Source organism: Hyalangium sp. (assembly GCF_045802625.1).
Classification (GTDB): Bacteria; Myxococcota; Myxococcia; order Myxococcales; family Myxococcaceae; genus Hyalangium.
Map to the genome: position 1 here is coordinate 1 of NZ_JBJMQP010000127.1, position 55892 is coordinate 55892.

At 69.4% G+C, this 55892-nt stretch carries 49 protein-coding genes (1 of these 49 running past the window's edge); 25 read left to right on the forward strand and 24 right to left on the reverse strand.

Translation table 11 applies throughout. The features are described from left to right. Positions 1-77: 77 nt before the first annotated feature. Positions 78-767, reverse strand: a complete 690-nt coding sequence (locus ACJ8AT_RS23835) for a DUF2293 domain-containing protein (protein WP_407740130.1) — start codon at positions 765-767, stop codon at positions 78-80. A gap of 118 nt (positions 768-885) precedes the next feature. Here ACJ8AT_RS23835 and rnz point away from each other — a divergent pair, with 118 nt between their 5' ends. Then, a complete protein-coding gene (rnz, locus tag ACJ8AT_RS23840; protein ID WP_407740131.1) occupies positions 886-1809 on the forward strand; it encodes a ribonuclease Z in 924 nt (307 codons plus the stop codon). A gap of 27 nt (positions 1810-1836) precedes the next feature. Here the strand turns inward: rnz and ACJ8AT_RS23845 are convergent, their stop codons facing one another. Both ACJ8AT_RS23845 and ACJ8AT_RS23850 read right to left on the reverse strand, forming a co-directional pair. After that, the gene (locus ACJ8AT_RS23845) at positions 1837-2346 is read right to left on the reverse strand and encodes a hypothetical protein (RefSeq protein ID WP_407740132.1); all 510 of its coding nucleotides are present in this window, start codon (positions 2344-2346) and stop codon (positions 1837-1839) included. A gap of 84 nt (positions 2347-2430) precedes the next feature. Beyond that, on the reverse strand, positions 2431-3336 hold the full coding sequence (locus ACJ8AT_RS23850; RefSeq protein ID WP_407740133.1) for an alpha/beta fold hydrolase: 906 nt from the start codon (positions 3334-3336) through the stop codon (positions 2431-2433). A gap of 178 nt (positions 3337-3514) precedes the next feature. On the opposite strand from ACJ8AT_RS23850, the gene ACJ8AT_RS23855 reads away from it, so the two are divergent. Then, entirely contained in the window at positions 3515-5203 is a 1689-nt protein-coding gene (locus ACJ8AT_RS23855) for an amidohydrolase (RefSeq protein WP_407740134.1), read from the forward strand. An 11-nt stretch (positions 5204-5214) separates the two neighbouring features. On the opposite strand, the gene ACJ8AT_RS23860 is transcribed toward ACJ8AT_RS23855, so the two are convergent. From ACJ8AT_RS23860 to ACJ8AT_RS23870, 3 genes are all read right to left on the reverse strand, one after another. Next, positions 5215-6990, reverse strand: coding sequence for a two-component system sensor histidine kinase NtrB (locus ACJ8AT_RS23860; protein ID WP_407740135.1), 1776 nt, complete (start codon positions 6988-6990; stop codon positions 5215-5217). Positions 6991-7154: 164 nt separating this feature from the next. Then, entirely contained in the window at positions 7155-7889 is a 735-nt protein-coding gene (locus ACJ8AT_RS23865; protein WP_407740136.1) for a PEGA domain-containing protein, read from the reverse strand. Positions 7890-7913: 24 nt separating this feature from the next. After that, complete coding sequence (locus tag ACJ8AT_RS23870) at positions 7914-9440, reverse strand: GspE/PulE family protein (RefSeq protein ID WP_407740137.1); 1527 nt, start codon at positions 9438-9440, stop codon at positions 7914-7916. A gap of 173 nt (positions 9441-9613) precedes the next feature. Here ACJ8AT_RS23870 and ACJ8AT_RS23875 point away from each other — a divergent pair, with 173 nt between their 5' ends. Then, a complete protein-coding gene (locus ACJ8AT_RS23875; protein WP_407740138.1) occupies positions 9614-10345 on the forward strand; it encodes a hypothetical protein in 732 nt (243 codons plus the stop codon). Positions 10346-10347: 2 nt separating this feature from the next. Continuing rightward, positions 10348-10719 (forward strand): DUF4286 family protein, encoded by a 372-nt coding sequence (locus ACJ8AT_RS23880; RefSeq protein ID WP_407740139.1) that lies wholly within the window; start codon positions 10348-10350, stop codon positions 10717-10719. Positions 10720-10768: 49 nt separating this feature from the next. Here the strand turns inward: ACJ8AT_RS23880 and ACJ8AT_RS23885 are convergent, their stop codons facing one another. Both ACJ8AT_RS23885 and ACJ8AT_RS23890 read right to left on the reverse strand, forming a co-directional pair. Further along, the gene (locus ACJ8AT_RS23885) at positions 10769-11203 is read right to left on the reverse strand and encodes an organic hydroperoxide resistance protein (RefSeq protein ID WP_407740140.1); all 435 of its coding nucleotides are present in this window, start codon (positions 11201-11203) and stop codon (positions 10769-10771) included. A gap of 106 nt (positions 11204-11309) precedes the next feature. After that, entirely contained in the window at positions 11310-12959 is a 1650-nt protein-coding gene (locus tag ACJ8AT_RS23890) for an amidase (RefSeq protein WP_407740141.1), read from the reverse strand. A 404-nt stretch (positions 12960-13363) separates the two neighbouring features. Here ACJ8AT_RS23890 and ACJ8AT_RS23895 point away from each other — a divergent pair, with 404 nt between their 5' ends. Together ACJ8AT_RS23895 and ACJ8AT_RS23900 are read left to right on the forward strand one after the other, a co-directional pair. After that, positions 13364-14947: a PAS domain S-box protein gene (locus tag ACJ8AT_RS23895; RefSeq protein ID WP_407740186.1), complete on the forward strand. Its 1584-nt coding sequence runs from the start codon at positions 13364-13366 to the stop codon at positions 14945-14947. Beyond that, positions 14947-15330, forward strand: a complete 384-nt coding sequence (locus ACJ8AT_RS23900) for a response regulator (protein WP_407740142.1) — start codon at positions 14947-14949, stop codon at positions 15328-15330. Before ACJ8AT_RS23895 ends, ACJ8AT_RS23900 begins: the two co-directional genes overlap by 1 nt. A 121-nt stretch (positions 15331-15451) precedes the next feature. On the opposite strand, the gene ACJ8AT_RS23905 is transcribed toward ACJ8AT_RS23900, so the two are convergent. The 3 genes from ACJ8AT_RS23905 to ACJ8AT_RS23915 form a co-directional block, all read right to left on the reverse strand. Next, a complete protein-coding gene (locus ACJ8AT_RS23905) occupies positions 15452-16657 on the reverse strand; it encodes a vWA domain-containing protein (RefSeq protein ID WP_407740143.1) in 1206 nt (401 codons plus the stop codon). An 18-nt stretch (positions 16658-16675) separates the two neighbouring features. Beyond that, positions 16676-17518, reverse strand: coding sequence for an AAA family ATPase (locus tag ACJ8AT_RS23910; RefSeq protein ID WP_407740144.1), 843 nt, complete (start codon positions 17516-17518; stop codon positions 16676-16678). 202 nt (positions 17519-17720) lie between these two features. Next, complete coding sequence (locus ACJ8AT_RS23915; protein WP_407740145.1) at positions 17721-18266, reverse strand: hypothetical protein; 546 nt, start codon at positions 18264-18266, stop codon at positions 17721-17723. A 301-nt stretch (positions 18267-18567) separates the two neighbouring features. On the opposite strand from ACJ8AT_RS23915, the gene ACJ8AT_RS23920 reads away from it, so the two are divergent. Further along, the gene (locus tag ACJ8AT_RS23920) at positions 18568-19554 is read left to right on the forward strand and encodes an endonuclease/exonuclease/phosphatase family protein (RefSeq protein WP_407740146.1); all 987 of its coding nucleotides are present in this window, start codon (positions 18568-18570) and stop codon (positions 19552-19554) included. 24 nt (positions 19555-19578) lie between these two features. Here the strand turns inward: ACJ8AT_RS23920 and ACJ8AT_RS23925 are convergent, their stop codons facing one another. Then, the gene (locus ACJ8AT_RS23925; RefSeq protein WP_407740147.1) at positions 19579-20337 is read right to left on the reverse strand and encodes a DnaJ domain-containing protein; all 759 of its coding nucleotides are present in this window, start codon (positions 20335-20337) and stop codon (positions 19579-19581) included. A gap of 123 nt (positions 20338-20460) precedes the next feature. Here ACJ8AT_RS23925 and ACJ8AT_RS23930 point away from each other — a divergent pair, with 123 nt between their 5' ends. The 8 genes from ACJ8AT_RS23930 to ACJ8AT_RS23965 all read left to right on the forward strand — a co-directional run bounded on the left by ACJ8AT_RS23930 (position 20461) and on the right by ACJ8AT_RS23965 (position 29134). Further along, the gene (locus ACJ8AT_RS23930; protein WP_407740148.1) at positions 20461-21300 is read left to right on the forward strand and encodes a hypothetical protein; all 840 of its coding nucleotides are present in this window, start codon (positions 20461-20463) and stop codon (positions 21298-21300) included. Next, entirely contained in the window at positions 21301-22212 is a 912-nt protein-coding gene (locus tag ACJ8AT_RS23935) for a DUF3396 domain-containing protein (RefSeq protein WP_407740149.1), read from the forward strand. Between the two features lie 68 nt (positions 22213-22280). Next, entirely contained in the window at positions 22281-23195 is a 915-nt protein-coding gene (locus tag ACJ8AT_RS23940) for a DUF2381 family protein (protein WP_407740150.1), read from the forward strand. After that, positions 23192-24985, forward strand: a complete 1794-nt coding sequence (locus ACJ8AT_RS23945; protein WP_407740151.1) for a serine/threonine protein kinase — start codon at positions 23192-23194, stop codon at positions 24983-24985. The genes ACJ8AT_RS23940 and ACJ8AT_RS23945 overlap by 4 nt, the downstream gene beginning before the upstream one ends. A 111-nt stretch (positions 24986-25096) precedes the next feature. Further along, positions 25097-26275 carry a serine/threonine-protein kinase gene (locus ACJ8AT_RS23950; protein ID WP_407740152.1) on the forward strand — a complete coding sequence of 393 codons (1179 nt, stop codon included), beginning with the start codon at positions 25097-25099 and terminating at the stop codon, positions 26273-26275. A gap of 8 nt (positions 26276-26283) precedes the next feature. Further along, a complete protein-coding gene (locus ACJ8AT_RS23955) occupies positions 26284-26631 on the forward strand; it encodes a hypothetical protein (protein WP_407740153.1) in 348 nt (115 codons plus the stop codon). A gap of 222 nt (positions 26632-26853) precedes the next feature. Beyond that, a complete protein-coding gene (locus tag ACJ8AT_RS23960) occupies positions 26854-28815 on the forward strand; it encodes a PAS domain S-box protein (protein ID WP_407740154.1) in 1962 nt (653 codons plus the stop codon). Between the two features lie 151 nt (positions 28816-28966). Further along, positions 28967-29134 carry a hypothetical protein gene (locus tag ACJ8AT_RS23965; RefSeq protein WP_407740190.1) on the forward strand — a complete coding sequence of 56 codons (168 nt, stop codon included), beginning with the start codon at positions 28967-28969 and terminating at the stop codon, positions 29132-29134. A gap of 93 nt (positions 29135-29227) precedes the next feature. Here ACJ8AT_RS23965 and ACJ8AT_RS23970 read toward each other — a convergent pair whose 3' ends face one another. The 5 genes from ACJ8AT_RS23970 to ACJ8AT_RS23990 form a co-directional block, all read right to left on the reverse strand. Further along, a complete protein-coding gene (locus tag ACJ8AT_RS23970; protein ID WP_407740155.1) occupies positions 29228-31063 on the reverse strand; it encodes a zf-HC2 domain-containing protein in 1836 nt (611 codons plus the stop codon). Further along, on the reverse strand, positions 31060-31611 hold the full coding sequence (locus tag ACJ8AT_RS23975; RefSeq protein ID WP_407740156.1) for an RNA polymerase sigma factor: 552 nt from the start codon (positions 31609-31611) through the stop codon (positions 31060-31062). Before ACJ8AT_RS23975 ends, ACJ8AT_RS23970 begins: the two co-directional genes overlap by 4 nt. A gap of 156 nt (positions 31612-31767) precedes the next feature. Further along, on the reverse strand, positions 31768-32280 hold the full coding sequence (locus ACJ8AT_RS23980) for a TspO/MBR family protein (RefSeq protein WP_407740157.1): 513 nt from the start codon (positions 32278-32280) through the stop codon (positions 31768-31770). Positions 32281-32371: 91 nt separating this feature from the next. Next, a complete protein-coding gene (locus ACJ8AT_RS23985) occupies positions 32372-33130 on the reverse strand; it encodes a ferritin-like domain-containing protein (RefSeq protein WP_407740158.1) in 759 nt (252 codons plus the stop codon). Next, complete coding sequence (locus ACJ8AT_RS23990) at positions 33130-34332, reverse strand: hypothetical protein (RefSeq protein WP_407740159.1); 1203 nt, start codon at positions 34330-34332, stop codon at positions 33130-33132. The genes ACJ8AT_RS23985 and ACJ8AT_RS23990 overlap by 1 nt, the downstream gene beginning before the upstream one ends. A gap of 266 nt (positions 34333-34598) precedes the next feature. Between ACJ8AT_RS23990 and ACJ8AT_RS23995 the strand changes: the two genes are divergently transcribed. The 4 genes from ACJ8AT_RS23995 (at position 34599) to ACJ8AT_RS24010 (ending at position 40800) form a co-directional block, all read left to right on the forward strand. Continuing rightward, positions 34599-36971, forward strand: a complete 2373-nt coding sequence (locus ACJ8AT_RS23995; RefSeq protein ID WP_407740160.1) for a CHASE2 domain-containing protein — start codon at positions 34599-34601, stop codon at positions 36969-36971. A gap of 17 nt (positions 36972-36988) precedes the next feature. After that, positions 36989-37549, forward strand: a complete 561-nt coding sequence (locus tag ACJ8AT_RS24000) for an SH3 domain-containing protein (RefSeq protein ID WP_407740161.1) — start codon at positions 36989-36991, stop codon at positions 37547-37549. After that, positions 37546-38559: a M48 family metalloprotease gene (locus ACJ8AT_RS24005; protein ID WP_407740162.1), complete on the forward strand. Its 1014-nt coding sequence runs from the start codon at positions 37546-37548 to the stop codon at positions 38557-38559. The genes ACJ8AT_RS24000 and ACJ8AT_RS24005 overlap by 4 nt, the downstream gene beginning before the upstream one ends. Positions 38560-38670: 111 nt before the next feature. Next, positions 38671-40800, forward strand: coding sequence for an alkaline phosphatase D family protein (locus ACJ8AT_RS24010; protein WP_407740163.1), 2130 nt, complete (start codon positions 38671-38673; stop codon positions 40798-40800). Positions 40801-40856: 56 nt separating this feature from the next. Here ACJ8AT_RS24010 and ACJ8AT_RS24015 read toward each other — a convergent pair whose 3' ends face one another. From ACJ8AT_RS24015 to ACJ8AT_RS24030, 4 genes are all read right to left on the reverse strand, one after another. Further along, positions 40857-41858, reverse strand: a complete 1002-nt coding sequence (locus tag ACJ8AT_RS24015) for a hypothetical protein (RefSeq protein WP_407740164.1) — start codon at positions 41856-41858, stop codon at positions 40857-40859. A gap of 654 nt (positions 41859-42512) precedes the next feature. Continuing rightward, positions 42513-43703, reverse strand: a complete 1191-nt coding sequence (locus ACJ8AT_RS24020) for an extensin-like protein (protein ID WP_407740165.1) — start codon at positions 43701-43703, stop codon at positions 42513-42515. Between the two features lie 38 nt (positions 43704-43741). Beyond that, a complete protein-coding gene (locus ACJ8AT_RS24025; RefSeq protein WP_407740166.1) occupies positions 43742-44698 on the reverse strand; it encodes a ParA family protein in 957 nt (318 codons plus the stop codon). 40 nt (positions 44699-44738) lie between these two features. Next, the gene (locus ACJ8AT_RS24030) at positions 44739-46568 is read right to left on the reverse strand and encodes a HEAT repeat domain-containing protein (protein ID WP_407740167.1); all 1830 of its coding nucleotides are present in this window, start codon (positions 46566-46568) and stop codon (positions 44739-44741) included. 951 nt (positions 46569-47519) lie between these two features. On the opposite strand from ACJ8AT_RS24030, the gene ACJ8AT_RS24035 reads away from it, so the two are divergent. The 3 genes from ACJ8AT_RS24035 to ACJ8AT_RS24045 all read left to right on the forward strand — a co-directional run bounded on the left by ACJ8AT_RS24035 (position 47520) and on the right by ACJ8AT_RS24045 (position 49733). Next, positions 47520-47879, forward strand: a complete 360-nt coding sequence (locus ACJ8AT_RS24035; RefSeq protein WP_407740168.1) for a helix-turn-helix domain-containing protein — start codon at positions 47520-47522, stop codon at positions 47877-47879. 151 nt (positions 47880-48030) lie between these two features. Next, the gene (locus ACJ8AT_RS24040; RefSeq protein WP_407740169.1) at positions 48031-48930 is read left to right on the forward strand and encodes a fatty acid desaturase family protein; all 900 of its coding nucleotides are present in this window, start codon (positions 48031-48033) and stop codon (positions 48928-48930) included. An 80-nt stretch (positions 48931-49010) separates the two neighbouring features. Beyond that, entirely contained in the window at positions 49011-49733 is a 723-nt protein-coding gene (locus ACJ8AT_RS24045; protein WP_407740187.1) for a helix-turn-helix transcriptional regulator, read from the forward strand. A 2-nt stretch (positions 49734-49735) separates the two neighbouring features. On the opposite strand, the gene ACJ8AT_RS24050 is transcribed toward ACJ8AT_RS24045, so the two are convergent. Together ACJ8AT_RS24050 and ACJ8AT_RS24055 are read right to left on the reverse strand one after the other, a co-directional pair. Continuing rightward, complete coding sequence (locus ACJ8AT_RS24050; RefSeq protein WP_407740170.1) at positions 49736-50341, reverse strand: glutathione S-transferase family protein; 606 nt, start codon at positions 50339-50341, stop codon at positions 49736-49738. Between the two features lie 14 nt (positions 50342-50355). After that, complete coding sequence (locus ACJ8AT_RS24055) at positions 50356-50961, reverse strand: phospholipase D-like domain-containing protein (protein ID WP_407740188.1); 606 nt, start codon at positions 50959-50961, stop codon at positions 50356-50358. Between the two features lie 186 nt (positions 50962-51147). Between ACJ8AT_RS24055 and ACJ8AT_RS24060 the strand changes: the two genes are divergently transcribed. Further along, the gene (locus ACJ8AT_RS24060) at positions 51148-51780 is read left to right on the forward strand and encodes an acetyltransferase (RefSeq protein ID WP_407740171.1); all 633 of its coding nucleotides are present in this window, start codon (positions 51148-51150) and stop codon (positions 51778-51780) included. A gap of 270 nt (positions 51781-52050) precedes the next feature. Here ACJ8AT_RS24060 and ACJ8AT_RS24065 read toward each other — a convergent pair whose 3' ends face one another. Beyond that, a complete protein-coding gene (locus tag ACJ8AT_RS24065; protein ID WP_407740172.1) occupies positions 52051-53502 on the reverse strand; it encodes a serine/threonine-protein kinase in 1452 nt (483 codons plus the stop codon). Between the two features lie 387 nt (positions 53503-53889). On the opposite strand from ACJ8AT_RS24065, the gene ACJ8AT_RS24070 reads away from it, so the two are divergent. Both ACJ8AT_RS24070 and ACJ8AT_RS24075 read left to right on the forward strand, forming a co-directional pair. Next, a complete protein-coding gene (locus ACJ8AT_RS24070) occupies positions 53890-55335 on the forward strand; it encodes an aldehyde dehydrogenase family protein (protein ID WP_407740173.1) in 1446 nt (481 codons plus the stop codon). Positions 55336-55343: 8 nt separating this feature from the next. Further along, positions 55344-55892 carry the 5' portion of a phenylalanine--tRNA ligase beta subunit-related protein gene (locus ACJ8AT_RS24075; protein ID WP_407740189.1) on the forward strand. 78 nt of this gene lie beyond the right edge of the window, so only the first 549 of its 627 coding nucleotides appear in the window; the start codon lies at positions 55344-55346; its stop codon lies off the right edge, out of view.

Genomic DNA, 55892 nt, shown 5'->3' on the forward strand with positions numbered 1-55892 from the left:
ACCCACGGGTCAGGCTTATCGGACAGTCCAGCCCAGCCCCCGAGGCGGCGCATAACCCCGCGAAAAGAGAGGGGCCGTCATCCCGGCTTCGGGAGGTTCTCGAGGGCCGAGCACAGCGGGCAGGGGGTGGGGGTGTGGGGCGTGTCGCGGCGGTGCGCGTCCAGCAGCGCGCGGGAGACCTCGGCCAGCTCGCGGCGCACCTCGCGGCGGGCGCCCTTCACCCGGGCAATGCGCAGGTCGTCATAGCGGGTGGTCTGGTGGCGCAGCCAGGCGATCACCGCGGCCTCGGCGCGGCGCTCCACGGGGATGCGCTCGGTGCGCGCCACGGTGCCGCTGCCCACGGGGGCCGCGTGCGCCGTCACCACCACGGCCAGCCGCTTGGCGTGGGCGGTGAAGGTGGGCGCGAAGGCGAGGAAGCGCAGCACGGCGTTGGCGAAGTCCACCTCGTACTCGGCCTGCTCGCGCTCGCGGCGGGCCTGATCCGAGGCGCGGCGCTTCGCATAGGCGGGGGTGGCGCGCTCCACCTCGAGCTCCGCCCGGGCGGCGGTGATGTGAGCCTCGGGGGCCCAGACGCCCCGGGAGAACGTCTTGCGGCCCTTCTTCTCCACCACTGTCCAGGTGGGCCCGGCGGCCTTCACGCGGCGGGTGAGCCCCGCATCACCAGGAGGCAACAGCGCCCAGCCGGCGGGCGGAGTGAGGAGGGTGCCATCCGGCGCGCGCACGCGCCGCGGATCCGAGGTGGGAGCGACAGTCAGGGAGTCAGGCATGGGACAAGAGCGCGGCTGCATAGCGCACCCGGAGTCAGTCGGGGAAGCACGGGGGCGTCGCAACCTGATAAATGGCCGCCACGCTCGCGCCCGCGTACCCTCTCCTGACCCAGCCGCCATGTCCCTCCTCAGGCTCACCTTCCTTGGCACCTCGGCCGCGCAGCCCACGCTGCACCGCAACCTCTCGGGGCTGGCGGTGAAGGTGGACACGGACCTGCTGCTCTTCGACTGTGGCGAGGGCAGCCAGCGGCAGATGGTGCGCTTCGGCACCGGCTTCACCGTGGAGGCCGCCTTCTTCACCCACTTCCACGCGGACCACTACCTGGGAATCATCGGCTTTCTGCGCACGCTGGGGATGATGGGCCGCGAGCACCCCATGCACCTCTATGGCCCGCCCACGGCCAAGCGCATGCTGCACCAGGCGGTGTACCTGGGCGTGGAGGCGCTGGCCTTCCCGGTGGAGATCCACGAGCTGAGGGACGGCGACAGCGTGCGGCGCAACGGCTACACGGTGCACGCGGTGGGCGTGGAGCACGGCATCAACGCGCTCGGGTACGTGCTGGCGGAGGACGACCGGCCCGGGCGCTTCTACGTGGAGAAGGCCAAGGCGCTGGGGGTGCCCTCGGGGCCGGACTTCGGCAAGCTGCAGCGCGGCGAGCCGGTGACGCTGGCCGACGGCACCACGGTGCGGCCCGAGGACGTGCTGGGAGCGGCGCGCCGCGGGCGGCGGCTGGTCATCTCCGGGGACACCCGGCCGTGCGCCGCGCTGACGCGGGCGGCCAAGGACGCGGACCTGCTCATCCACGAGTCCACCTTCAGCGATGACGAGCAGGAGCGGGCGCAAGGCACGCGGCACTCCACGGCTCGCGAGGCGGCGCGGGTGGCGCACGAGGCGGGCGCCCAGCGCCTCATCCTCACGCACCTGTCCAGCCGGCACGACACCGACCCCTCGAAGCTGCTCGTGCAGGCGCGCGAGGAGTTCAAGGGGCCGGTGGAGGTGGCCCATGACGGGCTCACCGTGGAAGTGCCGCTGCGCGACTGAGCGCGGCACCGGGCTCGCGGGGGCTGCCTACTGGATCGTCTGAGCGGCCTCGGTCTCCCAGGCCTTGGCCGTCTCGGGGTCCGCCTTCTGGATCAGCTTCCACTCCATGGCGAGGTCGCGGCTGGTGGAGGTGGAGGCGGCGAGCTCGGCATCCGCGCCGGTGTTGGTGTCATGGGCGCCCTTGGACTCGACGCGCGACTGCTTGAGGAACTCCACCGAGCACTGGCCCGGGCCCTTCTCGATGCCGCGCACCAGGTAGCGCGCGTACGAGGTGCCCAGGGACGAGGGCGCGCCCTCCATCTGGAAGTCCGTCGTCATCTCGAAGCCGCCCTTGGCCTCCGTGAAGGTGTACTCCTCATCGGTCAGCACCTCCTTGGCCTTGGGCCACACCTCGGACAGGGGCCTGCGGAAGACATAGGTGCTCGCCTTCTCTTGGAGATACGTCTCCCGTCGGTTGGCGGCACAGCCCGTGGTGAGGGCCAGGGTGGCCAGCAGCAGCAGCGTGGTGGACCCAAGCGGGGACTTCATCAGCGTCATGGTTTGGCTCCAGGGTTGGAGAGAGATGCCCCTCCGTTCAATCATGGGCCTCCCCCCGAGCCAAGAGACCCGCAGCGCGAGCATTCAGCGAGCCTCGGAGGCGGGTGCCCTGTCTTCGAGAAATTCCAGCAACAGCGTCGCCACCTGCTCGGGCGCCTCCAGGGGCGCGAAGTGGCCGACTCCCGGCAGGTAGCGCACGAGCGGCGGGTGCTCGAACCAGGGCTCGAGCTCATAGGTGAGCTCACGCCCCAGGGCGATGTCCTCCTCGGCCCAGAGGAGCAGGAAGGGAGCGCGAATGCGCGGGTAGCCGCGGAGCAACTTCCGCAGGCCCCAGGGCGTCAGCGCGCCGCGGAGGCTGTTGCGGTAGTAGGCGAGCGCCGCGCGAGCAGCCTCCGGCTTGGCGAAGTTCTCCGCGTAGGGCTTCAAGCGCTCCTCGGAGACGCGGGACTTGTCCACCAGGGCGCGGCGGATGGCGCGCGGCACGGCGGCGCCCCCGTGCTGGGAGAGCCTGCGCTCGGGCAGCCACGGCAGCTGGAAGAAGAACATGTACCAGGAGCGCGCCAGCTGGGCCGGGTTCCACATGCGCCGGGCCATCACCCTCGGGTGGGGAGCGTTGATGACGGCCAGGCGGTCCACCACCTCGGGGTGCTGGGCGGCCAGGTGGTAGGCGATGACTCCGCCCCAGTCGTGCCCCACCACGTGCGCGGGCCGGCTTGGCTGGAGGTACCGCGCGAGCTGGTAGATGTCCGCCGCCAGCGTGTCCAGGTCATACCCATACTTGGGGCGATCCGTGCCGCCGTAGCCGCGCAGGTCCGGCGCCACCGCTCGGAAGCCCGCGGCGCCGAGCACCGGGAGCACCTCGCGCCAGCTCTCGGACAGCTCCGGGAAGCCATGCAGGAGGAGGACGAGCGGGCCATTGGCGGGCCCCGCCTCCAGCGCCTGCATGCGCAGGGACGGCAGAGGGATGGACAGCGACGCGAGTGGAACCATGAAGGCTGAACCTAACCGCCCCGGGTTCGCCGCGGGCAGCGGGAATGGCGGGACGTCCTCCGCCATACAAGCGAAGTGCCGAGGACTGACGCATCGCCATGTAGCCAGCACAGGCCGGGTGAGCCAGAGTGCGCGCCCTCGCCCCGATGTCCGGGGTGGATTCATGACAGGTGTCTCGATGCAACGTGTCCGCTGTGCCCTCTCGGCGGTGGTTCTCCTGGCCTGTGTGGCGGGCTGCACCCATCGCGCTCCCGACTCGGCGCCCTCCGCTTCTTCCACGGTTGTGTACGTCGCCCGCCGGGTGCGGACGCTGGACCCCTCCCGCCCGGTGGCCGAGGCGCTCGCCGTGCGTGATGGCAAGGTGCTCGCGACCGGCACCCGCGACGAGGTGCTCTCCGCCGCGGGCAGTGACGCACGCGTGGTGGACCTCGGGGACGCCACCGTGGTCCCGGGCCTCACCGATGCCCATGGCCACCTCTCGGGGCTGGGCCGGGCCCTCTCCGCCGTCGCGCTCGTGGGGACGAGCTCCCGCCAGGAGGTGCTCGAGCGCCTGAAGTCCGCGCCTCACTCCGCCTTCCAGGGAGACTGGCTCATTGGCCTCGGGTGGGATCAGAACGACTGGCCGGAGAAGGCCTTCCCTGCTCGCGCCGAGCTGGATGTGCTCTGGCCCTCCACGCCCGTGGCCCTGTCACGCATCGACGGCCACGCGCTCTGGGTCAATGGCGAGGCCCTCCGCCGCGCCCATATCACCCGGGACACGCCGGACCCTCAGGGCGGGCGCATCCACCGAGGCCCCGACGGCGAGCCCACCGGTGTCCTCGTCGACAACGCGATGGATCTCGTCGACGCGGTCATGCCTCCGCCCACGGACGAGCAGTTCGAGGCGCAGCTCTCCGCGGCGCTCGCCACGTGTGCCAGGAACGGGATGACGGGTGTCCATGACGCGGGCATGAGCCTGCGCACCTTCAACCTGCTCAAGCGCTGGGACGCCGAGGGCCGTCTCCCCTTGCGCGTCTACGCCATGGCGGACGGCATGGGCCCCGACCGGGAGAAGTACCTCGAGCTGGGCCCCTTCCAGGGCAACAAGCTCACGATGCGCGCTGTGAAGTTCCTGATGGACGGAGCGCTCGGCAGCCGCGGCGCGGCGCTCCACGAGCCCTACCGTGACGAGCCCTCCCAGCGCGGCCTGCTCCTGCTCAGCCCCGAGGAGTACGAGGCGCGGGTGCGTGCTTTCATCGGCCGGGGCTTCCAGGTGGCCACGCACGCCATCGGCGATCGGGCCAACACGCTTGTCCTCGATACGCTGCTGCGCGTGGCTGGCCCCGAGGGCGTACGCTCCGGGCGCCACCGCATCGAGCACGCCCAGGTGTTACGCCTGGAGGACATCACCCGGCTGGGCGCCAATGGCTTCATCGCCAGCGTGCAGCCCACCCACGCCACCAGCGACATGCCGTGGGCCGAGGCGCGCCTGGGGCCCGAGCGCATCCGCGGCGCCTACGCATGGCAGCGCCTCAAGGCCGCGGGCGCTCCGCTGGCGCTCGGCAGCGACTTCCCGGTGGAGCGGCCGGACATGCTCGCGGGCCTCTACGCCGCGCGCACCCGGCAGGATGCGGCGGGCCAGCCGCCGGGCGGGTGGTTCCCGGATCAGCGCCTCAGCGGAGAAGAGGCGCTCGAGGGCTTCACCGTGGGCAACGCCTACGCCTCCTTCGCGGAGAAGGTGCGCGGCCGGCTCCAGCCGGGCCTGGACGCGGACTTCGTTGCCCTCTCGGTGGATCCGGTGGACGCGCCGCCCGCGGACCTCCTCAAGGGCCAGGTGCTGCGCACCGTCGTCGGCGGCGCCGAGCTCTACAGCGCCTCCAAGCCCTGAGGCCCAGCGCGCTACTGCGCGACCTCCAGTGGCAGCTCGAGCGTGAAGGTGGCCCCCTGGCCCGGGCCGGCGCTGCTGCACGAGAGCCGGCCCTTCATCTCTTCGGCCGCCAGCGCGCTGATGTGCAGGCCAAAGCCGTGGCCCTCCTTCTTGGTGGTAAAGCCCTGGGTGAAGATGCGCGGCAGGTTCTCCGGGGCGATGCCCACCCCGTTGTCGCTCACCTCGATGCGCAGCTGGGCGGACTCGGGCACTTGCTGCACGCGGATGATCAGGCGCTTGCCCTGCGCCTGCCCCGCGCTGGCCACCAGCGCGTGCCGCGCGTTGCTCAGCAGGTTGATGAGGATCTGCAGCAGCTTGTGCCGATCCACGAGCACCCGAGGCACCTGGGCGTAGTCGCGCTCGATGTGGATGCCCAAGCGCTCGAAGGAGATGGCGTGCAGGCGCAGCGCCTCGTCGATGAGCTGCGGAACGGACATCTCCTCCACTGCCCCCGCGGTCCGCGCGTGCTTCTGCTGCATGCTGACGATGGACTTGATGTGCTCGACGCTCTCGGCCAGCGCTCCCATCTCCTGGAGCACGGCCTCGCGCTCCTCCTCGAGCTGCTCGGCCACGGCGATGAAGTACTGGGGGAGCTTCTGGCCCTGCGGATCACCCGTCAGAAAGCCGCCGACGTCCGCGGCGTGCTCGCGCAGCAGGCGCGTGGCCTTGAGCAGGCCGGTGAGGCGGGACTTGCGCAGCCGGTCCGTGACGAGCGCGGTGGAGATGTTCACGCTGTTGAGCGTGTTGCCCACGTTGTGGAGCACGCCGGTGGCAATCTCCGCCATGCCCGCCTGGCGCGAGACATCCACCAGGGTGCGGTGCATCTCTCCCAGCCGGGCCTCCGCCTCCTTGCGGGGCGTGACGTCGCGGCTGAAGAGGGTCAGCCCCACGGCCCGCCCGCCCTCGTCGAGGATGGGGTTGATGCTGACGTCCACGACGATGCGGCCACTCGGGGTAGGGATCTCCTCCTCCAGGCGCAGGCTCTGGCCCTGCATCACCTGGGCGAGCCGAGGCCCCCAGACCTTGCCCAGCACTCCCCCGCCCTGCGGGAAGAGCGGCTGTCCCATGGGGAGCTCCATCCCGAAGCTCTCCTGGAACACCCGCCTGGTGGCCGTATTGGCGGCGAGCACCCGCCCCTCCATGTCCAGGGAGAGCACGACGTCGTCGGTGCTCTCGATGAGGGTGCTGAGCTTGCGCTCGCTCTCACGCAGCTCCCTCAGCGTCCGCTCCAGCGAGGCCTGCGCCGAGTCCCGCGCGATCCCGTGCAGGGCGGCCAGCCCCCACGACCCCACGAGCGAGACGCTGGCGAAGAGGTGCATGAACCAGAGATCGGTAAGCTCCTCGGCGGGGAGGCCCAGGTGCATGCGGTAGAGGGGGTGGGCCACGCCCAGGCTCGCTACCAGCAGGAGCGTGATGGGCAGGGCCCAGCGTGGCCTCGTCAGGTACACGGCGAGCGCGGGGAGCAGCATGGCCGCGGCGTGCGCTCCGCCATAGGGGGTGTGGAGCGTGAAGATGCCCGCCACCATCCCCACCGACAGCGTCACCAGCAACAGCATGGCCGGGGCCTCGGGCCGCCGGGCCCTGCGCGCCAGCAGCAGCGTCCCCAGGTAGCCCAGCTCGACGAGGATCGCCGTCACGCGCGTGGCCTTTGACGCCGACGTCCCCAGCGACCACAGCACGAACAGCAGGTCGAACAGGAGCAGGAAAGAGGCGGCGCCCACCATGACCCGGTGGCGGACGAGCTCCAAGGGGGGAGCCTCTCTCAAGGGCTGTGAGAGCAGGGAGTCGAGCCGCTCGAGGAACCAGGAGCGAGCCTCGGACCGCCGGGGGCGCTGCGCCTGCGCCCTGGAGGGCTCTGGGGCGGGCGGGGGAGGTTGAGCGGAGGAAGACGTTGCCATGAAGAGTGAGGCGCTTACTTCGGTGCGCCGGGTGCCTTCTCCGCTTTTCGCAGCCGGGCGTAGAGCTTGATCATCGTGTTCAGGCGGCAGAACGTGACGTGCTGCGCGCGCTCGAAGCCCTTGCGAGTCACCTCGACCTTGATGGGCTTGCCGGGGATGCAGTCCAGCGTGAGCGACACGGGCGTGTTGCCCTGATCGTTGCCATCCACGCGCACCGAGGCGCTCGCGGGCTCGGCCTCCACCACCAGGATGGCGGCACCCTCGAAGGACGCGGCCTGCTCGGTGATCGCCTCCTCCGGATCCACCGACGGCGCCGGGGTGTCGAGCACTGGCGCGATCGTCTTGTAAGTCGTTTGGATGGCCGCCTCGGCCACCGGCCGCTGCTCCTGGAACGAGCGGGTGAGCTCCGGCAGCACGAACAGCACCGCCGTCATCAGCCCGAAGCCCGCAGCCCCCAGCCGCAGCGCGGCGGCCACGTTCCAGGCGCCCCCCTCCGTCGAGGGCAGGAACGTGCCCACCTTCTCCTTCGGCTCCTGGTGGACTGACACCGTCCCGTGCGAGCCCGTGCGCCCCGAAGGGCCGGCTCCAGGCTCCGGCGGTGCATCCCCCGGGAGCTGGAGGTTGGAGAAGCGCGACTGGACGTGCTCGACCTCCTGGGAGCGCCCCATCAGGGCGTCCTTCATCTCGTCACTGCCCTGCTCACCCTCGGGCGACAGTAAGTCCTTCTTGGGCTGCTGCGCGTTGCTCACGTTTCTGCTCCCCGCCCCTCAGGCTCAACCACCCACCACTCGGAAGACCTCGCGCAGCGTCGTCACCCCGGCGCGCGCGCGCTCCACTCCCGCCGCCAGCAGCGGCACCATCCCCTCCTTCATGGCGATCTCCTGCAGCCGCGGCGTGGGGACCTTGGTGTTGATCGCGTCGCGGATGGCCGGAGAGACGGGCAGCATCTCGTAGATGGCGGTGCGGCCCAGGAACCCGCTGCCACCGCACTTCTGGCACCCCACCGCGCCATAGAAGGTGCCGCTGGCCAGCCCCACCGAGTCCAGCCGGGCCACCTCCTCCGGGCTGATCGTCGTGGGCGCGCGGCAGTGCGGGCACAGCGCTCGCACCAGACGCTGGGAGATGGTGGCCACCGTGGCGGACGCCAGCAGGAAGGGCTCCACCCCCATCTCGATGAGGCGGTTGAACACGCCCGAGGCCGAGTTCGCGTGGATGGTGGTGAGGATGAGGTGGCCGCTCAGGCCCGCCTGGATGGCGGTGCGCGCCGTCTCCGGGTCGCGGATCTCCCCCACCATGATGACGTTCGGATCCTGGCGCAGCACCGAGCGCAGGCCCTGGGCGAAGGTGAAGCCCTGCTCGGCGTTGACCTGCGTCTGCGCGAAGAGGGGCACGTCGAACTCGACGGGATCCTCGATGGTGGCGATGCGGGTGAGCTCGCCACGAGACTCCTTGATGTAGCCGAGCGAGGCATACAGCGACGTCGTCTTGCCGCTGCCGGTGGCGCCCGCCACGAAGACGACGCCCTGGGGCAGCCCGAGGATGTGCTGGTACTTCTCCCGCAGCGAGGCCGGGAAGCCGATGGCGGTGAGCTTGGGCAGCCGCACGCCGGTGCGGGCGATGCGCAGCGCCACGGCCTCGCCATGGTTGGTGGGCAGCACGGAGACGCGGATGTCCGCGGGCCCCTCCTGGGTGGAGAGCGCGAAGTGCCCATCCTGGGGCTTGTCCAGCTTGTAGAGCGTGAGCTTGGAGAGCACCTTGATGCGGTTGATCAGGCGCGGGTGGTGCTCGCGGGGGAAGGTGAGCACCTCCTCCAGCACGCCATGGACGCGGAACGCGATGCGCGTGCCCGCCTCCAGCGGGTGGATGTGCACGTCGCTGGCGCCCAGGCGGATGGCCCCGTCCATCAACGTCCCCATGAAGGCGATGATGTCCGGATCCGGCGTGGAGGCGACGGTGCGCAGGTACTGGCCCAGCTCCACCAGCATCTCGCGCACGGCGATGGCCACGTCCTCGTTGACCACCTCCAGCGGAGACAGGGCCGGGCGCTTCGCCAGCGGCGGAGGCGCGCGGCGCGCCACGTTGGCCACCAGCCCACCCCCGATGGCCAGGGCCACCGTCAGCCCCGCGCTCAGGAACACCAGCGGCGTGAGCGCGGTGTGGAGGTACTGCCCGCCGACCTTCAGCGCGGGCTCCAGGCCCAGCGACACGTGGCGGAGCACAAAGGAGGCGATACCGGCCACGAGGACCCCTCCAGCGAGGGTCCAAAGCCCGCGGGTGGCCTTGCTCATCAGCGCAGTCATGGGATGGGGGAAACCCTACCACCCGAGTGCCGTCCATTCCATCCAGCGGCGGGCCCGTATGAGCGGCCAGCCGAGCAGGCCCTCCGGCTCCACGGCCATCGTCCTCCAAGGGCTCCAGGAGATTGGGGTTCGGAAGGGGCTCGGTGTATCAAGCCCCCTGAGGGGAGAACACCATGCAACCCGTTGAGCAGAAGAAGAAGACCTCGCCGTGGCTCTATGTCGGCATCGGCTGCGGAGTCCTGCTGCTGCTGGGCATCGGCGGCACGGTGGCCGCCGTCATGTTCGGCGTCAGCAAGATCAAAGAGATGAAGGAGGACATGGCCAACCCCATCACGCGCACCGAGAGGGTGAAGAAGATGCTGGGCGCACAGGCGCTGCCTGACGGCTACAACGCCATCATGGCGCTCAGCGTGCCCATGGTCATGGACACCGCCATCCTCAGCACCCGTCCCTTCGAGGCCCCCGCGAAGCACCGGAAGGAGAAGGGAGACGAGCGCATCTTCATGTACTTCCACCTCAAGGCCTCCACGATGAACGACCGGGAGCAGCTCACGGCCTTCATGGAGGGGCGCTCGGATGATCCCTCCGTGCTCGCCCGCAACAACATCCACATCAACACCCGGGAGATCATCGGCCGCGGGGTGCTCCAGCTCGACGGGCGCCGCCTGCTCTACCTCGCCCAGCGGGGAGAGGTGGAGAGCCAGGGGACAAAACCGGGCGCTGGGCTGACCGCCGTCGTCCTCTTCGACTGCCCCGACCAGACCACGCTCCGCACGGGGATGTGGATGGCACCGGATCCGTCGCCCCAGGCTCCGATCGAGCAGCTCGACCTGAAGGGCACCCCGGGCGACCCAGAGGCCGTGAAGGCCTTCATGGCTCACTTCAACCCGTGCCAGGAGAGCTGAAGATGAGCGAGCCCAAACCCGCGCTCTACATCGTCACCATCGAGGTGGCCCCCAGCGCCGAGGACACCTGGAACCAGTGGCACGAGCAGGTCCACGTCCCCGAGGTGCTACGCCAGCCAGGCTTCGTCTCGTGCCGCAAGTGGAAGGACACCACCGCCGCGGACGATGGCTGGGCGCGCTACGTGTGCCACTACGAGCTGACCGGACCCGACGCCCTGGAGCGCTACACCGCCAGCGAGGCGGCCCGGCGCCTCCGGGAAGAGTCCGAGCTCCGCTTCGGCTACGTCACCCGCCACCGGCGGCAGATCTACTCCGAGGTGGCGCGGTTCGAGGTGGACTCAGACGCGGACACGGACGCGGACGCCTCCGAGTAGCCCGCTCCCCGCGAGGCCTCTCCACCGCGGAGAGGCCCCGGGGCGCGGATCAGGTCTCGACGGAGAGCTTCACGTCGATGTTGCCGCGCGTGGCCTTCGAGTACGGGCACACCTCGTGAGCGGTGTGCATGAGCTTCTCGGCCTCCTCCTTGGACAGGCCCGGCATCTTGCCCTTCAGCTCCACCGCCAGCCCGAAGCCGCCGTCCGGCGTCTTGCCGATGGTGACCGCCGCGGTGATGCTCGCGTCCTTCACGTTCTTGCCCGCCTTGCCCGCCACCAGCCGCAGCGCGCTCTCGAAGCACGAGGAGAAGCCCGCCGCGAAGAGCTGCTCGGGGTTGGTCATCGCCCCGCCCGCACCTCCCAGCTCCTTGGGCATCGACAGCTTCATGTCCACCACGCCGTCCGAAGAGCGGACCTGGCCGTTACGGCCTCCCTGGGTGGTGGCGGTGGCGGTGTACAGCGGGGTGATGGTGACAGGAGCCATGACGGTTTCCTCGATTCACTTCGGGTAGGGGGTGCCGGCAGCTAAGGCGCCCCCGAAGTAGTGAGGATCCCCACCGCTTGCAACCGAATCCGCGCGGAAATGTCGATCAGAACCCCGGGGGCCGCTCGCTCGCGACACCCGAGGCGCGCTCCAGCGCGATGCCGACTCGCCCCAGCGTGCCCTCGTCGAAGAGCCGTCCGATCAACGTCACCCCATGCGGCACCCGCCGCTTCGGCGAGAACTTCGGCAACGGCCGAGCCGGATCCGGCGCCCAGTCACTGCGGGCCTCGCCCACCTCGACGAAGCCGGTGCGCAGCGTCAGCGACGGGTGGCCCGTGAAGTTCGTCAAAGTCAGCATGTCCTCTTGCAGCGACGGCACCAGGAGCAGGTCCACCTCGCCCATGACTCGCGCCATCTCCTGCGCCACCTTGCGCCGCAGCCGGTCCGCCTGGATCAAATCCACCGCCGAGAGGAAGCGCGCCTGGCGGAAGAGGTTCGGCCACGCGTCCGCCACCTGCATCTTCAGCGCGTCCACGCCGTGGCTGAGCGTGAGCTCCTCGAAGGCCGCCGCCGCCTCGGCGAAGAGGATGAGGCTCAGGGCGCTGTTGTACGGCCAGTCCGGCAGGTGGACCTCGGTCAGCGTCAGCCCCAGCCGCTTCAACGTCTCGAGCGCCGCCCGGTCCACCTCCGTCGCCGGGCTCTTGTCCATCCAGCCCGGGAAGTAGCCCACGCGCAGCCCCTTCACGCCCGCGGTGGCGTCGAAGTCGAGCTTGCTCGGCACGCTGGCCACGTCTCCCGCGTCCGGCCCGGTGAGCGCCGAGAGCACCAGCAGCGTGTCCTCCACGCCGCGCGCCATGGGCCCCAGCTTGTCCAGGGACCAGCACAGCGTCATCGCCCCCGTGCGCGGCACCCGGCCATAGGTGGGCCGCAGCCCGGTGATTCCGCAGCGCATGGACGGAGAGACGATGCTCCCACCCGTCTCGCTGCCCAGCGAGAACCCCACCAGCCCCGCCGCCGTCGCCGCCCCCGGCCCCGCGCTGCTGCCCGACGAGCCCTCCTCCAGCAGCCACGGGTTCTTCGTCTGGCCGCCGAACCAGATGTCATTGAGCGCCAGCGCGCCCAGGCTCAGCTTGGCCACCAGCACCGCCCCCGCGCGGTGCAACCGGTCCACCACCGTGGCGTCCGTGGTGGGCACCCGGTCGCGGAACGGCTCGGCGCCATACGTCGTCGGGATGCCCGCGGTGTCCACCAGATCCTTCGCGCCCCAGGGAATGCCGTGCAGCGGGCCGCGATACTTGCCCGCGGCGATCTCCGCATCCGCGCGCCTGGCCTGCGCGAGCGCCAGCTCCGGCGTCAGGGTGATGACGCACCGCAGCTTCGGATCGAAGCGCCGCAGCCGCTCCAGGTAGATGTTCGTGAGCCGCTCGGAGGTCAGCGCCCGGGATTCGATCCAGCGCGAGAGCGCCGTGACGGGAGCGAACGCGATGTCCTCGTCCTTCGCTGGCAACGGCCCAGCCCCCCCCTTGCTCCGCACGAACCGGTCGCGCGCCGCGCCGGCCTTCAACCCAGGGAGCGTTGGATCCCACCGGGAGGCCGGAGCGAGCGTCGGCTCCAGCGCCACCTTGCGAGGCCCGGTGCGCGCCTCGTACACCGGCGCCATGGACTTGCTCCAGTTGCTGGCCGCCTGGGCTCGCTCCGCGGGGGTGAGCTGCACCTGCACCAGCTTCTCCGCCTCGGCGAAGGTGGCCGCGCTCACCCCCGGCCCCACGGAGGGTCCAGTCCCAAACGCTGGCGGAGCCCCCGGCGGAGGGGCCGCGGAAGCCCCTGCATCGGGAGCAGCCGCCTCAGCGGTTGTCCCCGCGGTGACAGCGCTTGCGACTCCCAGCGCGGTGTGGGTCAAGAACTGCCTGCGAGAGTGGGGCATGGAATTTTCTCGTAGAGGCGCGCGTGTCATCATGGCTCTCGTGAGAGAGATCCAATGAATCCGCCCGCGCCCAATAGGGATGGGGTTGAATTCGGCGGTCGCCGACTCCAGATTGAGTGGGATGGAAGATTCCGGACAGTTGCGCACATCCATTGACGCAGCACGGATCCAGGGCCTCTCCCAAGCCATGGTACGCATCCTGACGCACAGAGGCCGCCCCGCTCGGAGCTGAAATGATGGAGAAGAGTCGAGCCACGGCCCAGCCGCCAGCTGAGAAGCAACCGGTCGATGTCCAGAAACGGGTCTGGGCCGCGGAAGAGCGTGCGCGCATGATCATCGAGAGCGTGCGCGACTATGCCATCTTCATGCTCGACCCACAGGGCATCATCACGAGCTGGAACACCGGCGCCGAGCGCATCAAGGGCTACACGGCGGAGGAGATCATCGGCCAGCCCCTCAGCCGCTTCTACACGCCGGAGGATCTCCAGCGCGGCCTGCCCCAGCGGCTGCTGCGCACCGCCCTGGAGGAGGGGCGCGTCGAGAGCGAGGGCTGGCGCGTGCGCAAGGATGGGACCCGCTTCTGGGCGGACGTGATCATCACGGCCATCTGGGACGCCTCCGGGACGCTGGTCGGGTTCTCGAAGGTCACGAGGGATCTCACCGAGCGCCGGCACACGGAGGAGCAGCTGCGCCTGAGCGAGGAGCGCTTCCGCCTGCTCGTCGAGGGCGTGAAGGACCACGCCATCTTCATGCTGGATCCCACGGGCCGGGTGCTCACCTGGAACCCCGGCGCCGAGCGCCTGAAGGGCTACCGCCCGGAGGAGATCATCGGCCAGCACTTCCGCCGCTTCTACCCGGAAGAGGACATCCGGGCCGGCAAGTGCGAGCGGGAGCTCGAGGTGGCGCTGCGCGAGGGACGCTTCGAGGAGGAGGGCTGGCGGCTGCGCAAGGACGGCTCGCGGTTCTGGGCGAGCGTCGTCCTCACCTCGCTCCACGACTCCGTGGGGCACCACATTGGCTTCGCCAAGGTGACGCGCGACCTGACCGATCGCCGCAGGATGGAGGAAGAGCGCTTGCGGCTGGCGCATGCGGAGGAGTCGGTGCGCCTCCGGGACGAGTTCCTGTCCATCGCCTCGCATGAGCTGAAGACGCCGCTCACCGCGCTTCAGCTCCAGCTCCACAGCCTGCGCGAGCGGCTGGAGAAGCTCGACTCCAAGCTGGCCGGCAAGCTCGACCGGGCCTCCCGGAGCAGTGAGCGCCTGGGCGATCTCGTGGAGTCGCTGCTGGACGTCTCGCGCATCGCGACCGGACGGTTCGATCTCCAGCCCCAGAGGTTCGATCTCGCCGAAGCGGTGCGCGAGATCTGCGAGCGCATCCGGGATGTCGCCACGAAGGCCGGGTGTGAGCTCATCCTCCAGGCGGACCAGCCCCTCATGGGCACGTGGGACCGGCTCCGCCTGGAGCAGGTGCTGAACAACCTGCTGTCCAACGCCATCAAGTACGCGGCCGAGACGCCCATCCGGGTGTCGCTCGCCCAGGAGGGCGAGACCGCGGTGCTCGAGGTCAGTGACAAGGGCCCGGGGATCGCCGAGGCGGCCTTCTCGCGCATCTTCGACCGCTTCGAGCGGGCGGCCGAGATACGGCACCACGGCGGGCTGGGGCTCGGCCTCTACGTCGTCCGCGAGATCGTCAAGGCCCACAATGGAATGGTGACCGTGCGCAACCTCCCCGAGGGAGGCGCCTGCTTCACCGTCCGCCTGCCCATCCCCTCCGGGGCCCCCGCCCAGGAGCCCACCCCCCAGACGGAGGAGTTGCACTGATGTCCCCCCACCGAGTCCTGGTCGTCGAGGACGATCTGGAGATCCGCGAGAGCCTGATGGAGATCCTCGAAGACCACGGGTACGAGCCGGTCGGCGCCGAGAACGGGCTCGAGGCCCTGGACAAGCTGCGCGCCTCCCTCCAGCAGCCGTGCCTCATCGTGCTGGATCTCATGTTGCCCAAGATGGACGGCCGGGCCTTCCGTCAGGAGCAGCTCCGCACCCCGAAGTTCGCCGACATTCCCGTCGTCGTCATCTCCGCCTTCCGGGACGTGGCCCAGACCGCGCAGGAGATGAAGGCCGAGTACCTCAAGAAGCCCTTCAAGCCCGATGAGCTCGTCCAGGTCGCCCAGCGGTACTGCCCGGAAGGGGCGCAGGCCCGCTGAGGCTCGGGTGAAAGTTGTTACGCCTACATGGAGCAACTTGTGGAAAACTTGGGTAGGATAAATACCTACCTGAGCTTCCTTCCCGGGCAGAAGCGCGGCCCGCATCCTTAGAGGCGGGGGTTCAGCGGCGCAGGGTGGAGCCCTTGAGCGTGCGGCCCTTGGTGAGGTGGGAGACGGCCTCGCCCAGCCCCTCGATGGTGAGGGGGAACATGGAGAAGACGCGGGCGATGGTGGCGATGGTGCTCCCCGGCCAGATGCGGGGCGACTCGGGGTTGAGCCAGGCGCTGCGCTCGAAGTGCTGCGCCAGCTGCATCAGCCACACCAGCCCCTCCAGCCCCTCCGGCGAGTAGTGCCCCTGGGCGTCCGCGCGGATGCCCAGCTCGTAGGGCGCCATGTACGCGTCCCCGACGATGACCAGCTTGTGGTGCTTGCCCACCTGGCCGATCAGCTCCGGCACCGTGGTGCCTCCGGTGAGCTGCGGCGTGGCGTACAGCCGGCCGTACACGCAGTTGTGGAAGTAGTAGGTGCGCAGCTCCTTGAAGTGCGTGGCGCGGCTGGCCGCGCTGAACAGCCGGCTCACCAGCGCCGCGTATGGATCCATGGAGCCGCCCACGTCCATCAGCAGCACCACGCGCGTGTTGGGCCGGCGCGGGGGCCGCGTCACCACCTCCAGCTCGCCCGCGTTCCTCGCCGTGGCGTTGATGCTCTCGTCGATGTCCAGCTCGTCCGCCACGCCCTCGCGAGCGAAGGCGCGCAGCTTGCGCAGCGCCACCTCGAGCTGCCGCGTGTCCAGCACCACATCGTCCCGGTAGCCCTGGTACTTGCGCTCGCCGGCCTGGGAGATGGCGGTGCCCTGCCGCCCGCCGGTGCCACCCACGCGGAAGCCCGCCTGTCCCTGGCCACCATTGCCGAAGGGCGAGCTGCCCCCGGTGCCGATCCACCGGTTGCCTCCGTCATGGCGCTCACGCTGCTCGCGCAGCCGCTCCTGGAAGAGCTGCTCCAGGGCCTCCTCATCCAGCGAGTCGAGCAGGGCCTGCTCCTCGGGCGTCAAGTCGCGGCGCTCGCGCGCCTCGCGCAGCCAGTCCATCAGCTCCTGCGTCAGCTCCAGGCCGGCGGACTCGATGCCCTTGAAGTGCGAGAGGAACGCTTGATCAAAGGCGTCCAGGTGCGTCTCCGAGTGCACCAGCAGCGCGCGAGCCACGTGGTAGAAGCCATCGAGGCTGCTGTCATGCAGGCCCGCGTGCAGCGCGCCCGCGAGCGCGAGCGTCTCCTGCGTGCCCACCGGCACCCCGCGCCGCCGCAGCTCGTAGAGGAAGGGCAGGAACATGGCGCGCGCTCTCCGGGCTCAGGCCCGCGTCCGGCGGCCCTTGCCGAACGCCTCGGCCACCGCCAGCAGATCCTGCTCCTTCTTCAGCAGCGCGCCGAGGAAGGGCAGGCTCTCGTCCAGCTTGAGGCTCTCGAGGCCACTGGCCTTGAGCACGGCGATCCAGTCGATCAGCTCGCTGGTGGAGGGGCGCTTGCGCAGCCGCGAGAAGCCGCGCAGCTCGTAGAAGACCTTGATCGCCTGCTCCGCCAGGGCCTGGTCCAGCCCGGGGTGGTGCACGCCGACGATGCGGCGCATCAGGTCCGTGTCCGGGAAGTCGATGAAGTGGAAGACGCACCGGCGCAGGAAGGCGTCCGGCAGCTCCTTCTCGTTGTTGCTGGTGATGACGACCACCGGGCGCTGCGTGGCCACCACCTCCTCGTTCGTCTCCACGATGCGGAAGCGCATCCGGTCCAGCTCGTGGAGCAAGTCGTTGGGGAACTCGAGGTCCGCCTTGTCCACCTCGTCGATGAGCAGCACCACGCGCTCGCGCGAGGAGAAGGCCTCGCCCAGCGGCCCCAGGCGGATGTAGCGGCGAATGTCCTTCACGTCCCCGTCGCCAAAGCGCGAGTCGTACAGGCGCTGCACGGTGTCGTAGACGTAGAGCCCGTCCTGGGCGCGCGTGGTGCTCTTCACGTGCCAGGGGATGAGGCGCAGGCCCAGGGCCTCGGAGATGGCCTCGGCCAGCAGCGTCTTTCCGGTGCCGGGCTCGCCCTTCACCAGCAGGGGGCGCTGCAGCGTGAGCGCGCAGTTGACGGCGGCCTGGAGGCCCTCGCTGGAGAGGTACTTCTCGGTGCCACGGAAGCGGGAGGAGGTGGGCGTCATGGTGTTACCCCCTCCTTTAACATTCTCGGCCCCGGCGCGCGCCTGGCCTGCTCGCCCGGAGAGCCTCCGAGACAGGAGCACGCCCCAAGCAGCAGGGAGGCGCCCGAGCGGCCCAAACGCCCAGGGCGCTGGGGCCTCGCGAGTCTTCGGCTCGCCCGGCTTCCAGCGCCCTCGGGGTGCGGCTCAGACCGCGGGGGAGCGCCTACCCCCCACCGTTGCTGCCGAACTGGATGTTCTGGTCGCCGGAGATCTGTCGGCCCGAGAAGGTCGTCGAGATGTCGCAGGTCGTCTGGCTGGTGGTGCTGCAGTTGGAGCCGGCGCAGCTGGAGTGGAGCGTCAGCGTGCCCTGGAGCGTCTTCCCCAGCTCATCGAACGTGTAGGTGGCCGAGGTGGTGTAGACCTCGTTGGTGCCCGCCGTCTGCGTGCGCACGGTGGTGAAGACGTACTGCTTGTCTTGCTTGCCGCCCTCGATGGCGTCGGTGGTGATGTTGATGCGCTGGGCCTCGCCCATCTGGTAGTTGATGGTGCCGGGCTCCAGGTAGAACTTGTCGTCGATGCCCTCCCAGATCACCCACTGCTTCTCGTCGACCAGGTTCGTCGTCGTGTCGGGGGTGCCGGTCGGCGCTGTCTTGTAGCAGCTGCTGGGGGCGACGGTCGGAGTGACTGCCACGCGGTAGATGGAAGGCTGGCTGTTGTTGAAGCAGCCCACGAGGCTGCTCGCCGCGACGACTGCAACTGCCCACTTCATGGAACGCATTCTTGGACTCCTGTGAAAGGGCGCCTGGGCGCCCGACCCGCCCGCGGCCGGCCCGCGTGGCGGGAATCCCCAGGGCTCAGGGCCCAGGGCCGCTGCGAAGTATCAGGCAGTGCACAAAGCAGGCAAGGAAAGACCCGCCTCCTCCCCGCCGAGCCCCCCGGGAGGCCCGGCTCCCCCGGCGAGCCGCCTGGCAGGCACGGTGGCTGAAGTGTTGGCTGCACGCACTGTGGGGTCGCGTGTGCGGGCGGCGTTGGTAATGTCACGGGGATCCACCATCTCCACGCACCCGGGTATGGCCGACACACCCTTGCGCATCGTCAGCTACAACGTCCGCTACTTCGGTCACGCGCTCCGCGGGCTGGCGAGCACCGTGGGCCCGAAGCGCCGGGTGTCCGCGGCGATCGCCTCCCTGGAGCCGCTGCCGGATGTCGTCTGCATGCAGGAGGTGGAGACGACCTCGTTCCGCAGCTCGGTGGCGCACCGCTCCAGCCACCCCGGCGAGACGCAGCTCCAGGCCTTCATGGGCCGCATGGAGGAGATCTTCGGAGCGCAGGGGCGCGAGATGCCCTACGACGCGTTCTACTTCCCCGCGCACCACTACAAGCTGGGGAGCTTCTCGCTCTACACCACCGGGCTGGCCATGCTGGTGAACCGGACAACTTTGCGCGTGGATCGCCACAACGTGGAGAAGCCCGCGCAGATCACCTACCACCATGTGGAGCGGCTGAAGGAGCGCAAGCAGAGCCGCATCTGCGCGCACATGCGGCTGCTGCGCGAGGAGGATGGGCGGGCCTTCCACGTCTTCAACACCCACCTGAGCCTGCCCACCCCGTTCGCCAAGGAGTTCTGGTCGACGAAGGACAAGATGGGCCGCGGCGTCAACCAGCTCCACGAGGCGCGCAAGCTGGTGGCCCTGCTCCTGGAGCACTCGCAGGGCGAGCCCTTCATCGTGGGAGGGGACTTCAACTCGCCGCCGGCCTCACCCGTGTTCCGCTACCTGTGCGAGGAGGCCCGGCTCACCAGCGCGCAGGTGGCCGTGGGGCAGATTGATCCGTCGGCCATCCGCGGGTTCCCCACCGCGGGCTTCATGCACATGCGCATGCACCTGGATCACCTGTTCTCGGGGACGGGGGTGCGCTGGCTGGACATGGAGGAGACGCGGCCCTTCGGGGACACCTCGAGCCGCTTCCATGGACTGTCGGACCACATGCCGCTCATCGCCCGCTTCATGCTGGAGGACGGCGGGCCCGCCGCGTCCCCCGGCTCCACCGCGAGCTGAGCTTTACTGAGCTTCAAGGCGGCTTCAGGGCAGGGACTTCTCGAGCTGCTCCCAGGCCTCGAGGAGCTCGCGCGTCTTGCGCTCGGCCAGCTCCTGGAACTCGGGGGCGAGGTGGGCCACCTTGTCCGGGTGGTACTGCGCCACGAGCGTACGGAACGCCCTCCGGGCCTCATCCTTGGAGGTGCCCGGTGCGATGCCGAGCACGGTCCACGGGTCTCTCTGCGCGGGGGGCGGAGGCGGGGGAGGCGGCTCGGGCTCGCGAGGGGCGTAGGCGCGTGTGCCCCGAGGCGGCGTGGGCTCATGAGCGGCGGGGCGGCGGGAGCCCTTGGGGGCGGGGGCGCGGCGCGGGCCGGGCTTGCGGGCGGGATCTGGCGGAGGGATGCGCGGGGAGAGCTGGCTGAGCGCCTCCTGAAGGAACCAGAGCTCCTCGCGAGGCGTCTCGCGCTTGCGCACCACGGCGCGCGGCCGGCCGTTCTCGAGCAGCAGGTAGTTGCTGGCCGCGGCGTAGGCTTGCTCCTTGTTGTTCGGGTAGAGCCGGGCGCCGAGGTCTCCGAGCGGATCGCGCCACATGCCCTCGATGGAGCCCTCGTCCGCGACGAGCACCTGGGTGAGGGAGTGGCCGAAGCTGGCGTCGAGCGTGTCGAAGGGCTCGCGCTCCTCGGGCGGGCGCATGTTCTGGCCATGGCGCACGCCCTTCACGAGCAGCAGCCCCCGCGTCCCATCCACGAGGGCGAAGAGCTTGTCGCGCACCTGCCTGTCGGAGAAGAAGAGGACGTGCACCACGGGGCAGAGCCTACGCGCACCCGCCCCATGTTGTGCACTTCCGACTGAGTGCCTGACTGCTTGGGGAAGGAGGTGCCTCGGGTGGCGCGGGGGTCAGGCTCCATGGAAGCATGCCAGCTACCGATGCGATTGCTGCGTGTAACCTCCCCGTGGGCAGCGGTGCTCACCGCCTGCGTGCTGCTCACCGCCTGCGCCACTCCGTACGGCGCACCCCGCCAGTACAACCAAGCTCCGGCGCTGTCTCCGGACTCGGCTTCCAACGGTTGCCGCCATGCCCCGGTCCTCTGTCGGCCTCAGCCCGGCGAGCAGCTGCCCAGCATCCCTCCTGCCTCTGGCCCTCAAGCCGCCGCGCTCAACATCGCCGCTGTCGCCAAGGTCGTTCAGATCGCCATTGACGCCACGCTCGAAGGGCGCATCCGCCAGGCGCTGACGGAATGCGCCAACACCGCTCGCTTGGATGTCATGTACCGGCACTTCCAACGCAGCCCCACCCGTGAGGAGTGCCTGGAGGTGGTGGAGCATGACGCTCAGGGCCAGCCCGTCACTCGCGCCATGCTCCTGGGCCGCGAGCAGCACAAGGTGGCGCTCGAGTGTGTCGAGCAGCGGCTGCGGCAACTCAAGCCCGGCGGCTTTACCCTCTCCCCCCGCTACCGCTACAACCCCAGCACCGGCGAGACCCAGTTCATCCCTCCAGAAGAGGTGCAGGCCCTGCTCGCCCAGGGCCGCGGCGTCGAGCTGCGCGGCACCCTGGAGCCCGACCTCGTCATCAACCTGCCGGGCAACCCACTCCAGGTCCAGCTTGTCTTTGATTTCAAATTCCCCTGTGTCAACACTGGCGAGCACTCTCGTTGGCGGACGTATCCCAAGGGACATCCGTACGCAAACCTCTCACAAGGCAGGCTGTACGCGGACGCGCTGGGCGTACAACCCTTGCTCGTGCAGCCCCATTTCGGAGTCTTCTAAATGAGCGAGCATTACCCACACATTCGCATCAAGGCAGAGAACGGCGCTGTCTTGGTACGCGAGGGGCTCAGTATCACTCTCTACATGCGCTATCCTCACGCTGAGGTAGCACCCAAGGTGCAGCGTTCGCTTGAGCTATATCTGGACGCCGTGGGCCGCCAGGCGCTCGGCTACTATGCGGATGAAGAGGGGGAGTCCCAGCCACTCGATGACGCAGGTTGGGCGCGCATCTGGCGCGAATTGCATGACCCCTCCTCAGCAGCCATTCAGTTGCGCGATGACACCATCTTCGAGTGCAGATATTGCTTCGAATATTGGGGCAAGGCCCGGGAAGTCCCCTTCCCTCTCAAGAAAGCTACCGCAACCAGCGCAGTGAGCTTCTGGCTGCCCGTCGAGTTCCTGGAAGCGCACGGTCCCGGCCGTGTGCGTGAGCTGGCGCTGGAACTGGCCGCACCCTTGCCCTTCTGTTCTGGCCATGCGGGCCTGTCCTTCAACGGTGACCTGTACATCATGGGAGTCGACCACCGTGTCGCCTCCTACTGCTTCCGCTACCCAGGCCTGGACATTCCCCAACTGGAGTCGCGGAGCTGGGATCTGGGCACACAAGTCATCGGGCCCCAATGGCTGACCTTCCTGGGCCAGCCTGTCCTGGGTGAGCTGGGGGGCGCTCAGGGCCTGCGCTCCCGCCTCCACTCTCCAGGAACCACGGTGCAGGAAATGGACGGAGACAGAGCCCTCATCACCTTGGGCCCATGGCCCGAGGCGGGCGACACCGAGCGCGGCGATACCCTGCCCGCCTACCGCGAACTGGCTCGCGTGCTGGAGCCTTGGCTCTTCCGCGAGCCCATCGGCAGCATGTCCGGTCTGCCTCGCCAGGACGTTCCTCGCTGGGAGCGCCGCTTCCTCGATTGAGCGCTCTGCCGCTCCGGCAATCTCTCACGGCGCGTTCTGCTATGCTGAACGTGAGAGGTCCTTCCGGAATGTCCCTACCCAGCACCTCGTGGCTCGCGTGCGCGTGCCTGCTGTGGGCGGCCGCCACCACGGCCCAGCCTCGCCCGCAGCGCGAGAAGAAGGAACGGCAGGCCACGCTCCTGCGCGGCCCCGCCGAGCCCGTGCCCCAGGTCCGCGTGGGCGCCAACGTGCTCACCTCCCTGTTCTTCAACGCCCCTCTGTCGAGCGCCCAGGTGGAGGGCCGCGAGCGCTTCACCCGCCTGGACGTGGGCGAGCGCGCCCTCTACCTCGAGCCCGCCCTGGAGCTGGCCTCCACCGAGCGCCTCGCCCTCCACCTCACCTTCGCGGATGGCCGCGAGGCCGTGCTCCTGCTCGTCTCCCACCCCAGCGAGGTGGATACGCGGGTGGACTTCACCCTCCCGGAGCGCTCCGCTGAGACGTGCGAGCGCGAGCTGGCCACCACGCTCGCCCACTGCGAGGCCCAGCGCCGGGAGCTGGAGGATCTCCAGGCTCGAAACGCGGAGGCCAGCCCGGGCCTCCTGGCGCTGGCCGACAGCCTCGATGAAGACATCCAGAGGGAGAACCTAGAGGTACGTGACACCCCGGCCATGCTCCACCTAGTCCAGGGAATGACGTACCGTTTGCGCGGATGGGTGGTGCTGACCGTCCACGTACAGAACACGGGCAAGGCGCCCTGGACCCCTGTCCGAGCCCAGCTCACGCCCGCCGCGCCGGGCGTGCGGGTGCGGGTGGTGTTCCCCTCCCAGGCAGCCCTGGCCCCTGGGGCCCAAGCGAGCGTCGCCATCGAGCTGAAGTTGCCCGCCCCCGGCGCACTCCACGAGCCAGGCGCCAAGCATGAACTGGCGCTGTGCGACAGCACGGAGGCGCGCTGCCTACTCTTCTCCAGCCTGGCGCTCGATGAACGGAGGCCCGCTCGCCCATGAGCTCGCAGCCGGATCCCACGAATCTCCCACCGGGCACGTCCATCCATGGATGGCGCGTGGTGAAGAAGCTCGGCCAGGGCGGCTACGGGGTTTTGTATCTCGTCGAGCTGGGGGGGTACTTCTTCGCCTTGAAGATGGCGCAACACCGCGCCGACAGCGGAGACACGGCCCACACGGATGCCCGCATCCGCCGCGAGCTGTCCTGCCTGAGCCTGGTCCACCATCCCCACATCGTCCGGGTGTGGAGCCACGGATACTGGCCTCATCCTCAGGAGGGCTTCCTCTTCCTCGTGGAGGACTACGTGGAAGGCTACACGCTGGCCGAGTGGGCGGAGCACACCCACCCCACCTTCCGCCAGGTGGTGGCGCTCCTGGAGCCTGTGGCCGACGCGCTGGAGACCGCACACCAGATAGGGATCTTCCACCGCGACCTCAAGCCGTCCAACATCCTGGTGCGTCAGCGTGACCACGGGCCCGTCATCACCGACTTCAGCGTGGGCGACCACCCCCTGGCCGAAGAGCTGACGGAGGGCCCCGTACCGCCCGGCACCCGGCGCTACCGCAGCCCGGAGGCCTTGAAGTTCGAGCGTCAGCACCTGCACCAGCCCGAGGCGCGCTACCGCTTCCAAGCGACGGATGAGCTCTTCGCGCTCGGCGCCACCCTGTATGACCTCCTGACCGACCCGCTGCCCACAGGGAGGCACCCGCGCCTGCCGCTCAACAACGACACGCTGCCGCCGCCCTCGCCCATCAAGGTCAACCCGCGCGTGCCCCCGGCGCTGAGCGATCTGATCATGGCCCTGCTCGACCCCAATCCCCGGGCCCGGCCCCCGTCCGCGGGCGCCTTGCACCGCATGGTGGGGGAGCTGAAGGCAGACCCGGACAAGGCCTGGGATGCGCTGGTGTACCCGCCCTCGGCCCGCCGCACGGCGCCCGCACCTCCGCCCCAGGCTCGCCAGACCCTGGGCTGGCTGGGGTGGCCTCGGGCCGCGGCGCTGGGAGCCGCGTTGGTGGCCCTGCTGCTTGGGGCCATTCTCTTCAGTGCGCGCGGGCGTGAAGAGGAGCCACGCCCCGCTCAGGCGGAGCACACCCCCCAGGAGCAGCCGCTCGCGCGAGGGGTGGACCTGCCAGTGGAGCCTCCAGCCCCCCAGCAACCCCCGCTGGGGTCCACCTCCCCTCCCTCTCAGAAGGAGAACAACGCCGTGAGCCTCTCTCGGAGCACCCCAGAAACCCCTTCCGCCGTGACACCTGCACGCAAGCCCCAGAAGGTGCCTCCCTCCGTCCGTCCCAAGCCGACCCTCAAGCAGTGTGCCGCGCTGATTGGTCTGCTGGAGTTCCTGAAGGTGGGCTGTGCCACGGTCCAGCTCCGTCCTGAACCCGGCGAATGCCCCGAGGAAGCCGTGAAGGCCATGATAGACGCCGGTCAACTGAACCCGCATCGCCCGTTTGTCTGGGTCCAGGCCGACGCGAATATTGACGATGCGGAGGAGCACGTGGTCTTCGAAAACGGCCCCATCACCAGCAAATTTGGATCCATCGAACACCTGGGCCATTTCCCCGAGGGCACCCTCCTGGACGGCCACCTCTGGGTGAGCGCTCCGGGCGACCGAGTCTTTGGACGGTTCACTCGCGCCCGCCTGCCAGATGGCACCATCATTCCTCTCTGCCTGGAGCTGTGTTCCGACAACGGGCACAAACTGGGCTACCCGAAATCGGGGCCCGGTCCCCGAGAGGGCACTGCCGAGATGAGGAACAGCGTGAATGCCTGCTGGGCCAGGCACTGGCGTTGAGGCCCGGCGGGACACGCGTAACCCAAGAGGTCACTTCCCTTCCATCCAATGTTTCAGGTAGTATGGTTGTGTCAGTGCGTGGCATGCCGCCACGCGTGGGAGGCGCTTCCCATGGCACACCCATCACGCCCCTGGAACCCCCAGGGCCTCATCCTCTTCTCTCAAGGCGACGTCTCCTATGAGCTCCTCCGGGAGCTGGAGACCAGCCACCACGGCGAGTCCACCGTGCTCGCGCGCCAGCGCACAGGCCGCTCCATCGGGCGGCAGGTGGTGGTGAAGCGCCTGCCCCTCACCCAGGTGGCCCCCGCCACGCGAGAGCTCATCCGCACGCGGCTCGAAGAGGAGGTCCGTCTGGCCGCGTACCTCCAGCACCCGAACATCGCGCGGCTCCTCGGGCGCCATGAGACCCCGGACACCCTCTTCGTCGTCAGGGACTTCGTGGAGGGCTGGAGCCTCGAAACGCTCCTCACCGCCTCGATGATGTGCGAGGCCCGGTTCTCTGAAGCCTTCGTCCTCTACGTGGGCGCGGAGGTGGCCAGCGCCCTGCATCACGCGCACACGCGCGTGGACGAGCAGGGCCACCCGCTCCACATCCTCCACCGCGACATCAACCCCCTGCGCATCACCCTGGGGCCGCTCGGCGAGGTGACGCTGACGGACTTGGGCCTGGCCCACTCCCGCCTCCCGAACCGCCGGCCCACCACGCTCCCGCGCCCCCGGGGCAATGTCTACTTCGCCGCGCCCGAGGCCCTGCTCGGCGGGAGCCTGGATGCGCGCTCGGATCTGTTCTCGCTGGGCATGGTCCTCCTGGAGCTGGCGACGTGGCGCCTCCTCTACAACCTCGACTCGGCGGAGCTGGACGTGCCGCCGGAGGCGCTCACCCCACCCCTCAAGGAGCAGGTGCTGGGCGCGCTGATCACCGCCGTCGAGGCGGACCTCCCGGAGGAGGTGGATGAGCTCATCCTCCGCGCAGCCACCTACGGCTCGGAGGAGATTGAGCGGGTGACACAGCAGCTGAGCGAGCCCCTCCGTGGCATCCTCCAGCGCCTGCTCCAGCGGGATCCCGCGTCCCGTCACGCGACCGCGCTGGAGCTGGAAGCGGAGCTGCGCGCGTGTCTGGCCGTGCTCGCCACGCCTTACGGCGCGACCGAGGCCGCTGAGGAAGTTCGCAGCTCCCTGGCCGTGGCCCGCTCGCGGCAGGAGCGCGTCACCGCCAGGGAGCCGGGAATCTTCCCGGACTGCACCCGCCTGCCCACCGACGCCATCACCACCGAGTCCAGCCACCCCTGAAGTTGCTCATGTCCAAGAAGGCAAAAGCGCCCTATACCAAGATCATCCGCAACGGCAGCCATGGGCCGGATGAGCCTCCCGCCTCCATCGACGAGCTGATCGCCCTGCTCGAGACGAATCCGGTGGCCTCCTGGACGACCTGCCGCCCGCTGAAGGAGGCCCTGGACGCGACCTTCCTCTGCGGCGAGTTCAGGTCCCGCGAGCACCCCTTCAGCATCGTCACCACGGATCCGGCTATCAAGCGCCGGCTCACCGAGGCCTTCCTGGCCAACTGCGACCGCTTCCAGGTGGAGGCCAATGAGCCCCGCTCGCCGAGATCCCGCGCACGAGCCAAGAACGAGCGGCGGAGACGTTAGCGAAGGCCCGCCCGGAGCAGGCCCTCTCCCGTCCGCGTGCACGGTGAGGGAGGCCAGCAGTCCCCCTCCCCGCCCGGGCCATGCATTGGCTCCCCAGTGCCTATCTCTAGCCAGGAGGAATGCGCGCCCTTCCCGAGTGGCCAGTGCCTGCATGGCGTGGCAAGCCCGAGCCGCTCGCTGCCCGCCTGAGGAGCCCCGCGCACCTCGAGGAGAGGCTTGCCGGTGACGTGCTCGGACGGTGGTGAGTTCAAGCTCCTGATCGAAGCCGTGGCGGATCCGCTCGTGGTGTGTGATGGCCAGGAGCGCATCGTCCACCTCACCCGCGCCGCCGAGCGGCTGCTTGGCTGGACGGCAGAGGAACTCCGCGGCCAGCCCTTCACCACGCTCGTGCCCCAGCGCCTGCACCACGTGGAGGGCTGCCCCGTGCTGCGCTACCTGCTCCAGCGGCAGCCCAGCCAGGGAGGCCACCCCACCCTCATGCCCCTCCAGCGCCATGGCGGCGAGGAGCTGCTGCTGGAGGTGACCACGGGCCACGCGGGCGAGGGGGCGCACGAGCGCATCGTCCTGTCCCTGCGCCGGCTCCCCGAGGCCCCCAGCTTCACCCCCGAGCCCTTCGGGAAGGATGTGTCCCTCAAGCTCTGGCACTCCGGGCACGTGGCCGCGACGCGTGAGTTCAATGTCGCCGATCGCCTCTACCAGCTCATCACCGACAACGCGCCGCTGGGCATCTTCCACTTCGATAGGACGCCCGTCATCACCCTGTGCAATGACTACTTCGCCCGCATCATCGGCTCGCCCAAGCAGCTGCTCATCGGGCTCAACCTGCTGACCCTGCGCGACGAGCGCATCAAGGACTGCATCCGCGCCACGCTCCAGGGCGAGCACACGTGCTACGAGCAGAGCTACGCCTCCGTCACCTCCACCAAGGTGACGCCGGTGCGCGCCCTCTTCGCGCCCTGCCGCGACGAGCACGGGGAGGTGGGCGGGGGGGTCGGCATCATCGAGGACGTCTCCGAGCAGCTGCGCGCGGAGGAGGAGCGCGCCACCCAGGCCGCGCTGGTGGCCACGCTGCTGCGCACCGCCCCCATCGGCATGGCCTTCCTGGATCCGCAGATGCGCTACGTGCGCATCAACGACATGCTCGCGAGCATGAATGGCCAGCCCGTCGAGGAGCACATCGGGCGCAAGCCTCACGAGGTTCTTGGCCGGGCCGGTATCCGGATGGAGCAGGTCTTCCAGGGCGTCTTGGACTCGGGCAAGCCGCTGGAGCAGCTGGAGCTGAGCAGCCAGGACATCCGCATGGAGGGCCCGCTGCGCCACTGGGCCATCAGCCTCTATCCGGTCCACGGCCAGGACGGGCGGCTGCTGGGCCTGGGCGCGGTGGTGGAGGATGTCACCGAGCGCAAGCAGGCCGAGCAGGAGCGCGCCCGCCTGTTCCGCGAGGCCCAGGAGGCCGTGCGCATGCGGGACGACTTCCTCACCATCGCCTCGCACGAGCTGAAGACGCCGCTCACGCCGCTGTCGCTGCGGCTGGCCAACCTCGAGCGCCGGCTGGAGCACGGCCAGCCCGTGGACCCGTCCGCCGTGCGCCACGCGCGCCACCACCTGCTGCGCCTCACCGCGCTCATCAATGATTTGCTGGATGCCTCACACGTCCAGTCCGGAGGGCTCGCGCTGCACCGCCAGCCCATCCAGCTGGACTCGCTCGCCGAGCGCGTCATCCACCTGGCCCAGGGCTCCCACGACGGCGTGCACCACATCGAGTTCCACCCCCCGCCCGCGCCGCTCCAGGTGCTGGGCGATCCGTACCGGCTGGAGCAGGTCATCTCCAACCTCCTGGAGAACGCGCTCCAGTACAGCCCGGATGGCGGCACCATCCACGTGTCCCTGGAGCCGCGCGGCGATCTGGCCCTGCTGTCCGTGAAGGATCCGGGCATCGGCATTCCGGCGGATCAGCAGCAGCACCTCTTCGAGCGCTACTTCCGCGCGCGCAATGTCTCCACCCACTCGTACGGCGGCCTGGGGCTGGGGCTCTACATCTGCCACGACATCGTCGAGCGCCACGGCGGCCGCATCTGGGTGGAGAGCGATGTAGGCCACGGCTCCACCTTCCATGTCGCGCTGCCGACATACCCGGAGGCACAGGCCGGGGTGGCTCCGCCCTCGGAGCACCCCGCACACTGAAAGTCTTGCAGGGGGGGCTGCAAGAATGACAGCCCGGGTGTCCACCGGTGTTCGCTTCAACCTGCCAAGCGCCCGCATTTCCGCGCTTTGCGGGCTGGCACGCGGCCTGCTTTAGAGAAGCCCCGGAGGCTCAACACAAGGAATGGACACCATGACGACGGACACCCCCACCCTGACTCGTGAGAAGGACGGCTGGCTCATCCGCGTGAAGATGGGCGGACGCATCCAGGAAGTGCACTGCACCAACGAGGTCCAGGCTCGCTACTTCGCGGTCATGCTGGCCCTCAACCCGCTGAAGCCCACGCGCTTCCGCAACTGAGGGCTCCTGAAGGCATGAAGGGCCACGACTCTCTCGGGTCGCGGCCCTTTGTTGTCTGGCCAGGTCCGCGAGGACGAACGCGCTCGGGAGCCCCTACGGGACGCCGCACATAGGCGCGCCCTCGAGCTCGAAGCGAGCATCCCTGGCGCGTGGCTCGAAGCCGTTCCCAGGAGTGGGCGCCTCGTGCACGTCCGCCTGGGTGTTGCAGAACTGCTGCTCGCGCAGGGCCGCCTCCTGGAAGTAGGCGCGCATCAGGGCAAGGCCGTCCCGCTGGCGGGCGATCTGCCCGAGGCTCCGTAGCAGTTGCATCTCCACTCCGGCGTCATTCACCTGCTGGGCCCACTTCAGGCCGCGCAGGGCCTGCTCGCGCGCCTCGGGCAGCCGGTGCTGGGCCACGAAGAGCTCGGCCCGCAGCTGATACAGCTCCGCGCAACGGGCATCCAGTCCCTGCTGCTCGCACGTGGGCAGCGCGGCCGTCAGCGTGGCCTCCATCTGGGAGAGCTGGCTGGCGGCGAGCTGCTGCCGGGCCCGGTACGCCTCCAGGCCCATCAGGAACCACGAATCCCCCACCGAGCGCGCGGCGGTCGCGTACAGCTCCATCCGCGCGGGCAGCAGGTGGAGCAGCGGCAGTGCGCCCAGGAGCATGTCCTGCTCGCCCGCGGCCTGGAGCTGGCGAATGAAGCCCTCCGCGGCGCTGGGCTCCAGAGTGCCCGCGAGCCCCTGGGCGAAGGTGGCCGCCAGCGGGCCGCGCTGGGAGAAGTCCCGCTGAGCCGTGCGCTCCACATAGGCCTGCAGCACGTCGCCGCCGTAGTGCGCATCCAGGGCCTTGGCCACGGGCAGCAGCGCGCGGACGCGCTCGGCGGAGGGCGCGGTCCAGGCCGCCAGGTACAGGGAGCGGCGCGCCATGCTGGGGGCGTCTCGCACCTGGCTCTCGTTCAGGAGCTTGCCCTGCTCCACCATGGCCTTGCCGGCGCTGTGGACGGCCTTCCACCGGTTCTGGCGCTCCAGCCCCTGGCGCTCCAGCGAGGCCTTGAGATTGCGGGCCTCGCCGCTCCAGCCGGGCTCGTTGAGCGCGGCCACCTTGCCGAAGCTCTCCGCGGCCAGCAGCTCCAGCCCCAGCTCGCGCAGCACCAGCCCGCGGTTCCACAGCGCGGGCGCGTGGTTGGGCGACTTCTCCAGCACCCCGTCCAGCAGGGTGAGCGCCTCTTCCAGCGCGCCCTTCGACAGCGCCACCACCGCCCGGTCGCTGTCCACGTCCGGCGAGCCCGAGAGCTTGCTCAGGTACTCGGCCGCGCTGTCCCGCTCGCCGCGCAGCAGGTAGCTGGTGGCCAGGCCGTGGAGATCTCCCGCCTTCTCCAGCTTGGCCTGCGTCTCCAGGGGCACCATCTCCAGCGCGCGCTCGTTGTTCCCGCGCTTCACGCCGTAGGGCCGCCAGCCGCTCGCCCCCGCATAGCTCAGCCGCGCCTCCATGGAGCGCGTGGGCGCCAGCGCGAGCGCCTCATGCCCCATGCCCTCCGAGCCGACGCCGGGGTTGCGAAGCACCGCCAGGGCGAACGCCGCGGCCAGCGCGCCTCCCAGCACCACGGTAAGCCCAGCACGACGTCGGCGGCTCCACGCGGGCCGAAAGGTGCGCTCCGGGGCCGCCTCCGAAGGCCGAGGAGGCTCCGCAGGCCGAGCCGGCTCCGTGGGCCGGGCAGCCTCCGCCGTGCGCGCCGCTTGCACCGGAGCCGGGGCCTGCTTCGCCTCCGTCGAGGCCAGCCGCCCGCTCAGGGCCTGGAGCTGGAGAATGTCGTCCAGCTCCGCCTGGCACTGCTCGCAGGTGCCCAGATGCTCGCGGAAGGCCTCCGCCTCGGCGGGCTCCAGCTCGCCGTCGGCGAAGGCGTGCACGAGCTCATGAATGTCATCGCCCATATCGGACAGGCCGCTCATGCCTCACCTCCAGTGGCCGTGGGCATCAGCAGTTCCTTGAGCCGGCGCCGCGCACGGATGAGCCGCGTGCCCACCGTGGCCTTGGGGATGCCAAGCCGCTCGGCAATCTCGATATAGGAGCGTCCCTCCAGCGCGTGGAGCTGGTAGACGAGACGGAACTCCTCGGGAATCTTCTCCAGGGCCTCCCGAAGCTGCTCGGGGGTGATGGCGGCCCACGCGGGCAGCGCCTCGGCCTCGGGAGCGGCGATGCGCTCCTCGACTTCCTCGGCGGACACATCCGCCCGCCGCTCGCGGATCCTCGAGCGGCAGCGATCAATGAAGAGGTGGCGGAGGATGGTGAGCAGCCAGGCGCGGCCATCCGTGCCGGGCTTGTAGCGCTCGCGGTAGTTCCACCCGCGCTCCAGGGTGTCCTGGACGAGATCCCTCGCGTCGGTGGCGTTGCCGCACAGGCGCCGCGCGGTGCCATGGAGCGCGGACTCGTGCTCCCGGACGAAGGCGTCGTACCACCGGCGATCAAGTGAGGGAGCTGGGAGCGGCCGGGGTTCCACGCGGGTCGCAGGCTGGTCCGTCCCATCCCAGTGCGTCAAGCACTGAGAGAGGAAGCAGCCGGACAAGCCGTCGTGTAGGGCAACCGCGTTCATGTCCTTGAGAGAACGACGGCCCGCGCGGATCTTCCCACCCGGATTCTTCCAAGGATTTTTCCGCTACGGGTTACGGCGGACGAGCTCCTCGTTGAGGACGCTGGCGAAGCACACCCAGCCCAGGTAGGGCGCCACGAGCGCCGCGGCGGGCCGGTCCACCTTCCGAGCCGCGGCCATATAGGCGGCGATGCTGGTCCCGAGCGCGCCGATGTCCGCCAGCGCGGTGCGCTTCAACCGCTTGCCGAAGAAGAGCCAGGTCCAGGCGGCGTTGAAGCCGAGCTGGAGCGCCCACAGTCCCAGGGCTCGCGAGCGCGCTGGCCCTGCTGGCTGATTCCACACCCGCCAGCCCGACAGGGCGATGAGGCTGTAGAGCACCGTCCACACGGGGCCGAACACAGCGTTGGGAGGTTGGAACGGGGGCTTGCGCAGCCGCCGGTACCAGCGCTGGGTGCCATGGTTCGTCACCACGGCGCCCAGGGCTCCCGCGCCCGCGGTCAACGCTCCAAAGACTCCGAGCGCCGCGACGGATTCGGCTCTCAGGGAAGGACTCTTCAAGGCTGGGCTCTGCTGCATCATCCATCCTCCTGAAAGAGGCTCCGTGTCCCCCTGAAGGTAGGGATGCCTCGGGAGAGGGGCAGCCCTCCCCTCTCCCAGGGTCAGCGTCCGCTCACGGAGCGGGAAGGCCCGCCGGCTCTTCCACGCGGGCCTCGCCCGCCACGCCGGCCATGAGCCACCGCCGCACCAGCATCAGGTGCTCCGCCTCGGTGGACAGCGCCTGCTCGAACTGGGTGACGAGCTCGGTCTGATTGAGCCCCTGTGCCAGCTCGATGAGCATCTCCCAGCCCGCGTTGTCCGTCAGCTCCGCCACCAGCAGCGCCTCCAGACACTGGACCAGGTTGGTGCGCGGATCGGTGAGCACCGCCGGCAGGCCCTTGGAGACCACGGCGCCCAGGTCCGCGCAGGGCGTCAGCGCCGTGGGATCGGCCCCCAGCCCCTGGATGGCGTCGCGGACGAGCGCGAAGTGGGCCAGCTCCTCGTTCATGATCTTCTCGAGCTGCTCGCGCGAGGGACCGCCCGGCCACGTGCCGTGGACATCGAACTTGCTCAGGGCGGCCTCGTAGAGCCTCACCCCGGCGCGCTCGAAGCCGGCGCGCTCGCCCAGCTTGTCGATGAACACCGTGGGCTTGGTGCCCTTGATCATCTCCTTGGCGGTCTTGAACATGCCCTTGAGCGTGGCCGGCACGGGCACCGAGCCCACGCCGTCACTCTCCTTGGCATAGACGATGCGCACCTCGGCGATGCCCACCTCGGTGCCCGGCGAGCTCGGCAGCCCCGCCTTGGCGCCCTCGATGGCCTCCTTGCTGTCGATGGGCGAGCTCTGAATGCCGGTGCGGTTCAGCCCCACGTCACTGGATGTCTTCTTCATTACTGCAGCCTCCCTTCCGGCCCCACGCCCACGCGCTGCACCCGAGCGTTCAGCTCAGTGCCCGGAGTCCACTGGTAACCCGCGGCCACCGTCTCGGTCGGCGAGCCCTCGGAGTTGAGCTGATCCCGATAGAGGATCGACCGGTGCCCCGGAGGAATCTCCGCCTTGTCCACGAACTCCGTGCCGTTGGCGCGCAGGTCCACTTCCTGGGCCAGCGTGCGGCGCACGAACTCGCGGTGGCTCTTGAAGTCGATCAGGTCCGGCAGCGTGGCGGGCAGCACCTCGGCCGGATCCCTCCCCCCGAGCCGCTGGAACAGCTCCATCACGTAGTGCAGGTGGCCCAGCTCGTAGTCCACCATGCGCTGCCAGATGCCCTTGATGCGGGCGTTGCCCTCGTACTGCAGGCACGAGTAGTAGCAGTACAGCTCCATCGCCTCGTGCATCAGCCACTGCTCCAGCACCGACTGGTCCGGATCGATCAGCGAGCCGTACTGGGTGACATGCTGCTCCTCGATGGAGGCGATCTCCGCGTAGAGCTGGCGCGCGACCGGATCGGCGAACATCGGGCCGATGGTCATGTAGAAGTCGTGCGTCTGGAACTCGGCCGCGGTGATGAGCAGGGCGTGGATCTTCGTCAGCGGGTGCGCGGTGCGCATGTCATACGGCCGCCGCAGGTCATCCAGCGGGTGGCGGTGCTCCACGGCGGTGGGCCGCCCGGGCCGGATGTCCGAGTAGGACTGGATGAGGTAGTTCGGATCCTTGCCCTCGATCCGGTCGTACAGCGCGGAGTAGCGGTACAGGTGGTCGAAGTCCTCCAGCATGCCGAAGCGGTAGGCCTGGGCCAGGTATGGGTCCGGCTCCTTGAGGGCTACGCTGGCCGTCACCTCGATGGCTACCTGCTCGAAGCCGAGCGTGGTCTCCACGGGGCTCTGGTCCGCGGGGTTGAGCCAGTTGACCAGGGTCTGCTGGTGCTGCTCCACCCGGCGGATGAGCGCGAGCGGCTCGCGCAGCTGGCGGTTGAAGCGCGCGACGATGTGCTTGAAGCGCAGGGCATCCGACTCGATGCCGTTCATCAGGATGACTCTCACGCGCGTGAAGGCATCGTCATCCAGCTTGCTATAGGGGCGCTGAACCATGTCCTTCCAGGTGAAGACCTGGCGATCCAGCGGCACCCCTTTCTCCTTGAAGAGATCCAGGGCCACGTCTGACTCCTTTGAGCGGAGGTGAAAGAATCGGGCTAAAGCTCTGGCCCACCCCGAAGTCCGGCAATGGGACGCAGGTGGGTACCTGGGCCCCCGCGAGGCGGAGCGGAAGCTCGCCTGGGCGCCTGCTCTGAGCCGAGCAACTTCACCCGTTCAAGCTCGCCACGCACCCCACTCCGGGGAAGGAGCAGAGCGGAAGGATGCTGCCTGCTCGCTGGCTTTGTCGAAGCTGGCATAGAGTCGGCGGCGAACGAGGAAGCCGTCGAATGGCGAGTGACACAGGGAAGGTTCTCCGGCTGCGCCTGCGCAACCACCTGCCGCTGATGCTGGGGCTGGCGGTGCTGAGCACGGCCCTGTCGGCCGGGTGCTGGTACTTCGGGTGGCTGTGGCTGCCGAACCTGGAGCGCGGCCTGTATGACAGCGCACTCACCACCTTCACCCGCAGGCATGGCCTGTCCCAGGAGCTCATCCTGGTGGCCGTGGATCAGTCGAGCCTCGAAGGGGTGCGCAACAACCCGAGCTATGCGCGCAACTTCGGCACCTATCCGTGGACCCGCAGCCTGTGGGCACGCGTGGTGGAGGAGCTGGCGCACCAGGGCGCACGCGCCGTGCTCTTCGACATGGTGATGGACGAGCGCGACACCGACCCGAGCGTGGACGTCGACTTCGCCCGGGTGCTGCACAGCACCGGCCTGCCCTTCTACCTGGGCGTGGCCTCGCACCCGAGGGCCGCCCCGCTGCCGAAGGTGGAGCCCGTCCATGTGCCCCTGGATCCCAACGCGCCTCGCCCGCCCGAGGAGCCCGCACAGGCCCAGAACCCGCCCTCGGCGACGCCCTCCGGAGGCGCGGAGGAGTTCCAGGAAGTGGAAGAGGATCAGGCTCAGCCTCCCACGGATCCAAAGGAGGCGGCGCTGGCGCTGGCCTTCCCCGTGCGGACGGAGGGGCGGCCTCTGCCCCTGATGGAGTCCGAGTCCGCGCCCGGCCTGCGCGAGCGCATCTACCCGGTGCCTCCAATCGCGGCGCTGTTGAAGGAGGTGGACGGCTTCGGGCTGGTGGAGGTGGAGCCGGATCCGGACGGGCTCATGCGGCGCACCCGCTTCGCGTACACGGACGGCGCCAACGCCTATGTGACGATCCCCGTGGCGCTGGCGGCGGACTTCTTCGGGGCCAAGGAGCTGGTGTTCTCCGGCCGGACGCTGCGGCTGGGCTCGCGCGAGTTCGAGGTGAACGAGGACGGCAGCGCGGAGATCAACTTCGGAGGCACGCTCACCGAGCGCTTCCCCTTCATCCCCGTCATCCAACTGTTGGACAACTGGGCGCTGCGCAAGCAGGGCAAGCCGCCCCTCATCCCTCCGGAGCTGTTCCGGGGCCGGATCGTCGTCGTGGGCGGCACCGCGGTGGGGCTGGGGGACAACAAGTCCACGCCGTTCGCGCCAGCGGTGCCCGGGGTGAACAAGCAGCTCGCGGTGCTGGACAACCTCCTCTCCGGCCGCTTCATCACCCAGGCCCCGCTCTGGGTGAGCCTGCTGTTCGGGCTGGGGCTGGCGCTGCTGTCGGCGGTGCTCCTGATGACGCTGCGGTGGCCGGTGCTGGAGTTCGCGTGGCTGGTGGGGCTCGTGCCCCTCGTCTTCGGAGTGCTGGGCGCCTCGCTGGCGCTGGGCCAGGTGCACCTGCTCACGGCGATGCCCGCCGCGGCGGGGCTGCTCGCCAGCGTGGCGGCGATGGCCTCCAACCACCTCTTCGCCAACCGCGAGGCCGCCTTCATCCGCCAGGCCTTCAGCCGGTACATGGAGCCCAAGCTCATCGAGCAGATGATCGAGGAGAACCAGCTGCCTCGGCTGGACGGCGAGGAGCGGGAGATCACCGCCTTCTTCAGCGACATCCGCGGCTTCTCCACCTTCTCCGAGCGCTTTCAGAAGGATCCGCGCGCACTGGTCCGCGTGCTGAACCAGTACCTGACACGGGTGAGCACGGCGCTGCTGACCGAGGGCGGCTGCCTGGACAAGTACATCGGCGACGCGGTGGTGTGCCTCTTCGGGGCGCCCGTCAAGCACTCGGACCATGCGGTGCGCGCCTGCCGGGGAGCGCTGGTGGCCCAGGCGGAGGTGGAGCGGCTGCGCGCGGAGTTCCGCGAGCAGGGCCTGCCGGACGTGTACACGCGCATCGGCCTCAACAGCGCCAAGCTCTTCGTGGGCAACTTCGGCAGCGAGCAGCTCTTCGACTACACGGCCATGGGCGACGGCATGAACCTGGCCTCGCGGCTGGAGGGCGCCAACAAGGCCTATGGCTCGCTGATCATGATCGGCCCGCGCACGTACGAGCTGGCCCGGGACGCCATCGAGGTGCGCGAGCTGGATCAGGTCCGCGTGGCCGGCAAGAGCGAGGCCGTGACGGTGTACGAGCTGCTGGCGCTCAAGGGCGAGCTGCCAGAGCGCAAGCACGAGACGGTGAAGCGCTACCACGAGGCGCTCGCGCTCTACCGTCAGCGGCGCTTCGTGGAGGCCGCGGCCGTGCTGGAGGCCCGGCTCGCGAAGGATCCGCAGGATGGCCCGACCGCCGCGCTGCTCGCGCGCTGCCGGGACTATGAAGAAGCTCCGCCGCCCAGCACCTGGGACGGGGTGACGAGCCTGGACAAATGAGAGGAATCGAGAACGCCATGCACAAGAGAGCACGACGGCTGGTGACGGTCCTGGCCTGGTGTGCCGCGAGCACCGCCCTGGCGGCCGGAGCGAGCGAGCCCACCCTGTACGTGAAGGCCCGCAACACGCGGCTGATGGCCAGCGCCTCGCCGACGGCGGAGGTGCTGACCATCCTCCAGCCCGGCCAGAAGGTGATCTGGAAGGGCGCGGACTCGAAGAACAAGCAGTGGCACCACGTGGTGGTGGACGGCAAGGAGGGCCTGGTCTTCCAGTCCAACCTCGCCAAGCAGCCGCCCAGCATGGAGCTGGTCGCCAAGGACGGCACGCGCACTTCGGACAACCGGGGCCTGATCAGCTCGGGCGCGGCCATCCGCGGCCTGGCCGATGGCGCCACCCAGTACGGGCGGGAGAAGGGAAAGCAGGTGCCCTCCTTCTCGGACAGCGTCGACCAGATCAAGGAGCTGGAGAAGCTGGCCCGGACCATCACGCCCGAGGAGCTCGCCGCTCACGTGGACAAGGCCCACCTGTTCCCCGTCGTCGGTCCGCAGGCGGACGCCTCGCCAGGGGACAAGCGATGAACGGCTTCGGGAAGCTCTTCATCGCGGGGCTCGGGGCGCTGGCGCTGTCCTGCACCGGGGTGCACGTGCGCGAGCTGTCAGAATTCAAGGGACTCACGGATGCGGCGGACACGCTCTCCTCCTCGAAGGACGATGAGGCCCAGTGCGTGAAGCTCAACGCCCTGCCCTCCGAGGAAGAGGAGTACACGCTGGGCGGCGCCATTGCCCTCAACTGGGTGAGTCGCGGCAACGGGCTGGTGCCACTGAACCAGAACGAGAAGCTGGTCCGCTACATCAACGTCGTGGGCAAGAACCTGGGAGCGCAGTCCTCCCGGCCCTTGCTGACGTGGACGTTCGGCGTCCTCCAGACCGATCAGACCTTCAACGCGCTCTCCGCCCCGGGCGGCTACGTCTTCGTCACCCGGGGGCTCCTCCGGGGCGTGGAGAACGAGGCGCAGCTGGCGGGGGTGCTCGCCCACGAGATCGCCCACGTGACGGGCCGGGATGTCCTCAAGCACTACACCGAGACCAAGGTGGCCGAGTGCAAGCGCGCCGCGGGCGTCAACCGGTTCCGGAAAGCCGGGCAGCAGGCGGGCCTCAACGTCAACCTCAACGGGGCGGAGGCGCTGCTGTCGATCGCCAAGAGCGGCGGGCCGTTCGACCCGAAGCTCTACCCCCAGGTGTTCGCCGGGCTCGCGGACTCCGTCGTGGACACGCTCGTCAACGGGGGCCTGAGCGAGAACGAGGAGTTCGCCGCGGATGCGGAGGCGGTCCGCCTGATGGTCTCCGCGGGCTATGATCCCCAGGAGTACCTCGACTTCCTCGCCAAGCTGCCGGACAACAGCACCGTCTTCTCCCACCACCCTCGCAAGGTGGACCGCCGCAAGAGGCTCGTCACGTTCATCCGGGAGAACCAGAACTCCCAGGGGGGCTTCTCCGAGTTCGCCCCTGGGACCGAGGGGCTGGTGCAGCCTCCGCTCCCGCCCGAGTTCGCCTCCGTGAAGAAGACCGCCGCCCAGGACAGGCCGTAGGAGCCCAGGCAAAGAGAGCTCCCCTCCATTGAGGCATTTCCGCTCGGGAGCTTCGGGCGGTACGCTGCCGCCGCCGTGGGCCCGCCGGCCCGGCCTCAAGGAGGGGGTTGCTTGTCCCAGAAACTGCACCGACGCACCATCCTGCAGTCCATCGTCGCGGTCGCGGCAACGACTGCGTTTGGCTGCAGCAACGAAGAGACGACCGCCAGTCAGGCGGATGCCAGCCGCAAGTTCTTCCCGCAGTCCGTGGCCTCGGGGGAACCACGCCCCGACAGCGTGGTGCTGTGGACGCGCGTGTTCAACGAGGAGCACGCAGGGGAGGACGCCACCCTCTCGCTCGAGGTCTCCCCGGACGACAGCTTCGGCCAGCTCGTGCTGAAGCAGGAGGGGCTGGCCGCGCTGGCCGCGCACGACAACGCCATCAAGGTGAAGGTGACCAACCTCTCGGCGGGCACTACGTACTACTACCGCTTCATCTACCAGCACGACGGCGAGACGTTCATCTCTCCGGTGGGCCGCACGAAGACAGCCGCCGCCGCGGGCGCTGACGTGCCGGTGAAGTTCGTGTTCGCCAGCTGCCAGGACTACGTCGGGCGCTACTACAACGCGTGGAGCCGGCTGCTGCAGCTCGATGAGGACCTGGACTTCATCGTCTTCCTCGGCGACTACATCTACGAGACGACGGGCAACCCGGCCTTCCAGTCCACCAACACCCTGCGCAACATCACCTTCACCGAGCCCGAGAAGGCCCTGGCGCAGAGCAGCGGCGTGTTCCAGTACCAGGCCGCGAGCGCGCTCTCCAACTACCGGGACATCTACAAGGCCATCCGCTCGGATCCCGTCATCCAGCAGCTGCACGAGCGCTACCCCTTCATCGTCATGTGGGATGACCACGAGTTCTCCAACGACTGCTGGGGCGCCAACGCCACGTACGAGGACGGGCGCCACAACGAGTTCGAGCCGGATCGCCGCCGCAACGCCGAGCAGGCGTTCTTCGAGTTCATCCCGATCGATGCCAATCCGGCGGGGGCCGCCGCGGGCGCCATCGACGTGGACAGCGAGCCGAAGTACCCCAACACGCACATCTACCGGGACTTCGAGTTCGGCAAGCACGTGCGGCTCATCGTCACGGACTACCGCACCTACCGGCCGGACCACCTCATCCCCGAGGACGGCTATCCGGGCGCGGTGGTCATGGATGAGCCGACGCTGACGGCGCTCGGCGCGCTGCCGGCCTTCAACTCGGATCTGTTCGCGTACATCAACGTGGACGCGCCGGAGTACGCGCTGCAGAAGGGCACGCTGCGGCAGGCCTATATCGCGCTGGCCATACAGGCGGGGCTGACTTCGGCGGAGGCCACGGCGAAGGCGGACACCTGGGTGAAGGGCAACGTGGCACTGGCCTACGCCAACCAGGTGCTGAGCCAGGTGGGGGCCTCGGCGCTGGTGGTTCCCCCGGCGGGCAAGCCGCACGGCCTGGCTTACCTGCACATGGGCAAGCTGAACCTGTTCGACGTGCGCGGCACGCGCCAGATCGTGGTGCAGGGCCCGTATGATTTGTACTCGGCCTACCACTACCAGATGACGCAGAAGGCCAGCGAGAACGTGTACGGCAACGAGCAGGAGGCCTGGCTCAAGGACAAGCTGAAGAGCGCCAACACCTGGAAGCTGATCGTCAGCTCCGTGTCGTTCTCGACGCTGATCGTCGACTTCAGCAACAAGACGGACATCCCGGATCCCACGCTGCGCCAGCGCTACTACTTCACCACGGACCAGTGGGACGGGTTCCCGACGAAGAAGAAGGAGCTGCTCGCGTACATCAAGGCCAACACGAGCAACCCGCTCATCATCTCCGGCGACATCCACGCGTCGTTCGCGTCGGTGGAGGGGGGCGTCCCGACGGTGACGGCTCCGGCCATCACCTCCGAGTCCATCAAGGAGGAGGCGGCCACGGCGGTGCTCGGCGTGGGCTTCTCGCAGGGCAGCCCTGTCTACCGCTACCTCGTCACCGAGACGGATGCGACGCTGAAGGAGGGCAACCCCCAGCTCGCCTTCCACGACACCGACAGGCACGGCTTCGTGCTGATGGAGGTGAAGGCGGATCAGACGGTGGCGTCCTACCACCTCATCCCTAGCAGCGAGGTGCACAAGGACTACTCGCTGAGGACCACCTCGGAGCTGCAGCGCCAGTTCACGCGTCAGGATCTCCGCGTGCAGAACGGCACCATCACCGCCCTCTGAGGCTTGCTTGCCCGGGAGGCGTGGTCCACGGGCCACGCCTCCCTTACCAGTCCGTGTCAGCGGAGGGCGACCTTCGCGCTCGGGCTGTCCTCCCGGCTGTGCTGGATGCTCACGAGGCTGATCTCGGTCCGCCGGTGGCCGTCCCAGCTCTGGTCGTCCCCCGTTGAGCCGAAGGAGATGCCCGCCATGGCGCGGAACTTCGGGGTGCCCGGGTTGTTGCCCAGCCCCATGCCGCCGAGCGCGAACACCTCCCACCCGTGCGCCATGGCATACCGGGCCCCGGCAAACACCTCCCCGGAGGCGGGTGAGCGGACGAGCGGCAGCGCGCCACGAACCGCGACCTCCCCCCGGAGCCCCGTGTTCGTGGTGGAGAGAGAGGCGCCGAAGCGGAGCTCATCTCCCATCTCATCGCGCACCGCGGTCGCCTGGGGGCTGAGGATGATGTGGGGCTGGAGCAGCAGGCCCACCTCGAGCCCCACGCGCACCCAGCCGAAGGCATCACCCGCCATCAGCTCGGGCGTGAAGCGAAGGCCCTCGTCGCGGGCCAGGGACTGATTGCCGCCCAAGGGCAGGCCGGTGCCCAGATCCAGGGCCAGATCCACCGGGCTCCCCTCGCGCTTCTCCAGCAGGCCCAGCCGGGCGTGGACCCGCGCAGTGGAGAGGCCCGAAGAGGACGGCGAGGAGATGCCCAGGTGGTTCAGGTCCACCGCGTCCTGGCTGGCGATCAGCGGCAGTTGGAGGGCGAACTCCAGGCGATCCGTGGCGGACCAGGCGGCGAGGACCTGGGTGGTGAGCCAGCTTTTGATCACCCCGGAGCGGCCGGCCTCGCCGCGGGAGAACGTCAGCGGAGCCTGCTCGGGGTACTCGAGCACCGAGAGGCGGAGCGTGCCGGCTGAGGGCACCTCTCCCGTGCCCACCAGCAGTGAGCCGGCGCCGCTCGGGTTGAGCTCCATCCGCTCGAGCTGGAAGCTCGGGATGGGGGCCGGACTCTGGGCCAGCGCTGGCGAGGTGGTGAGGAGAGTGGCGGCCAGGGTTGCCATGACATGACGCAGCTTCATGGGTGCCTCCAACGAAAGAGCGGCGGGAGCGCTCCGTTCATGCAGGCACTCTGCGCGTGTCGAGGCTTCGTCACAGTGAGGAGCTTCACGCGATTCCTGTGAAGCACTTCACCCGGTGGCCTGAGTGGCTCTGGCCCGCAAAAGCGAGGGCCACGCACTTTGGTGGAGTGCGTGGCCCTCGTGTGGCGCGAGGCTGCAGGCCTTACTGCTTCCGCGCCCCCCCGGGCGCGATCACCAGCAAGAGCAGGCCCATCACCGAAGTGCCTGTGCCGGAGATCGTGCAACCCGCGCCACCCCCCTGAAAGGAACTGTCCCAATGGGAATCAGGCTGGGTCCCACCACTGCGGGTACCACCGCCACCACCGGCATCCCCCCCGATGCCGGTGGTGGCGCCCCCCCTCATCCTCGCCATGGCCATGACCGCGGCCCTTGCAGGGCCAGAGGTATCCAGCTGCGCGGCAGCGGCAGGCGCCTTGAACAGCGCGGCAGCCAGGCACAGTCTGATGAGCAACTGCTTCACGCGAGGCCTCCAGAAACCCTGGCGGGCGGAACCCGCCGTCAATGGAGGCACTCTGCGCTTCTCGCGCCCGCGGCACAGTGAGGCGGTTCACCTCGAACTTGTGAAGCGCTTCACACGCTCGCGGGCGGGAGCCGTCAGCGAACGGTGGCCTGGCTGAGCGCGCGGTGCACCGCCTCGAGCGCCTTGCGCGCCTCGAGCAGCTCCGCACGCTCGGCGGTCAGCGCCGCCACCTGCTGGGCCAGCACATCCCGCTCGCCCTGAAGCGTGTCCACCGCGCGCTGCAGCGAGGCCGCCTCGTCCTTGGCGCCCTCCAGCTCCGTGGCGAGCCGCTCCTCCTCCGAGAGGCTGTCCGCCAGCGCCTTCTTGCCCTGATCCACCTCCTGCTCCAGCTCCGCGCGCTCGGTGGCGGCCGCCTGCAGCGCCTGGCGCGACTCCTGGAGTGACAAGAGCGCCTCGTCCCGCTCGCCCTCCAGCGCCGCCAGCTCGCGCTCCAGGTCGCCCAGGAGCTTCACCCGGCCCTCCATCTCCGAGGCCAGCCGGCGCGCCTCGTCCATCCGCAGGCGCGCCTCCTCCGTGGCCTTCTCGGCCTGGCGCCGCGCGGCCTCCAGCTCCTGCGTCAGCGACAGGTTGAGCGTCTTCACCCGGTTCAGCTCGGTCTGAAGCGCGTTGATGCGCTCCACCGCGCGCATGCCCGCCTCCGACACGGAAGCTGGCAACGGCTCGGGGCGCGGGTTCTCGCGCACGGCCTTGAGGCGCTCCTTGAGGCGCTCGCGGCGGGACTGCGGATCCATCTCCTCCCGCGGCATGGGCGGCGTCTGCACTTCCACCTCCGCTGGCGGAGCATTCCCATGGGCCACGGGCGTCACCATCGCGGCCGGCGCGACGGCCTGGGCCACGGGAGCCACCACCGCGGCCGGCGCGGACACCTCGGCAGGCGGCGCGACGAACGTGGCGGCCACCACGGGCTCGGGCTCCGCGGGAGTCACTCGCGGGGCCGCCGCCTCGGGAGCCGCACCGAACACCTCATGGTGCACAGCGGCCATCGCCTTCGCCTCTCCGTGCGACAGGGGCGAGCGCAGGGCGGCAGCCACGGCCTCGGAGGCAGTGGGACGGGGCACGCGGGAGCGTTCGATCCGGGCCCGCACCTCGGCGGAGAGATCTGCGGGGGCCAGCGCGGGGGCCTCGGCCACGGCAGCGGGCTCGGCGGGGGACTCCGCGGACTCGGCGCCGCCGGCGGCCTCGGGGGTCTCCAGGAGACCCGTCAGCGCACCGAGGCGAACTCGCGGCTTGGCGCGGGACACGTTCTGTTCGAAGGCTTTCTTCATGGGCGGAGGAGGTGCGGGAGAGGAAGAGAGGAAGGAATTCAGCCGGCCTTCGTGGCCTTGCCGCCGCTCTTGGGCGCGGTGGCGGCCATCTGCGGCAGGACGTGGTTGATCATCGCCTGGATGTCGACGGCACCCTTGCAAGTGGGGTCCGCGACGAACACGGGGCGGCCCTCGCTGGAGGACAGGGCGAACTTGGTGCACTGGCGGATGATGGTGGGCAGCAGGTACTCGGGATAGTGCGTCTGCAGCGCGTCGAGCGCCTCCTTCGCCAGCTTGAAGGTGGCGTTGAAGGAGTTCACCACGATGAACACGTGATCCAGCACGTGCTGCAGGTCATCCTCCAGGCTCTGCACCGTCTCGAAGAGCAGCTTCAGGCCGTGGAAGGACAGGAAGTCGGCAAGCACCGGGACGAACAAGTCACTGGCCGCCATGAGCGCGTTCAGGTTGAGCAGGCCGAACGAGGGAGGCGCGTCGAAGACGATGACGTCGTACTGGGCCTCCACTTCCTTGAGCGCGTTGCGCAGCTTGAACTCGCGGCCGGCCATGGGCATGAGCGCCAGGTCCACCGTGGACATGCTCAGGTTGGAGGGCACGAAGTCCAGGTTCGGCAGGGTGGACTTCTGGATGACCTGGGCCAGGGGCGTCTTGCGCACCAGCACGTCCTGGAGCGTCTTCGGAAAGTCCTCGCCCTCGTAGCCCAGGCACTTGGTGGCATGGCCCTGGCTGTCCAGGTCCACCAGGAGCACCGCGTAGCCCAGCTCCGCCAGCCGCCACGCGTACGAGGTGGACAGCGAGGTCTTCCCGGTGCCGCCCTTGAAGTTGAGGAAGAGCTGGCGGCGGTGGCTGATGACGGTGGGGTACTTCTGCAGCGTGGCGCGCAGCTCCCACAAGTCGTCCGGGGTGTACGCGTCCTTCTTGAGGGCCTCGGAGAGCTCCCTGGGAGACACGCCGAGCATCTCGGCTACCTGCTTGGCGGTGTAGGTTGGAGCTTCCATCGAGAACCCTTACGTTGAACCAGCGGAGCGCGGCCTGGCCTCATGCCGCGAAATATTTGTGCCCCCGCCGTACCACAGCCCCGCGGGCAAGTAGGAGGGTCAGGGCCTCCTGGGCCAGCTCTACCGGAGTGGAGAGCACGGCCGTCAATTCTCCCAGCGAGCGGCCCCGGATGGCCGCGCGGATGTCCTGTATGAATGAAGCACAGAGCGTCTCCACCGGCGACGGGCCGGGACGAGCCGCCGGGGCGCTCGGCTCGGGCGCGGGCGAAGACGCGGGCGCCGGCCGGGAGCCCATGACCGCCAGGGCCACGCGGGCAGAGCCGGAGCGCTCGGGAGCGGAGGCCGGCACGGAGCGCGCGAGCGTGGCGGGCGTGGCCGGAGCAGCCGGTGCAGGCGAGGCGCTCGAAGCCACGGGAGCGGCGGGCGCAGGCACCGGAGCCGTGGCCTTCGCGGACACCGCTGGAGCCGGCGTGCGAGCCGCGGTGGAAACCTCGGGAGCAGGCTCGGCGGGAGCACGGCGAGGCGCGGGCGGCACCCCGAGCGAGGCGCGCACGGGATGCGAGGGCAACGTGGCGAGCCGGCGGACCTCTCGCCTGCGCTGCGGCTCATCCAGCCCCACCACCGCCGAGACATCATGACCGAAGATGCGCGAGAGGCTCTGCGCGGCGGCCTTGCGCACGCGGTACTCGGAGTCCAGGAGCGCATCGAGCAACAGCTTCCGAGCGTCCTCGCCATTGGCGGCGCCCAGCGCGAGCGCCGCGAGGCTGCGCACCTCTGGATCCGTGTCGTGGATGGCCTCTTCGCCGAGCCGCCGCGCCGCATCGCCCTCCAGCCCCAGCGCCAGCAACGAGGCCCGGCGGCGAACGGCGCGGTCTGGATCCTTCATCGCCTGGGCGAGGTGAGGCGCGGCATCGTCCGGCGCCAGCGTGAGCAGCGCCTTCAGCGCGGAGATGCGAACCTCCGCCACGGGCGAGTCCAGCAGCGGCGAGACGACGGACGCGCCCTGCTCCCGGCACAGCCCGGCGAAGGCCTGGATGAGCGCGACCTGGACGGCGGGATCCCTCTCCGCGTGCAGCGCGGTGGCCAGGGCGGGCGCGGCGGCGGGCTGGGCCAGGGCCTTGAGGCGCTCGGCGGCGCGGATGCGCGCGGAGGGATCCGCGGCGGACAGCTCTCTCACGGAGAAGCCGAACAGTGTCTCATCCGCGCTGCCCGCGGGGCCCACGTGCCCGGACAGCTCCGCGAGCTGCTGAGGACTCACCCCGAGCCGGCCCTCGCTGTACAGCCGCTGCGCCTGCTGCACCACGGGCGACGCCGCCACCACCGAGGCCACCTTGGGCGCCACCGCCACCGCCAGCGCGAACCCAGGCGAGCCCATGGGGAGCAGCGGCTCGTCCGCGTCCGGCACAGGCGGAGCAGGCCGCTCCAGCGTCTGCTTCGAGGCCACCGGCGCGGGAGTGCCCCGAGCAGCCTCCGGCCGGTTCATCACCTCGCTGCGCAGCTGAGAGATGAACGACGCCAGATCAATGCCAATGTCATCGTCCTCGCCACCCCGAGCCTGATCGGAGGTGCGGATGCGCGAGGCATCGAGCAGCTTGCCCATGAGCTGGGTGCGCTCGTCTCGCAGCGCCTGGTTCACACGGGACACCTCGTCGCGCTCGAGCTGGGCGCGGTTGAAGCGCACCTCCAGCTCCGCCAGCTGGCGCCTGAGGACGATCTCCCGCTGCCCCGTCTCGGCCAGCTCGCGCTTGAGCCGCTCGCCGTCCTGCCGGGCCGCCTCCAGCTCATGGTGGAGCTGATCCGCACGGGCCTCGAAGTAGACGATCTTTTCGAGTGCGCTCTTGAGCAGCGCGTCCGGACGCTCGTCACTCACGACCTGAACAGCCCTCCACCGTCAAGGTGCTGGGTGCCCCCGGTTGGAGCGCCCTCCAACGGACACCCAACCACCTGGGGCATCGGGAGGCCGACCTTATGTCAGACCCGCATGGCAGGTAAACCCCCGAAATAGCTGGGGCTTTTTCCTGATCGGACCCCAAGCCCATTGACAACGCCGCGCAGGCCGATTTTTCGGCCTCGGACGCGAATGGCCGCGGTGTGTCCACGAGCGTGCGCTGGGGCCTCCGGCCGGGGGCCAGGCCAGGAAACGGGAGCGCTCGCGGGCCAGAGCCAGCCCCTCGCGACGCATCACGGCATGCCCCCGCGCAGGTCCTCCCTGGAGCGGTGGCGCCAGCCCGGGAATCCACCGTGCGGGGACGTCCCGCGCCCAGGCCCCGTCGCGGCCCTCGTGCGGAGCCGTGCCTCCTCGGCCTCCCTGGTGGAGCGGATCATTTCGCGCAATGCACCGTGGCGCTCGCCACACCGCCTGGCCGTCCCACTGGGCAGGGTTGATCAGCGGGAACCCGGGCCACAACTTCCCCTGCGAAAAGTGGCTCCGGAGCCGGAAAATCGGCCCTGGAACGATTTCGTGTCGGAATGCGTTTGATCCGGCACAAGGTTGATCCGGAGCCGGAAAATCGGCCTCGGAACACGTTTCCAACGCCACGGGTTGATCACTCCGCGGGCGCTCCGGAGCCGAGAAATCGGCCTCGGCGCTTGTTCACGACGGCACAGGTTGAACTGTGCACGGTGCTTCATCGGGACGGCACGGGTGTGCCCGTCCGATGTGCGCGGAAGGTCTCCCCAGGGCAGCTACGAGGATCCTGGGATGTCAGACGCCCTCCGTAATGTCCCTCTTACGCCGTCACTCACTTCGAGCGACGACTCCCTCGACGACGCGTGTCGCGGCAGCGAGGGTTCACGCCCTTCTTCACAGGTGTCAGCAGCCATGGAACAGAAGCTGGCAGGCATCATTGGAGCGTCCGTGCGTACAGCACGCCAACGCTTGGATCTCACCCAGGCCGACGTCGCTGAGCGCGTCGGCATCGCCACGGAGGTGTACGGACGGCTCGAGCGCGGCCACATGCTGCCCAGCGTGAAGACGTTGCGGCGCCTGTGCCTGGTGCTCAACTGCTCGTCGGATGTGTTGCTCGGCGTCACCTCGGCGGAGAAGCCGGTGGCGGTGGCCGAGGATCCTCCCGAGTATGGCGAGCGTCCCGAGGTGCGGCGCGTGCTGCGCACCCTGCGGCGGCTCGAGCCCGCTCAGCTCCGGCTGATCAGCCAGGTGGCCGGCGCCATCCACCGCTGAGCCGCCGCTCCCGCCCGTGGAAGCGGGCGGAGTGGGGCAGACGGGCGAAGGCGAGCGCTTCTCCCATGCGCGCGGTATTTCGCGTTTTCGCAACTGCTTGGCGCGTGGTTAGAAGCGACTCGGGGCGTTGGGGGCGTACATCGTCACCCTCATGCGCCCCCCCCGCACGACGTCCCCCATGTTGGACCTGCCGAGCCTCGCGGTGCACGCGCTGTGGTGGGTCTGGTTCCCTTCCTTCATGGTGAGCTGGAGCCACCTCACCTGGGCAGGCCGGGGGGGGATGCTGGTGGCGGGCTGGGCGGTGCTGTTCTGGAACTACGCCGTCCTGCACAACCACATGCACGTGCCCATCGCGAAGCCGCCGGTGCTTCGGTGGGTGGTGTCGCGGACACTGGGGCTGGCGTGTGGCTTCCCCTACCGGGGCTACTACCTGTTCCATTTCAACCACCACAAGTACAACGACGGGCCCGGCGACTGGGGGCTGCGGCTGCCCGGCGAGAGCGTGCCGCACTATCTGCTGCGCAACACGCTGGGGCAGTGGTTCTGGCCGTGGGAGCGGGTGGCCCACGTGTGGCGTGCAGCGAAGACGCGCGCCCAGCGCCTGGAGCTGGTGCTGGACTTCGTCGTGGTGGACGCCACGCTCCTGGGGCTCCTCTTCTGGGAGCCGGCCCTGGGCCTGTCCTTCTTCGGCCTGCTGCTGGTGGGCCAGCTCGCCATCTTCTGGCTGAACCTGGCCGCGCACCTCGAGTCGGATGCCAGCCGCCGGGACTCGCTGGCCGTCACCTCCACCTCGCGGTTCTATAACTTCTTCTTCTTCAACGCGGGGCACCATCAGGCCCACCACTTCTGGCCCCAGGTGCCGTGGCAGGAGCTGCCGGCGGCCACCCGGGAGCTGGCGGCGTCGGCCCGCGTTCGTCCAACACTGCAAACCTCGCTCTCGCCGATCAATCCATTTTGGGTGACACGGGTGATCCAGCGCTATTCTGCCGAGCCGTGCGATCGGCAGACGGAGTCGACGATTACCTCCGGGACCCCATCGGCCGTTACCTAGTCGGGGACGGGTTCCTGCACTGGTACGCCGAGGCGGACCTGTGCGGCTTCATCGCGTGGCAGCGCCCGGACGAGCCCTTCATCCGCCGCCTCATCCAGGTGCTGGACGTGGAGCGGACGCCGCATGCGCCCCACCGCTCGCTGGTGGACTTGCGCCGGCTGGAGTCGCCAGACCCTTCGGCCTTCGGCCTGTTCGTCAACTACATGCGCCAGCGCGAGGAGGACTTCGCCCAGTCGGTGCAGCGCCAGGCGCTGGTGCGGCCCGAGGGCATCATCGGCGCGGTGGTGGGTGGCTTCTACAGCCTGCTGAGCCCGCGCTACCCGAGCAAGGTGTTCACCGAGTCGTCCGAGGCGATGATGTGGCTGGGCGTGCATGAGGGGCGGGCGGCCGCGCTTCAGGCCGAGCTGAACCAACTGGTGATGGAGGCCACGGGCCAGTCTCCGCTGCTGCTGCAGTTGCACCGCGTGCTGCGCACCCGGCTGCTGGAGGCGAGCCTGGCGGAGACGGCTCGGGAGATGGGCATGTCCGAGCGCACGCTCCAGCGGCGGCTGAAGGAGGCCGGCACCTCCTTCCAGTCGGAGCTGAACGCGGTGCAGGTGCGCACCGCGCAGCAGCTCCTGCTGGAGACGGACATGAAGCTGACGGCCGTCGCGGTGGAGGTGGGCTGCGCCTCGCTGCAGCACTTCAGCAGCCTGTTCCGCAAGCTGGTGGGCGAGTCCCCCAGCACCTGGCGTGACTTGCAGCGCAAGGCGCCGCCCTCGGGCACGGCCCCCGCCTCGCAGGCGCGTCCCTCGAGCGAGTAGCTCTACGCCGCGAGGGCCTTCTTCGCGGCCGGGCGCTCCGTGAGCCGGCCCACGTAGGCCAGCAGCCCGGGGAAGTCGGCGAGCAGCCCGAAGCGGTTGGCGAACACGAGCACGCCGCCCATCACCACGTCCGCCGCGGTGAACGCGTTGCCGACGAGGTACTCCCGGCCCTTCAGGCGAGCGTCAATGGCGGCGGCCACGGCCTTGAAGCGCTGGGTGGCCTTCTCGAGGGCGGCCGCAGAGCGCTCGGCCTCCGGGAGGAACCGGGTGTGCTGGAGGATGGCGACGATGGGCTGCTCCGCCTCGACCATGGCGAAGAGGATCCACTGGTAGTACTCGCCGCGCTCGTGCGTCCCCGGCGCCGGGGCCAGCTTCTTCTCCGGGTGCTTGTCCGCCAGGTGCATCACGATGGCGGCGGACTCGAACAGGGACTTGCCGTTGTCCTCGACGGCCGGCAGCGAGCCCATGGGGTGCAGCTTCATGTACTCGGGCTTCTTGTGGTCACCCTTGTTGAAGTCCATGGGCACCAGCTCGTGGGGCGTGCCGAGCTCCTCCAGCATCCAACGGACACGGGTCGCACGGCTCTGGGGGTTGAAATAAAGCTTCATGTGGATCTCCAGGGTCAGCGGCGCAGGCGCCGCGAGTGGCCCAGACGGATGCCGTCGGGCCCCCTCTTCTTCGCCGTTCTCGCGCTCGCAGGCAATATGGGATCCGGGCACACCTGCCGCAGCCGGCAGCCCCGGCACTCCGCCCCGCTCCACACCGCCTCGTACAGCGCCGTGACACGATCAATCACGTCGAAGTCCTCGGTGACGAAGCCCAGCTCGAAGTTGCGCATGTCCTCGCCCTTGGCGCCCAGGCCCGCGCCCGTGAGGTTGGCGCTGCCCAGGTACGCCCACGCCCCGTCCACCACCACCGCCTTGAAGTGCACCCGCGGGCACACCTTTAGATCCAACCCGCCCTTCACCAGCCGCTCGCTCGCGTCGAAGGCCTCGCGGAACGGCCGGCTGGGCAGCTCCGCGTGCAACAGCCGCAGCGCCACACCGCGAGCGGCCAGCGCGTCAAACACCTCCAGCACCGGCACGTAGCTGCCGCCCTGCTCCACGAACATCGCCTTCACGTTCGCCGTGGCGATCCACACCGACTCGCGCGCGTGCGCCAGCTTGCTCAGCACTACCTCGCGGTACAGCGCCCGGCCCTGGAGCAGCTCCGCCTGGAGGGTTCTCATCATGAGCCTACACTAGCGCACATTTACTCCACACCGCGAATCCCAGTGTGCCCACGCATCGTTCATGCGGCGACAGAGTCCAATCCCGAGGTGCTCGCCGGGGCTGCTTGCGCAGGCACAATGTCATGGTCGAGGTCCCTGGATTCGTACCGGGGATCGTGCTCGGGGGCGGGAGCAAGCTCAACCATGCAAGCGCTCTACTTATATGGCGCGGGAGGCCATGCGGCGGTCGTCGCGGATCTGGTCCGCGCCGTGGGCCAGTACGAGCTCATCGGGTTGATTGACGACAACCCGCTGCTGGCCGGCCAGGAGCGCTTCGGGCACCGGGTCCTGGGAGATCGCCAGGCGCTCTCGCCCCAGAAGGCGGACCAGCTCGTGCTGGCCGTGGGCGACAACCATGCGCGCCTGCGCCTCAGCTCCGAGCTCACGGGCTGGCGCTTCCCCACGCTGATCCATCCGTCCGCGGTGATTGGCAGTGACGTCTCCATTGGAGCCGGCACCGTCGTCATGCCGGGCGCCATCATCGAGTACGGCGTCACCATCGGCGAGCACTGCATCATCAACAACGGCGCGGTGATTGGGCATCAGAGCCACATCGGTGGCTTCTGCCATGTGAGCGGCAACAGCGCGCTGGGGGGCAGAGTGACGCTGGAGCGCTGTGTGTTCGTGGGCATGGGCGCTGTGGTGACACCGGGTGTCACGGTGGCGAAGAACTGTCTGCTGACGGCGGGCTCCATGACGTCGAAGGATGTGGCGGAGGGAGCCACTGTCCTTGGCAATCCCGGGCGCCCGTTCTTCAATCGCCGCGAGATGGAGTGAGCGTCAATTACCCCCTTCCATCGGTGGGAACCGACGAGGATGCGTCTTGAGACAGGTCCGGTGGGGACCCACCAGTGGGCACTGCCCTTTCCAGCGGAGGATCCGCAGTTGGGTCCAACAGTTGGTACCAACTGATGGTGCTCACGGGCCTACTGGGACCTGATTTCTTCGAGCAAAATCCAGCGGTTAACCCTCCTGTTCCAGGCCATGCCCAACTGTTGGCTCTGGGCCCCGGCCATGCCCAACTGTTGGCTCTGGCGCGCTCTGAACCTACCGGGGAGCGGACCTTCTCGTGGGGCTGGAGGTGCGGGGGCGGGGGCGGCCATGCGGACGCTCGATGACGGGGATGTAGCAAGTGCCCTGGTACTGCTGGCCATTCAGCGCTTCACATTCTTCGCTCTCTCGTCGCTCCGGCACCCAACAGCCGCCATTGAGGGCGACCTGCCGCTTGTGAGCGCATCGTCCCTTCGCATCGGGCACCGCCTGCCCGGGCAGAGGCTCGGGCGGCGTGTCCTGGGCCATCGCTTCCTGAGAGAGCGCGCCGGGGGGCTCCTTCATGGAGGTGGTTGCCGCAGCGTCACCCAGTCCCGCTGTTCCTGCGTCCCTCTGGCCGGATTTCATGGCCACTGCTCGTGAGGCGATGGGCTGCTTCACAGGCTCAGCGGAGACGAGCCACCCCACCCACCCTGTCAGCGCCAGCACCATCGCCGCCACCGCGAGCCAGGGCCTCGCACGCTCTCGTGCCGTGGGACGTTCTCGGGAGGCGACGGACCGCGAGGGAGCTCGAGTCGCAGATGGCGCCTCGGCCGGAGGCGGCGCGGGGCTTTTCGGAGCAGCGGGCCTGGCGGCCTGCTCCAGCGCTTCGGCGAACTGCGCCGCAGTGCCGCGCTCCTCGGGGCTCACCGAGAGCATGCGCAGAATCCACTCGCGCAGCCGGGGCTCGATGCGCAGCAGCGCGGCAGGAGGAAGCACGGCGCCCAGGTGCCAGGTGCCGTGCTCATCCTTCCAGGGGTCCGCGAACTCCGGGTACTCGCCGGTGACGAGCTGGCAGGCCGTGACTCCCAGCGCGTACACGTCATCGGCTGGGCCGGCGCAGTAGCGAGCCGCTGGGTCGCGGAAGAAGCGCAGCTCGAACTGGCCCGCCTCCGGGGACCGGTACACTGGAGTCCCCGGGTACACGCCCGGCGGCGTGAGCGTGGCAGCGCCTGCGTGGTGCCCCATGCCGAAATCGAGGAGCATGGCTCGGCCGTCCGAATGCCGCACCAGCACGTTGTCGCCTTTAGCGTCGCGGTGAACGCCTCCCTGTGCGTGCAGGTCCGCGAGCGCGCCCGCGAGCTGGGCCAGCACCCCGAGCACCTGCTCCGGAGAACGCGCGCCCTGCCGAGCCCAGTCGTACAGGGGCACGCCCTCCACCCACTCCATGGCGATGTACGGATAGAGCGTGCCGTCCGGGTGCTGCCAGGCACCAGAGCCCACCAGGCGCGGGACACTCGGGTGGCCCGTGCGGGAGAGCAGCTCCACCTCTCGCGTGAAGCGCGGATCTCCCGCGCGCAGGGCCAGCTTGAGCGCCACGGGAGCAGCGGGCCCCGTGTCCACCGGCACGGCGCGAAAGACGGCGCCATAGACGCCTCGGCCCACCCAGGCCACCACGCGCCAGGGGCCCACCACCGTGCCGGGAGACAGCGACGCGGGGTGCAACGTGGGAGCGGATGCGCTCTGCATGATGGGCCTCGCGGAAGGTGATGGGGACCTCTCTCCTCCCCTGAGCACATCCTACGTCACGAGTAGGCTCGGGTGTCAGGCCTCGCAGGTGAGCCGCCACCGGCGCTCAGCAACCGGTCCCCGCCCGCGCGTCCCCTCCTTCCGGATTCCCTCGCGTCACTCGCCTGATCCGCCGCCTCCTCTGCTCCCGGGCGTGCGGCGGACCCGGGCCCCGAGTCCCCTTGCCCCACATGGGCCGCCAGCGCGGTCTGTTGGCCCAGAGAAGGAAGGGCAAGCACGGAAGGATCTTGCCGTCCGCCTGACGCGTTGGCTCAAGTAGGCTGCTTGCACGGGAAGACGAGGGGCACTCCAGGCGTTGGGGGTTCCCAAAATTCAGGAGGGCAGAGCATGCGCCTCGTAAAGACGGAAGAAGTATCGGGGACGCACCTTCCGCTGCAAGAAGCCTTCGAGCGCCTCCAGGCGCGCCGCTGGGAGCAGGCCCGGACGACCGCCAAGGAGCGCATTGCCCGGCTGGAGCGGCTCAAGGCGAACATCCTCGCCCGGCGCGAGGCGCTCGCCGAGGCCCTCTACGCCGACTTCCGCAAGCCCCAGGCCGAGGCCGAGAGCACCGAGGTGCTCCCCGTGCTCATGGAGCTGGCGCACACGATGAAGCACCTGAAGTCGTGGATGAAGCCACGGCGGATGGACACGCCCCTGCTGCTCACCGGCACCAGCAGCGAGGTCCGCCATGAGCCCAAGGGTGTGGTGCTCGTGGTGGCCCCGTGGAACTACCCGTTCGCGCTGGCCATCGCTCCGCTGATCGCGGCGGTGTCGGCCGGCAACTGCGTGATGCTCAAGCCCAGCGAGAAGACACCGCACACGGCGGCCTTCCTCGAGGAGCTCGTGCGAGACACATTCGAGCCGTCCGAGGTGACGGCCGTGCAGGGCGGCCCCGAGGTGGGCGAGGCGCTGCTGCAGCTCCCGTTTGATCACTTCTTCTTCACCGGCGGCCCGCGCGTGGGCCAGAAGGTGATGACGGCGGCGGCGCGGCACCTCGCGGGCGTGACGCTGGAGCTGGGCGGCAAGTCCCCCGTCGTGGTGGACGAGACCGCGGACGTGAAGGCCGCCGCCGAGCGCGTCATCTGGGGCAAGTTCCTCAACGCGGGTCAGACGTGCATCGCGCCGGACTACGTCTTCGTGCACACCTCCAAGGAGGAGGCATTCCTCACCGCCGCCAAGGAGGCGCTGGAGCGCTTCTACGGGAAGACGGAGGAGGCGCGGCGCGCGAGCCCGGACCTGTGCCGGCTGGTGGATGACGCGGCGTTCGCTCGGGTGCGAGGGCTGCTGGACCGGACGGTGACGGAGGGCCGTGGCCGGGTGGTGGCCGGAGGCGTGGTGGACGCGGACAGCCGCTACATCTCGCCCACGGTGCTGGCGGACGTCACGGCGGAAGCGCCGGTGATGCAGGAGGAGATCTTCGGCCCGGTGCTCCCCGTGCTGCGCTACGAGCAGCTCGAGACGGTGGTGGACACCATCCGCGCCAGTGGCAAGCCGCTGGCCATGTACATCTTCAGCCAGAGCGAGGAGTCCGTGGAGCGGCTGCTGCGGCAGACCTCCGCGGGCGGGACGGTGGTGAACAACGTGGTGCTCCACTTCGCGAACCCGGGCCTGCCCTTTGGCGGCGTGGGGCAGAGCGGGCTGGGGGCGTACCACGGCGAGGCGGGCTTCCGGGAGCTCACCCATGCGCGAGCGGTGATGCGGCAGGGGCGCGCTTCCCTGGCGCACCTCTTCTTCCCGCCGTACACCGGCAAGGCGAAGCAGATCGCCCGGCTCGCCAGCCGCCTCTTCGAATGAGCGCCTCCGTGCTGACCATTGATCCCCACCCCTCGCTGGACGCCCTGGCCTTCACCACCACCTTCCCCGGGCCGCTGTCTTCCCTGCCCTCCCCCGAGTGGCTCACCGCGCTCCTGAAGCTGGACGCCCCCGCGCCCCTCACGAGCGATGACACCGTGCGCGGCGCCGTGAGAGATCTGCTGCGCCACGGCGGCTACAAGCCCACCGGCCGAGGCAAGCCCGCCTCGGAGTACCTGGTGCGCGCGGCGGGAGAGGGCTCGCTCGGCTCCATCAACGCCGCGGTGGACGCCTGCAATGCCGTGTCGCTCCACAGCGGCCTGCCCATCAGCGTGGTGGATCTGGATCGCGCCCAGGCGCCCTTCCGGCTCGGCATCGCCCCGGCGGGCTCGCAGTACGTGTTCAACGCCTCGGGACAGACCATTGATCTGGACGGGCTGCTGTGCCTCTTCGACGCGGACGGCCCCTGCGCCAACGCGGTGAAGGACGCCCAGCGCACGAAGACGAACGCGGACACCCGCCGCACCCTCACCGTGCTCTGGGGCGCCAAGGAGTTGGGG

Excerpts from the sequence above, each read along its gene's own strand:
- ACJ8AT_RS23835 (WP_407740130.1), bottom strand. The coding sequence starts at position 767 with ATGCCTGACTCCCTGACTGTCGCTCCCACCTCGGATCCGCGGCGCGTG.
- rnz (WP_407740131.1), top strand. The coding sequence starts at position 886 with ATGTCCCTCCTCAGGCTCACCTTCCTTGGCACCTCGGCCGCGCAGCCC.
- ACJ8AT_RS23845 (WP_407740132.1), bottom strand. The coding sequence starts at position 2,346 with ATGACGCTGATGAAGTCCCCGCTTGGGTCCACCACGCTGCTGCTGCTG.
- ACJ8AT_RS23850 (WP_407740133.1), bottom strand. The coding sequence starts at position 3,336 with ATGGTTCCACTCGCGTCGCTGTCCATCCCTCTGCCGTCCCTGCGCATG.
- ACJ8AT_RS23855 (WP_407740134.1), top strand. The coding sequence starts at position 3,515 with ATGCAACGTGTCCGCTGTGCCCTCTCGGCGGTGGTTCTCCTGGCCTGT.
- ACJ8AT_RS23870 (WP_407740137.1), bottom strand. The coding sequence starts at position 9,440 with ATGACTGCGCTGATGAGCAAGGCCACCCGCGGGCTTTGGACCCTCGCT.
- ACJ8AT_RS23875 (WP_407740138.1), top strand. The coding sequence starts at position 9,614 with ATGCAACCCGTTGAGCAGAAGAAGAAGACCTCGCCGTGGCTCTATGTC.
- ACJ8AT_RS23880 (WP_407740139.1), top strand. The coding sequence starts at position 10,348 with ATGAGCGAGCCCAAACCCGCGCTCTACATCGTCACCATCGAGGTGGCC.
- ACJ8AT_RS23885 (WP_407740140.1), bottom strand. The coding sequence starts at position 11,203 with ATGGCTCCTGTCACCATCACCCCGCTGTACACCGCCACCGCCACCACC.
- ACJ8AT_RS23895 (WP_407740186.1), top strand. The coding sequence starts at position 13,364 with ATGGAGAAGAGTCGAGCCACGGCCCAGCCGCCAGCTGAGAAGCAACCG.
- ACJ8AT_RS23900 (WP_407740142.1), top strand. The coding sequence starts at position 14,947 with ATGTCCCCCCACCGAGTCCTGGTCGTCGAGGACGATCTGGAGATCCGC.
- ACJ8AT_RS23905 (WP_407740143.1), bottom strand. The coding sequence starts at position 16,657 with ATGTTCCTGCCCTTCCTCTACGAGCTGCGGCGGCGCGGGGTGCCGGTG.
- ACJ8AT_RS23910 (WP_407740144.1), bottom strand. The coding sequence starts at position 17,518 with ATGACGCCCACCTCCTCCCGCTTCCGTGGCACCGAGAAGTACCTCTCC.
- ACJ8AT_RS23915 (WP_407740145.1), bottom strand. The coding sequence starts at position 18,266 with ATGAAGTGGGCAGTTGCAGTCGTCGCGGCGAGCAGCCTCGTGGGCTGC.
- ACJ8AT_RS23920 (WP_407740146.1), top strand. The coding sequence starts at position 18,568 with ATGGCCGACACACCCTTGCGCATCGTCAGCTACAACGTCCGCTACTTC.
- ACJ8AT_RS23930 (WP_407740148.1), top strand. The coding sequence starts at position 20,461 with ATGCGATTGCTGCGTGTAACCTCCCCGTGGGCAGCGGTGCTCACCGCC.
- ACJ8AT_RS23935 (WP_407740149.1), top strand. The coding sequence starts at position 21,301 with ATGAGCGAGCATTACCCACACATTCGCATCAAGGCAGAGAACGGCGCT.
- ACJ8AT_RS23940 (WP_407740150.1), top strand. The coding sequence starts at position 22,281 with ATGTCCCTACCCAGCACCTCGTGGCTCGCGTGCGCGTGCCTGCTGTGG.
- ACJ8AT_RS23945 (WP_407740151.1), top strand. The coding sequence starts at position 23,192 with ATGAGCTCGCAGCCGGATCCCACGAATCTCCCACCGGGCACGTCCATC.
- ACJ8AT_RS23950 (WP_407740152.1), top strand. The coding sequence starts at position 25,097 with ATGGCACACCCATCACGCCCCTGGAACCCCCAGGGCCTCATCCTCTTC.
- ACJ8AT_RS23955 (WP_407740153.1), top strand. The coding sequence starts at position 26,284 with ATGTCCAAGAAGGCAAAAGCGCCCTATACCAAGATCATCCGCAACGGC.
- ACJ8AT_RS23965 (WP_407740190.1), top strand. The coding sequence starts at position 28,967 with ATGACGACGGACACCCCCACCCTGACTCGTGAGAAGGACGGCTGGCTC.
- ACJ8AT_RS23970 (WP_407740155.1), bottom strand. The coding sequence starts at position 31,063 with ATGAGCGGCCTGTCCGATATGGGCGATGACATTCATGAGCTCGTGCAC.
- ACJ8AT_RS23980 (WP_407740157.1), bottom strand. The coding sequence starts at position 32,280 with ATGATGCAGCAGAGCCCAGCCTTGAAGAGTCCTTCCCTGAGAGCCGAA.
- ACJ8AT_RS23985 (WP_407740158.1), bottom strand. The coding sequence starts at position 33,130 with ATGAAGAAGACATCCAGTGACGTGGGGCTGAACCGCACCGGCATTCAG.
- ACJ8AT_RS23995 (WP_407740160.1), top strand. The coding sequence starts at position 34,599 with ATGGCGAGTGACACAGGGAAGGTTCTCCGGCTGCGCCTGCGCAACCAC.
- ACJ8AT_RS24000 (WP_407740161.1), top strand. The coding sequence starts at position 36,989 with ATGCACAAGAGAGCACGACGGCTGGTGACGGTCCTGGCCTGGTGTGCC.
- ACJ8AT_RS24005 (WP_407740162.1), top strand. The coding sequence starts at position 37,546 with ATGAACGGCTTCGGGAAGCTCTTCATCGCGGGGCTCGGGGCGCTGGCG.
- ACJ8AT_RS24015 (WP_407740164.1), bottom strand. The coding sequence starts at position 41,858 with ATGAAGCTGCGTCATGTCATGGCAACCCTGGCCGCCACTCTCCTCACC.
- ACJ8AT_RS24020 (WP_407740165.1), bottom strand. The coding sequence starts at position 43,703 with ATGAAGAAAGCCTTCGAACAGAACGTGTCCCGCGCCAAGCCGCGAGTT.
- ACJ8AT_RS24025 (WP_407740166.1), bottom strand. The coding sequence starts at position 44,698 with ATGGAAGCTCCAACCTACACCGCCAAGCAGGTAGCCGAGATGCTCGGC.
- ACJ8AT_RS24035 (WP_407740168.1), top strand. The coding sequence starts at position 47,520 with ATGGAACAGAAGCTGGCAGGCATCATTGGAGCGTCCGTGCGTACAGCA.
- ACJ8AT_RS24040 (WP_407740169.1), top strand. The coding sequence starts at position 48,031 with ATGCGCCCCCCCCGCACGACGTCCCCCATGTTGGACCTGCCGAGCCTC.
- ACJ8AT_RS24050 (WP_407740170.1), bottom strand. The coding sequence starts at position 50,341 with ATGAAGCTTTATTTCAACCCCCAGAGCCGTGCGACCCGTGTCCGTTGG.
- ACJ8AT_RS24055 (WP_407740188.1), bottom strand. The coding sequence starts at position 50,961 with ATGAGAACCCTCCAGGCGGAGCTGCTCCAGGGCCGGGCGCTGTACCGC.
- ACJ8AT_RS24060 (WP_407740171.1), top strand. The coding sequence starts at position 51,148 with ATGCAAGCGCTCTACTTATATGGCGCGGGAGGCCATGCGGCGGTCGTC.
- ACJ8AT_RS24065 (WP_407740172.1), bottom strand. The coding sequence starts at position 53,502 with ATGCAGAGCGCATCCGCTCCCACGTTGCACCCCGCGTCGCTGTCTCCC.
- ACJ8AT_RS24070 (WP_407740173.1), top strand. The coding sequence starts at position 53,890 with ATGCGCCTCGTAAAGACGGAAGAAGTATCGGGGACGCACCTTCCGCTG.